Source organism: Prevotella sp. P4-67 (assembly GCF_002251325.1).
In the GTDB taxonomy this organism is placed as follows: Bacteria; Bacteroidota; Bacteroidia; order Bacteroidales; family Bacteroidaceae; genus Prevotella.
The window spans coordinates 1-57671 of the sequence record NZ_NPJL01000060.1 but is presented as its reverse complement, the minus strand read 5'-3'; the positions used below and the strand labels follow the sequence as shown (position 1 = coordinate 57671).

General features: G+C 53.2%; 51 protein-coding genes and 2 tRNA genes (1 of these 53 running past the window's edge). 34 read left to right on the top strand and 19 right to left on the bottom strand.

The window, feature by feature from the left end; genetic code table 11:
* The 3 genes from secA to CIK92_RS10805 form a co-directional block, all read right to left on the bottom strand.
* Nucleotides 1–1598, bottom strand: the 5' end (the start) of a protein-coding gene (secA, locus tag CIK92_RS10820; RefSeq protein WP_094389082.1) for a preprotein translocase subunit SecA. The gene continues 1744 nt to the left of window position 1, outside the view; 1598 of the gene's 3342 nt are visible here — the first part of the coding sequence; it begins with the start codon at nt 1596–1598; its stop codon lies off the left edge, out of view.
* Between the two features lie 281 nt (nt 1599–1879).
* On the bottom strand, nt 1880–3283 hold the full coding sequence (locus CIK92_RS10810) for an alkaline phosphatase family protein (protein WP_094385003.1): 1404 nt from the start codon (nt 3281–3283) through the stop codon (nt 1880–1882).
* Nucleotides 3280–4455, bottom strand: a complete 1176-nt coding sequence (locus tag CIK92_RS10805; protein ID WP_371591396.1) for a DUF4105 domain-containing protein — start codon at nt 4453–4455, stop codon at nt 3280–3282. The genes CIK92_RS10810 and CIK92_RS10805 overlap by 4 nt, the downstream gene beginning before the upstream one ends.
* A gap of 135 nt (nt 4456–4590) precedes the next feature.
* On the opposite strand from CIK92_RS10805, the gene CIK92_RS10800 reads away from it, so the two are divergent.
* The 7 genes from CIK92_RS10800 (at nt 4591) to CIK92_RS13810 (ending at nt 14780) form a co-directional block, all read left to right on the top strand.
* Complete coding sequence (locus tag CIK92_RS10800) at nt 4591–5883, top strand: hypothetical protein (protein ID WP_094389079.1); 1293 nt, start codon at nt 4591–4593, stop codon at nt 5881–5883.
* Between the two features lie 24 nt (nt 5884–5907).
* Nucleotides 5908–6564 carry an LPS export ABC transporter periplasmic protein LptC gene (gene lptC / locus CIK92_RS10795; protein ID WP_022311643.1) on the top strand — a complete coding sequence of 219 codons (657 nt, stop codon included), beginning with the start codon at nt 5908–5910 and terminating at the stop codon, nt 6562–6564.
* A gap of 3 nt (nt 6565–6567) precedes the next feature.
* On the top strand, nt 6568–7839 hold the full coding sequence (locus CIK92_RS10790; RefSeq protein ID WP_254046065.1) for a hemolysin family protein: 1272 nt from the start codon (nt 6568–6570) through the stop codon (nt 7837–7839).
* A 105-nt stretch (nt 7840–7944) separates the two neighbouring features.
* Nucleotides 7945–10086 (top strand): peptidylprolyl isomerase, encoded by a 2142-nt coding sequence (locus CIK92_RS10785; RefSeq protein WP_094389078.1) that lies wholly within the window; start codon nt 7945–7947, stop codon nt 10084–10086.
* 779 nt (nt 10087–10865) lie between these two features.
* Nucleotides 10866–13283, top strand: a complete 2418-nt coding sequence (feoB, locus tag CIK92_RS10780; protein ID WP_094389077.1) for a ferrous iron transport protein B — start codon at nt 10866–10868, stop codon at nt 13281–13283.
* A gap of 22 nt (nt 13284–13305) precedes the next feature.
* Nucleotides 13306–14502, top strand: coding sequence for an L-serine ammonia-lyase (locus CIK92_RS10775; protein WP_022311649.1), 1197 nt, complete (start codon nt 13306–13308; stop codon nt 14500–14502).
* Between the two features lie 207 nt (nt 14503–14709).
* A tRNA-Cys gene (locus tag CIK92_RS13810) sits at nt 14710–14780 on the top strand.
* A gap of 28 nt (nt 14781–14808) precedes the next feature.
* Here CIK92_RS13810 and CIK92_RS10770 read toward each other — a convergent pair.
* Nucleotides 14809–15105 carry a hypothetical protein gene (locus tag CIK92_RS10770; protein ID WP_094389076.1) on the bottom strand — a complete coding sequence of 99 codons (297 nt, stop codon included), beginning with the start codon at nt 15103–15105 and terminating at the stop codon, nt 14809–14811.
* A 76-nt stretch (nt 15106–15181) separates the two neighbouring features.
* On the opposite strand from CIK92_RS10770, the gene CIK92_RS10765 reads away from it, so the two are divergent.
* The 4 genes from CIK92_RS10765 to CIK92_RS10750 all read left to right on the top strand — a co-directional run bounded on the left by CIK92_RS10765 (nt 15182) and on the right by CIK92_RS10750 (nt 17455).
* Nucleotides 15182–15604: a hypothetical protein gene (locus tag CIK92_RS10765; protein WP_158214781.1), complete on the top strand. Its 423-nt coding sequence runs from the start codon at nt 15182–15184 to the stop codon at nt 15602–15604.
* A complete protein-coding gene (locus CIK92_RS13805; protein ID WP_158214780.1) occupies nt 15562–16236 on the top strand; it encodes a hypothetical protein in 675 nt (224 codons plus the stop codon). Before CIK92_RS10765 ends, CIK92_RS13805 begins: the two co-directional genes overlap by 43 nt.
* Before the next feature lie 327 nt (nt 16237–16563).
* Entirely contained in the window at nt 16564–16965 is a 402-nt protein-coding gene (locus CIK92_RS10755; protein WP_144007708.1) for a hypothetical protein, read from the top strand.
* A complete protein-coding gene (locus CIK92_RS10750) occupies nt 16949–17455 on the top strand; it encodes a hypothetical protein (RefSeq protein WP_144007709.1) in 507 nt (168 codons plus the stop codon). Before CIK92_RS10755 ends, CIK92_RS10750 begins: the two co-directional genes overlap by 17 nt.
* Before the next feature lie 402 nt (nt 17456–17857).
* On the opposite strand, the gene CIK92_RS10740 is transcribed toward CIK92_RS10750, so the two are convergent.
* Nucleotides 17858–17928, bottom strand: a tRNA-Gln gene (locus CIK92_RS10740).
* Nucleotides 17929–18107: 179 nt separating this feature from the next.
* Here CIK92_RS10740 and rsfS point away from each other — a divergent pair.
* From rsfS to rsmA, 4 genes are read left to right on the top strand one after another with little or no spacing between them, the layout of a single operon-like run.
* Nucleotides 18108–18467: a ribosome silencing factor gene (rsfS, locus tag CIK92_RS10735; protein ID WP_094384699.1), complete on the top strand. Its 360-nt coding sequence runs from the start codon at nt 18108–18110 to the stop codon at nt 18465–18467.
* A 37-nt stretch (nt 18468–18504) separates the two neighbouring features.
* Nucleotides 18505–20574, top strand: a complete 2070-nt coding sequence (gene ftsH, locus CIK92_RS10730; protein WP_094389070.1) for an ATP-dependent zinc metalloprotease FtsH — start codon at nt 18505–18507, stop codon at nt 20572–20574.
* Between the two features lie 4 nt (nt 20575–20578).
* Entirely contained in the window at nt 20579–21442 is an 864-nt protein-coding gene (locus CIK92_RS10725; RefSeq protein WP_094389069.1) for a phosphatidate cytidylyltransferase, read from the top strand.
* Between the two features lie 3 nt (nt 21443–21445).
* Nucleotides 21446–22237 (top strand): 16S rRNA (adenine(1518)-N(6)/adenine(1519)-N(6))-dimethyltransferase RsmA, encoded by a 792-nt coding sequence (rsmA, locus tag CIK92_RS10720; protein WP_022309830.1) that lies wholly within the window; start codon nt 21446–21448, stop codon nt 22235–22237.
* Here the strand turns inward: rsmA and CIK92_RS10715 are convergent, their stop codons facing one another.
* Nucleotides 22238–22645: a hypothetical protein gene (locus tag CIK92_RS10715; protein ID WP_022309829.1), complete on the bottom strand. Its 408-nt coding sequence runs from the start codon at nt 22643–22645 to the stop codon at nt 22238–22240.
* An 846-nt stretch (nt 22646–23491) separates the two neighbouring features.
* On the opposite strand from CIK92_RS10715, the gene glpA reads away from it, so the two are divergent.
* The 10 genes from glpA (at nt 23492) to CIK92_RS14210 (ending at nt 32809) form a co-directional block, all read left to right on the top strand.
* Nucleotides 23492–25030: an anaerobic glycerol-3-phosphate dehydrogenase subunit A gene (gene glpA / locus CIK92_RS10705; protein ID WP_371327092.1), complete on the top strand. Its 1539-nt coding sequence runs from the start codon at nt 23492–23494 to the stop codon at nt 25028–25030.
* Between the two features lie 23 nt (nt 25031–25053).
* Complete coding sequence (locus CIK92_RS10700) at nt 25054–25956, top strand: anaerobic glycerol-3-phosphate dehydrogenase subunit B (RefSeq protein ID WP_094389067.1); 903 nt, start codon at nt 25054–25056, stop codon at nt 25954–25956.
* Between the two features lie 6 nt (nt 25957–25962).
* Nucleotides 25963–27192 carry an anaerobic glycerol-3-phosphate dehydrogenase subunit GlpC gene (glpC, locus tag CIK92_RS10695; protein ID WP_094389066.1) on the top strand — a complete coding sequence of 410 codons (1230 nt, stop codon included), beginning with the start codon at nt 25963–25965 and terminating at the stop codon, nt 27190–27192.
* A 12-nt stretch (nt 27193–27204) separates the two neighbouring features.
* Complete coding sequence (locus CIK92_RS10690; protein WP_094389065.1) at nt 27205–28554, top strand: sn-glycerol-1-phosphate dehydrogenase; 1350 nt, start codon at nt 27205–27207, stop codon at nt 28552–28554.
* Nucleotides 28555–28589: 35 nt separating this feature from the next.
* Nucleotides 28590–29921, top strand: coding sequence for an MFS transporter (locus CIK92_RS10685; protein WP_094389064.1), 1332 nt, complete (start codon nt 28590–28592; stop codon nt 29919–29921).
* A gap of 3 nt (nt 29922–29924) precedes the next feature.
* Complete coding sequence (locus tag CIK92_RS10680) at nt 29925–30740, top strand: HAD-IIA family hydrolase (protein ID WP_094389063.1); 816 nt, start codon at nt 29925–29927, stop codon at nt 30738–30740.
* Nucleotides 30737–31861: a hypothetical protein gene (locus CIK92_RS10675; RefSeq protein ID WP_094389062.1), complete on the top strand. Its 1125-nt coding sequence runs from the start codon at nt 30737–30739 to the stop codon at nt 31859–31861. The genes CIK92_RS10680 and CIK92_RS10675 overlap by 4 nt, the downstream gene beginning before the upstream one ends.
* A gap of 82 nt (nt 31862–31943) precedes the next feature.
* On the top strand, nt 31944–32138 hold the full coding sequence (locus CIK92_RS10670) for a hypothetical protein (protein ID WP_144289404.1): 195 nt from the start codon (nt 31944–31946) through the stop codon (nt 32136–32138).
* A gap of 203 nt (nt 32139–32341) precedes the next feature.
* Complete coding sequence (locus CIK92_RS13800) at nt 32342–32506, top strand: hypothetical protein (RefSeq protein ID WP_158214779.1); 165 nt, start codon at nt 32342–32344, stop codon at nt 32504–32506.
* Nucleotides 32507–32572: 66 nt separating this feature from the next.
* Nucleotides 32573–32809, top strand: coding sequence for a helix-turn-helix transcriptional regulator (locus CIK92_RS14210; RefSeq protein ID WP_256387337.1), 237 nt, complete (start codon nt 32573–32575; stop codon nt 32807–32809).
* A 33-nt stretch (nt 32810–32842) separates the two neighbouring features.
* On the opposite strand, the gene CIK92_RS10660 is transcribed toward CIK92_RS14210, so the two are convergent.
* From CIK92_RS10660 to CIK92_RS10605, 11 genes are all read right to left on the bottom strand, one after another.
* Nucleotides 32843–33601 (bottom strand): arginase family protein, encoded by a 759-nt coding sequence (locus tag CIK92_RS10660; RefSeq protein ID WP_094389060.1) that lies wholly within the window; start codon nt 33599–33601, stop codon nt 32843–32845.
* A 241-nt stretch (nt 33602–33842) separates the two neighbouring features.
* Entirely contained in the window at nt 33843–36182 is a 2340-nt protein-coding gene (locus CIK92_RS10655) for a glycoside hydrolase family 3 protein (RefSeq protein ID WP_094389059.1), read from the bottom strand.
* A gap of 551 nt (nt 36183–36733) precedes the next feature.
* A complete protein-coding gene (locus CIK92_RS10645) occupies nt 36734–37171 on the bottom strand; it encodes an Hsp20/alpha crystallin family protein (protein WP_094389057.1) in 438 nt (145 codons plus the stop codon).
* Between the two features lie 111 nt (nt 37172–37282).
* Nucleotides 37283–37498, bottom strand: coding sequence for a hypothetical protein (locus CIK92_RS13485; RefSeq protein WP_144289403.1), 216 nt, complete (start codon nt 37496–37498; stop codon nt 37283–37285).
* 56 nt (nt 37499–37554) lie between these two features.
* The gene (locus CIK92_RS10635; protein ID WP_094389055.1) at nt 37555–38571 is read right to left on the bottom strand and encodes a BT_3987 domain-containing protein; all 1017 of its coding nucleotides are present in this window, start codon (nt 38569–38571) and stop codon (nt 37555–37557) included.
* 25 nt (nt 38572–38596) lie between these two features.
* On the bottom strand, nt 38597–39748 hold the full coding sequence (locus CIK92_RS10630) for a BT_3987 domain-containing protein (protein WP_094389054.1): 1152 nt from the start codon (nt 39746–39748) through the stop codon (nt 38597–38599).
* A gap of 26 nt (nt 39749–39774) precedes the next feature.
* Nucleotides 39775–40800, bottom strand: a complete 1026-nt coding sequence (locus CIK92_RS10625) for a glycoside hydrolase family 18 (RefSeq protein ID WP_094389053.1) — start codon at nt 40798–40800, stop codon at nt 39775–39777.
* 35 nt (nt 40801–40835) lie between these two features.
* Nucleotides 40836–42383, bottom strand: a complete 1548-nt coding sequence (locus CIK92_RS10620; RefSeq protein ID WP_022309684.1) for a SusD/RagB family nutrient-binding outer membrane lipoprotein — start codon at nt 42381–42383, stop codon at nt 40836–40838.
* Nucleotides 42384–42404: 21 nt separating this feature from the next.
* On the bottom strand, nt 42405–45464 hold the full coding sequence (locus CIK92_RS10615) for a SusC/RagA family TonB-linked outer membrane protein (RefSeq protein WP_094389052.1): 3060 nt from the start codon (nt 45462–45464) through the stop codon (nt 42405–42407).
* Between the two features lie 276 nt (nt 45465–45740).
* Nucleotides 45741–46001 carry a hypothetical protein gene (locus CIK92_RS10610; RefSeq protein ID WP_094389051.1) on the bottom strand — a complete coding sequence of 87 codons (261 nt, stop codon included), beginning with the start codon at nt 45999–46001 and terminating at the stop codon, nt 45741–45743.
* A 569-nt stretch (nt 46002–46570) separates the two neighbouring features.
* Complete coding sequence (locus tag CIK92_RS10605; RefSeq protein ID WP_094384652.1) at nt 46571–48352, bottom strand: DNA polymerase III subunit gamma/tau; 1782 nt, start codon at nt 48350–48352, stop codon at nt 46571–46573.
* A gap of 146 nt (nt 48353–48498) precedes the next feature.
* On the opposite strand from CIK92_RS10605, the gene CIK92_RS10600 reads away from it, so the two are divergent.
* The 7 genes from CIK92_RS10600 (at nt 48499) to CIK92_RS10570 (ending at nt 54276) form a co-directional block, all read left to right on the top strand.
* Nucleotides 48499–48834, top strand: a complete 336-nt coding sequence (locus tag CIK92_RS10600) for a septum formation initiator family protein (protein WP_094384649.1) — start codon at nt 48499–48501, stop codon at nt 48832–48834.
* Entirely contained in the window at nt 48827–49246 is a 420-nt protein-coding gene (locus CIK92_RS10595) for a hypothetical protein (protein ID WP_371591364.1), read from the top strand. Before CIK92_RS10600 ends, CIK92_RS10595 begins: the two co-directional genes overlap by 8 nt.
* Nucleotides 49247–49396: 150 nt before the next feature.
* Nucleotides 49397–50182 (top strand): DUF4369 domain-containing protein, encoded by a 786-nt coding sequence (locus CIK92_RS10590; RefSeq protein WP_094389049.1) that lies wholly within the window; start codon nt 49397–49399, stop codon nt 50180–50182.
* Nucleotides 50183–50196: 14 nt separating this feature from the next.
* Nucleotides 50197–51528 carry a dihydroorotase gene (locus CIK92_RS10585; protein ID WP_094389048.1) on the top strand — a complete coding sequence of 444 codons (1332 nt, stop codon included), beginning with the start codon at nt 50197–50199 and terminating at the stop codon, nt 51526–51528.
* Nucleotides 51525–52346, top strand: a complete 822-nt coding sequence (locus tag CIK92_RS10580) for a vitamin B12 dependent-methionine synthase activation domain-containing protein (protein ID WP_094389047.1) — start codon at nt 51525–51527, stop codon at nt 52344–52346. Before CIK92_RS10585 ends, CIK92_RS10580 begins: the two co-directional genes overlap by 4 nt.
* On the top strand, nt 52343–53512 hold the full coding sequence (locus tag CIK92_RS10575; RefSeq protein WP_094389046.1) for a metallophosphoesterase: 1170 nt from the start codon (nt 52343–52345) through the stop codon (nt 53510–53512). The genes CIK92_RS10580 and CIK92_RS10575 overlap by 4 nt, the downstream gene beginning before the upstream one ends.
* A gap of 5 nt (nt 53513–53517) precedes the next feature.
* Nucleotides 53518–54276, top strand: a complete 759-nt coding sequence (locus CIK92_RS10570) for a 1-acyl-sn-glycerol-3-phosphate acyltransferase (protein ID WP_094389045.1) — start codon at nt 53518–53520, stop codon at nt 54274–54276.
* 570 nt (nt 54277–54846) lie between these two features.
* On the opposite strand, the gene CIK92_RS13480 is transcribed toward CIK92_RS10570, so the two are convergent.
* Together CIK92_RS13480 and CIK92_RS10560 are read right to left on the bottom strand one after the other, a co-directional pair.
* Nucleotides 54847–55062, bottom strand: a complete 216-nt coding sequence (locus tag CIK92_RS13480; protein ID WP_144008055.1) for a hypothetical protein — start codon at nt 55060–55062, stop codon at nt 54847–54849.
* A 369-nt stretch (nt 55063–55431) separates the two neighbouring features.
* Nucleotides 55432–56181: a peptidylprolyl isomerase gene (locus tag CIK92_RS10560; protein WP_094389043.1), complete on the bottom strand. Its 750-nt coding sequence runs from the start codon at nt 56179–56181 to the stop codon at nt 55432–55434.
* Between the two features lie 385 nt (nt 56182–56566).
* On the opposite strand from CIK92_RS10560, the gene CIK92_RS10555 reads away from it, so the two are divergent.
* Nucleotides 56567–56872: an RHS repeat-associated core domain-containing protein gene (locus tag CIK92_RS10555; RefSeq protein WP_254046063.1), complete on the top strand. Its 306-nt coding sequence runs from the start codon at nt 56567–56569 to the stop codon at nt 56870–56872.
* Nucleotides 56823–57407: a hypothetical protein gene (locus CIK92_RS13475; protein WP_144289402.1), complete on the top strand. Its 585-nt coding sequence runs from the start codon at nt 56823–56825 to the stop codon at nt 57405–57407. Before CIK92_RS10555 ends, CIK92_RS13475 begins: the two co-directional genes overlap by 50 nt.
* Nucleotides 57408–57671: the final 264 nt, after the last annotated feature.

Sequence of the window (57671 nt, the reverse complement as noted above, 5' to 3'; positions counted from 1 at the left end):
GTCTGCTCATCAACAATCTTGACCTGGCCATCGATAACGACATACTCGTCATCCTTGTTGAACATGGTGTAAGCCTTGAGCAACTGCTGGAGAGTATGCACGCGCTCACTCTGCAATGCATAGTGGGCAAGCAACTCGTCCTTCTTGTCCAGGCGCTCCTGGTCGGAGATACCGGTCTGGCTCTCAAGCGCAGACATCTGAGAAGTGATGTCGGGCAATACAAAGAGCTTGTCATCATTGACCTGGGCGGCGAGCCATGCAGTTCCCTTATCGGTAAGGTCGGCACTGTTGAGCTTCTCGTCTACCACAAAATAGAGAGGCTTGACGGCCTCGGGCATACGGCGGTTGTTGTTCTCCATATACATCTCCTCGGTACGCTGCAAACCAGACTTGATGCCATCCTCAGAGAGATATTTGATAAGTGCCTTGTTCTTGGGAAGAGCCTTGAAGGAACGGAAAAGAGCGAGGAAGCCCTCAGCCTGCAACTCCTGAGCCTTCTTGGCATCAGCCTCTTTCTCTGCGGCGCTGATTTTCTGGCGTGCCTCGGCAAGGAGTTCGGTAGCCTGCTTGCGCTGAACTTCATAGAGACGCTCAACGAGGGGCTGGAACTGCTCGAACATCTGGTCGTCGCCCTTGGGGATAGGGCCAGAGATGATAAGTGGGGTACGGGCATCGTCAATCAACACCGAGTCGACCTCATCGACGATGGCGTAGTTGTGGCGGCGCTGCACAAGGTCGGCAGGCGAAACAGCCATATTGTCACGCAGATAGTCGAAGCCGAACTCATTGTTGGTACCGAAGGTAATATCAGCCTGATAAGCCTTGCGACGGGCCTCAGAATTGGGCTGGTGCTTATCGATACAATCTACACTAAGTCCATTGAACATATAGAGTGGGCCCATCCACTCGGAGTCACGCTTGGCCAGGTAGTCATTGACGGTCACCATGTGTACACCATTGCCGGTGAGCGCATTGAGGAATACTGGCAGAGTAGCCACAAGAGTCTTACCCTCACCAGTAGCCATCTCGGCAATCTTACCCTGATGGAGGGCGATACCACCGAAAATCTGCACATCGTAGTGTACCATATCCCACTTCACCTTGTTACCTCCGGCTGTCCACACGTTGTGGTAAATGGCCTTGTCGCCATCGATGGTGATAAAGTCGTTGGCAGGATTGGCAGCCAGTTCACGGTCGAAGTCGTTGGCAGTAACCACAGTCTCCTCGTTCTCGGCAAAGCGGCGGGCGGTATCCTTGACGATGCTATAGGCAATAGGCATAACATCGTTGAGAGCCTTTTCATACTTCTCGAGCGCGTCCTTCTCAAGACTGTCTATCTTGTTGAAAATCTTCTCACGCTCATCAATAGGAGTTTCCTCGATGGTGGCACGCAACTTGGCTATCTGCTCTTTCTCAGTCAGGGCAGCATCCTGCACATACTTCTGTATCTCCTTGGTCTTGGCACGCAGTTCGTCGTTGCTCAAGGCCTTGATGGCAGGGTACGCTTCCTTTACCTTTTCTACAAGGGGCTGGATGAGTTTCATGTCGCGGGTGGACTTGTCTCCAAACAGCGACTTCAGAATTTTGTTGAAATTCATTGCTTATATTATTTTATTTATTATCTTGATAATCATGTGCAAAGGTACGAATATTTTCGTACAATTATGCACTATTTGCCGTATTTTAATCACACGCAGTGATGTCTGCAATCATTTTTGTGCCATACTGCAAGGGCTCAAGCGCCTACACTTACATATCTATCGATGCAGGCACCCGCAAAGACACCTTGGGAATGGCTATAATAAACAAGGGGAAAACAAAGCCTGTAACCTCTGTCGACGTCACGGCATTGCCGCCGACAGAGGTTGCAGGAAAAACGTCAGAACAAGGGTTCTGACTTACAGGCATTGGGAGCCCGGATGCGTATGGCCTTGGCAATGGTGGGTGCGATATGCTCCACGCTTACCGGGGTATTGATGTGCTCTGCCGGGGTTCCGGCGCCATAGAATATGATGGGGAACGGCACAAACGAAGCACGACAAGTGTAGCGTTCCTGATTGTCTTCGTTATACAACTGCCAACCTGGAGCCACCTCGACCACAATGTCGCCGCTGATGGCGGGATGATGGCCGTTACGCAGTTTGCGTGTATCGCCGCCCGCATTGAGAAGGCTGTTGGTGGTATAGACATCGCGCACTCCCGAGTTCTGGATAAGGAACTCCTGACAACGCACCAGCACCTCGCTCTGGCTGATACGTTTCTGCTCTATCAGCTTGTGATTCAGATAGATTTCGTTGTGATAACAGGCTTCAACATATCTACCCTGGCCATAAACAGCACCGAGATAGATGTTGAGCAGATTGGCGGTACGGTTGATGTAGAACGTGCCGGTGGGCACATTGTATTTGGAATAATCTACATTCTCTTCATCGGTATAGCCCGTGCTGGTCACCACAAACAGCACATGCTCCTTACCTACCTGTTTCTCGATGCCAGCCACAAGGTCGCCCAGCAGTTGGTCGAGCTTGATGTACACGCCCTCCATATCTGTCTGCCAGTTGGCTGCGCCGCGCCCTTTGGCAGAGAGCGTTACGGCGAGATAGTCAGTCACGGCATCGCGCCCCATAGCCTGCTCCACCACGCAAGCCTGAGCTGCATGGGCTACGGCAAGGTTCTTGGTGCGGTCATCCGACGCGCGCTGCGAATAGACGGCATTGTAGGCATTGAGCCACTTATGCGCCTTCTGCGGATAATAGGCCGAGGTGGCAAGCACGCCACGGTTGTCGTCGACCCACACGGCTCCGTCGGCAGCATGACCGGCAGAGAGGACGGCGGCATCACGGCTGAAAGCGAGGGCATAGACGAGCGCAGAGCCGCCAGTAGCCACCTTGAGCTCGTCGCCTATGGTAGAAGTGGAAAGCAGGCGCGGCGAAGTACCCACCTTGCTGTCTGCCACGCAATAGACGGGGCGCAGCGTGGCTCGGTCAAGCCATTGCGAGCTTACTATATTATTATAATAAGGTGTAGTGCCCGAACTGATAGACGCCACAGCCGAGGCACGGTCAATGGGAAGAAAGTCGTAGCTTGCGGCCTCATAGACACGCCCTTCGGACAGAAGTTTCTTGAATCCGTCGGGACCGTAGAGAGGAGCGAAAGCCTGTATATAATCAGTACGCAACTGGTCGATGGTGATATTGACCACGAGGCGGGGCGCCGGCTGCAGCCGCTGGGCCGAGGCGGTAGCTGAGAGTGCGAGCAATATCGCTGTCAGACATTTATTCATGCGGTTGTTTGTTTTGTTCGTTTACACCAGTTATAGAGTACTGCAACTCTAAACAGCAAAGATAATGCCAAAGTCCATATTGCTGCATCATATTTTTGCCAAATGCCCATAAAAAGTGACAATGCCAGTGACCCGGCTATCACCCACAGCCATCTGCCGAACTGGCGGCGTCGCAGTGAACGCACTACGGGCCAGAGGGCTATAAGGCAGAGCGGAGAGAGTATCAGTATCTGGAAATTAAGGCTCACCGTGGGATGCTGCGAGAAAATCATGGCTGTCAGGATGATTCCTCCCACACCCGTAGCGAGAAGCCACAGGATGTCGAGCCCATAGAGGATGCGGCGGGTGCGCCACTCGATGATGGTGACGACAATCATGACCATCAGCACCGCAAGGGCCACAGCCATAGGAGGCATCGCCGCCGCAAAGCCAGACTCTGCATCTTGCTTTTCAGCCAGTTGCGACAACGATGGTTCATAGAGCATACGACTGTCTGAGACCAGCTTGCGACGCTCACCAGAGGGAAGCCGCAGATAAGCATCTTCAAAATCCTCGCGCAGACTGTCGGGCAGGAACTGACGCTCAGCCATAGAGACTTGCCGGTCGGCTTTGACACCGAGGAGCAAATCATTGCCCAATCGGCTCCAGGGATAGTCTTCATTCCACTGGTGAAGCATAGTGCGGAAGGTCACACCGTCAAGGTTGCGCTGAGGATATTCTATGTCGCAACCCAACTGACCCACAATGACATCGCGGGCCTTGGTCGTACAGTTGTTATAGAAGAAATTATAACGATAGGTACGGTTTTCAGGCAGATAATTGCGGGCAAGGGCTTCACCGATGGCACGCTTCTGCTCAGCGGTGAGGTTAAGGGTCTGCTGGTAGACCCAACGGCCTTCATACTGATACTCGCGCATGAAATAATCGAAAGGCGTGATGCCCATCTGATAATCAGTAAGTCCAAAGACGAACCTCAGGACAAAATAGTCCTGATTGAAAGAGAACATACCGTAATTGATGACCATATCCTCGCCCGTGCGATGGTCGGTATAACGGATGGCTGTATGGCCGTAGAGCGAATAGACCTCGTCGCCCGGCCCACAGGTAAGCAGCGCGATGTCCACCGAATCGGCAGACTCTACAGCCCTACTGGTAACGCATGTCAAAGACACCAAAAATGTCAACAACACGGTCTTCAAAAATGTATTAAAATGTTTCACAGTGCAAAAATAGCTTGTTTTTTGGACTTTTCGTATCATATTTCAATTTTTTTCGATAATTTTGCACGCTATACAACACATACGTTAATGAAAAGAATAATTCTTAGCATAGCCCTTATGGGTTTAGCGGTACTGAATATAACGGCACAGAGTGGCACCAACTCTCCTTATAGTCAGTTTGGATTGGGCTTGTTGGCCGACCAGTCGAGCGGATTCAACCGCGGTATGAACGGATTGGGCCTGGGATTTCGCGAGCACAATCAGGTCAATTATCTCAACCCCGCCTCTTACTCTGTTATCGACTCACTTTCTTTTATCTTCGATGTGGGAATAACAGGCCAGATAACCAACTTCAATGAGAATGGCAAGAAGCAAAACGCCAACAACGCCGACCTTGAGTACATCGTGGCCGGTTTCCGCGCGTTCAAGAACCTCGGCGTCAGCTTCGGTATCATTCCCTTCACCACCGTGGGTTACAACTACGGCACTTCCTCCTATGTAGGCAACCAGATGACCGTGATGTCTTCCAATACCTATTCGGGTAGCGGCGGTGTACATCAGGCATATTTTGGTGCAGGTTGGCGCCCCATCAAGTACTTATCCATCGGTGCCAACATCTCTTATCTGTGGGGCAACTACGACCGCTCGCTCGTAAACCGCTACAGCGACTCGTATGCCAACACCTTGGCACGTTATTTCTCTGCCGACATACGCAGCTACAAGCTCGACCTGGGCGTGCAGGGCATACTGCCGCTGAGCAAGAAGAATACCCTCACCGTAGGTGCCACCTATAGCCCCGGACACAAGCTCAACGCTGACCCCGAGTGCATGGTCATCTCGACCAACACCCAGCAGGCCGTAGCCGACACCACCCGTTATAGCATCACCAATGGTTTGTCTATCCCCGACATGTTCGGTGTAGGTATCGCCTTCAACCACGACAACCAGTGGAAGGTGGGTGTCGATTATACCTGCCAACTCTGGGGCGACATCCAGTTCCCCGAGTTCTCTGTAGAGAACGGCGTGTCTCAGTTCACGCTCAAGAACTCGCTCAAAGACCGCCAGAAGATTACCGTTGGTGGCGAATACTGCAAGGCTGAGTATGGCCGCAGCTTCTTCCAGCGCATCAAGTATCGCGTCGGTGCATCCTACGCCACACCCTATGTCACCGTCAACGGCCAGGACGGCCCCAAGGAGGTCAGCGTCAGTGCTGGTTTCGGCCTTCCCATCGTCAACGCCTACAACAACCGTTCTTACCTGAACATCAGCGGCCAGTGGGTTCGCTCCACAGCACCAGGTTACATCAAGGAAAACATCTTCCGCATCAATATCGGCCTCACTTTCAACGAGCGTTGGTTCGCCAAGTGGAAGGTTGATTAATATAGAGGTATAAAAAGACTTACAGTGTCAAGACGCTTAACCATCATCTCGCTGCTTGCAGCCCTTTTCTGCATCTCCTGTCAGGAACAGCAAGAGCACACAGCTCCCGCCATCAATCCCCGCGATTCGGTGGCGATGATGATATCCTATGGCGTCAACACGCTCATTTCCGACTCGGGTGTCATCAAGTACCGCATTGTCACCGAGAGATGGGAGGTCAACCAGAACCGCAAGCCCTCGCGATGGATATTCGACAAGGGACTGTTTCTGGAGCAGTTTGACCAGCGTTTCCATGTAGAGTCCTACATCCAATGCGACACTGCCTATTATTATGATGAAAGCCGACTGTGGGAACTGCGCGGTAGAGTACATATACTTACCAACGACGGACTGCGTTTCTCCAGCGAGCAGCTCTATTGGGATGAGCTCAGACACGAGCTCTACTCCCATGTCTACTCCAAGCTGGTTACCCCCGAGCGCGAGATTGAGGGCAGCTACTTCCGCAGCGACGAAAAGATGACGAAATACTACATATCCAACAGCAAGGGTTCGTTCGTGAAAGGCGACTTTGACAGCAGCGAGAGCGACACAGTGACGACAGCCAAAGACTCGGTGGCTCCACAACTGCGCCCAGCTCCGATGCCACAGCGCCGCAACACGTCAATACCAATTATGCACTAAATCATGTTAGACAACATAGACATACCGCTACTTATAGGCATCCTGATTTCCATGGTTCTTTCAGCATTCTTCTCAGGCATGGAAATCGCTTTCGTCTCCAGCAACAGAATGCGCGCAGAGATGGACAAGGAGAAGAGTGTATTCACCCAGAAGCTACTTTCGGTATTCTACAGCCACCCCAACGGCTTTGTGAGCACCATGCTCGTAGGCAACAACATCGTGCTGGTGGTCTACGGCATCTTGTTTGCCAAGTTCTTCGACAAGACGCTCTTTGAGCCGCTCGACGTCGGTATGCGCGTAGCTGCCGACACCGTGCTCTCGACCATCGTGGTATTGTTCACCGGCGAATTTCTGCCCAAGACGCTGTTCAAGAACAATGCCAACAAGCTGCTTACGCTCTTTTCGCCCATAGCCTATTTCTTCTATATTGTCCTATGGCCCATCAGCAAATTCTCTACCCTGTCTGCCAAATTTCTGCTCAGACTGGTAGGCAAGCGCATGGAAAAGGAAGACGACGACGAAGGGTTCTCCAAGGTCGACTTGGACTACCTTGTCCACTCGTCGCTCGACAACGCCAAGGCCGACAGCCCCATCAATGACGAAGTCAAGATATTCCAGAACGCCCTTGAATTTTCAGACATCAGGGTGCGCGACTGCATGGTGCCACGTACCGAAATCAATGCCGTAAGCATAGACTGCAGCATCGAGGAACTCCAGCAGAAATTCATCGAGAGCGGCAACTCCAAGATTATCGTTTACCGCGATGATATCGACAACATTATAGGCTACATCCACTCGCTCGAGCTGTTCCGCAACGCTGCCGAGTGGAAAGAGCATGTATGCCAGATGCCGTTCGTGCCCGAGAGCATGGCAGCGCAGAAACTGATGAAGACATTCCTGCAGGAGAAGAAATCACTGGGCGTGGTGGTCGACGAGTTTGGCGGTACCAGCGGCATCGTGGCGCTCGAGGACATCGTCGAGGAAATCTTCGGCGACATCGAAGACGAGCACGACAGCACCAAGTATATCGCCAAGCAACTCGACAACGGAGAATATCTGCTCTCTGCCCGACTGGAGATAGACAAAGTCAACGAGATGTTTGACCTGGGACTCCCCGAAAGCGACGAATATATGACCATCAGCGGACTCATACTCCACTACTACGAAAGTTTACCCAAACTCAACGAGATAGTGACCATCGGCAAGTTTGAGTTCAAGATTATCAAGAATACAATGACCAAAATCGTCCTTGTACAACTAAAAGTTAACGCCTGAGAGCAAATTTTCGGCGAAAAGTGCCGTGGTTTGCTTTCTTTTTACTATTTTTGTAGGCATTTAGAAAAAACGAGAAAACAATAATAATAAAAACTATAAACAATAATGGCAGCATTAGGAAAAATTAGAAGCAAAGGCGGCCTGCTGATAGGTATTATCGCACTGGGCCTTTTTGCATTCATCGCCGAAGAAATGGTTCGTTCGTGCGAAACTACTAAAAACGACCAGCGTCAGCAGGTCGGTGAAGTATTGGGAGAGAAAATCAATTTTCAGGAATTCCAGAAGCTCGTTGACGAGAACACCGAAATCATCAAGATGCAGCAAGGTACTGAAAACCTGAATGAAGACCAGCTCAACCAGGTTAAGGATATGGTTTGGAGCACTTACGTTCAGACCAAAATCATCGAGAAGGAAGCCAAGGAACTGGGCCTCACCGTTACCGACGGCGAGTTGCAGAACATCCTGAAGCAGGGTACCAACCCATTGCTCATGAACACTCCGTTTATCAACCAGCAGACTGGACGCTTCGACGTCAACCAGCTGCAGAAGTTCCTCGCCGAGTACAAGGCCCAGCAGGGTGTAAATCCCCAGATGGCACAGCAGTACAACAGCCTGTACAAATACTGGAACTTCATCGAGAAGACTCTGCGCCAGCAGACTCTTGCACAGAAGTACCAGGCACTGCTCGGCAGCTGCTTCATCTCCAACGCCATCGAGGCCAAGGCTTCATTCAAGGAGGAGAACGAAGAGGCTCAGGTTGAGCTCGCCGCTCTGCCCTACTCTTCTATCGATGACAGCAAGGTGACCATCGAGAAATCAGACCTCAAGGCCAAGTACAACGAGCTGAAGCCCCGCTTCGAGCAGTTTGTTGAAGCCCGCGACATCAAGTATATCGACATCGAGGTAGTACCTTCGGCAGCCGACCGCGCCGCTATCAAGAAGGACTTCGAGGCTTATCACAACGACATGGTTGCTGCCGCCGACCCCGCAGAGGTGGTTCGCAAGAGCGCATCGCTCATCCCCTATCTGGGTCTGCCCGTGACCAAGGCTGCATATCCTATGGACATCGCTGCCCAGCTCGACTCTATGGCTGTAGGTCAGACATCACGCGTCTTCAACAATGCTCAGGACAACACCATGAACATCGTGAAGCTCGTGTCTAAGACCCAGATGCCCGACTCTATCCAGTATCGCCAGATACAGGTGGCAGCCGAGACTCCCGAAGCATCCAAGGCTACTGCCGACTCTATCTACCGCGCACTCGCAGCAGGTGCCGACTTCGAGGCACTCGCCAAGAAGTACAACCAGACTGGCGAAAAGCTGTGGATTACCACTGCCCAGTATCAGGCAGCTCCCTCTATGGACAAGGACACCAAGAACTTTATCAACAGCCTCAACACTCTCTCTGCCAACGAGACCAAGGTCATCAACTTCACTCAGGGCAGCGTAGTGCTTCAGGTCGTAGACCGCAAGGCTATGGTCAACAAGTATGTTGCAGCCGTTGTCAAGAAGACCATCGAGTTCTCTAAGGATACTTACAGTGCCGCTTACAACAAGTTCAGCTCGTTTGTAAGTGCCAACGACACCGAGGAGAAGATTGTCAAGAATGCAGCCAAGGCCGGCTACACTGTAAGAGAGGCCAACGACATCACTACTGCTCAGCACAACCTCGCCGGCATCCACAGCACCCGCGACGCTATGAAGTGGTTGTTCGAGGCCAAGGAGAAGGAAGTATCTCCTATGTATGAGTGTGGTGACAACAACCACCTGCTCGTAGCCGTTCTCGACAAGATTCACGCCAAGGGCTACCGCGATCTCGACGATGCTCAGGTAATGGACATGGTCAAGGCAGAGGTAATGAAGGACAAGAAGGCAGAGATGCTGATGGAGAAGGTTAAGGGCGTGAAGTCTGTCAACGAGGCTAAGGCCAAGGGCGCTACCGTAACCGCTATCAGCCAGGTTACCTTCGCTGCTCCTGTATTCGTTACAGCTACCGGTTCTACCGAGCCCGCTCTGAGTGGAGCCATCGCTGCTACAGCCAAGGGCAAGTTCTGCAAGGCTCCCGTGAAGGGCAATGCAGGTGTATACCTCTTCAGCGTTACCGGCAAGACCATGCGTCCCGGCAAGCTGGATATCAAGACCCAGGAGGCCAAGCTCAACCAGAGAGCCATGCAGATGGCTGCAGGTTATATGAGCGAGCTCTACGCCAACGCCAAGATTGTTGACAACCGCTACCTCTTCTTCTAAGCGATTACACCTTATTAATATATATTATCCCGATGTCCTCAACCAGGGCATCGGGATTTTTCATGCGCGAGGATTACGCCCCCGCTCCTTAGCAAACCGAGGGGAGAGTGTGCGGTTTTACCCAGAAAAGAAATATATCCATTCATACAATTGTATAGAGCATGTTCTTCACCCCGCAAACAGCTTAGCCAGCTCGTACCGTTTGAAACGAGCCCACGTACCTTACGATACGTAGTCACGTGACATTTGATACGGACTCACGTTTCAATCGTTACGCACCAGCAACCACAACCTCAAGACAACCAAATGGCTCGATAATGAGCTGAAAGGCCATCAGGAAACTCGCAAAAACTGTAAAATAAGGCGTTCGGAAGACGAGAAATTTGTAAAATAAGGCGTTCTGGAGACGCAAAAACTGTAAAATAAGGCGTTCTGTCATGCCGTCATCCTATTTATAACAGTCTATAAATGTGACAGGGGGCCTTGCCACAAGCAAACAGAGGCAAGAGCTGGACGCCGAAACCATCTGCACAGCGTCGTCGGGACTGAGAAGTAGGGGAATGAGAGCATTTGAGCCTGTTTAGAGGCACGACAAGCCTGCCATTCTTCCCCATTCCTCTCCCCCAGTCATCCCCCCGCATCGGGAGGAGAGCCTGCACCTTGCTGAGATTACGTTGGGATGGCTTAGTTTTTTGACTGGCACAAATAAAAACAAGGGCAGATTCTTTGTGTTACACACTACTTTGAGTAACTTTGCATCAGATTAAACCAATAGTAGAATGAAACTTTCAGAACTTAAAACCGGTGAGAAAGGCGTTATCGTCAAAGTGCTTGGACACGGCGGCTTTCGCAAACGCATCGTAGAAATGGGATTTATCAAGGGCAAGAAAGTGGAGGTGCTGCTCAATGCGCCGCTCCACGACCCAGTGAAATACCGTATTATGGGATATGAGGTTTCTCTGCGCCATAGCGAGGCCGACCAGATTGAGGTGGTTACCGCCGGAGAGGTCGCCAAGACACAGACCAATATCAAGCCCGAAATAGAAACCAACGCAGGCACAGACACCCATACCGCCGAGGCGCCCACCGACCAGCAGCTGGAAGACGCTGCCATCCGCAAGAGCCACGACATCAATGTGGCGCTCGTGGGAAACCCCAACTGCGGCAAGACATCGCTCTTCAATTTCATCTCGGGTGCCCATGAGCATGTGGGCAACTACAGTGGCGTGACGGTAGACGCCAAGGAGGGCGTGGCAGAGATGGACGGCTACACCTTCCATATCGTCGACCTGCCCGGCACCTATTCGCTGTCGGCCTATTCGCCCGAAGAAATCTACGTACGCAGACAGATAATCGACAAGACGCCCGATATCATCATCAACGTGATAGACAGCAGCAACCTGGAGCGCAACCTCTATCTCACCACCCAACTCATAGACATGCACGTGCGCATGGTGTGCGCTCTCAACATGTTTGACGAGTCCGAGAAGCGAGGCGACCATGTCGACGCCGACCGCCTGGGACGCCTCTTCGGTGTGCCCATGGTACCCACCGTCTTCACCAACGGCCGTGGTGTGAAGGAACTCTTCGAGACCATCATCCGTATGTATGAGGGCAACGAGGACGACGACCCTCACTACCGCCATGTGCACATCAACCACGGCCACGAGATAGAACATGGCATCGAGGAAATCCAGGAGCACCTGAAGAAGGCAGCCAATCTGCGCCACCGCTACTCTACCCGCTATCTTGCCATCAAGTTGCTTGAAAATGACAAGGAGGCCGAACGCTATATCCGCACGCTGCCCGATGCCGAGGAGATACTGCGCCATCGCGACGAGGCGGCACGGCGCGTGAAGGAGGAAACGGGCGACGACAGCGAGACCGCCATCATGGACGCCAAGTACGGATTTATCAACGGCGCGCTGCAAGAGGCCGAATACTCTACCGGACACAAGAAGGACACCTATCAGGTGACCCACCTCATAGACCGCATCATTACCAACCGCTTTGTGGGCTTCCCCATCTTCATCCTGCTCTTGCTGGTGATGTTCTCTGCCACCTTCCTTTTGGGACAGATACCCATGGGATGGATAGAGGACGGCATCGCCTGGCTCGGCACGATGGTGGGACAGTATATGCCCGACGGCCCGCTCAAGGACATGATAGCCGACGGCATCATCGGTGGCGTGGGAGCAGTGATAGTCTTCCTGCCGCAGATACTCATCCTCTACTTCTTCATCTCCTATATGGAGGACAGCGGCTACATGTCGCGCGCAGCGTTTATCATGGACCGTCTGATGCACAAGATGGGGCTCCACGGCAAATCGTTCATCCCGCTCATCATGGGCTTTGGTTGCAATGTGCCGGCAGTGATGGCCACGCGTACCATCGAGAGCCGCCGCAGCCGTCTGGTCACCATGCTCATCCTGCCGATGATGAGCTGCTCGGCGCGACTTCCCATCTATGTCATGATTACCGGCACCTTCTTTGCGCTGAACTACCAGCCGCTCATCATGTTGTCGCTCTATCTCGTGGGCATCGTGATGGCGGTGATACTGAGCCGCGTCTTCTGCCGCCATGTCATCAAGGGCGAAGATACGCCCTTTGTGATGGAGCTGCCACCTTACCGCTTCCCCACCTGGAAGGCCATTGGCCGCCATACGTGGGAGAAGGGCAAGCAGTATCTGCGCAAGATGGGCGGCATCATCATGGTGGCGTCGATAGTGGTCTGGGCTTTGGGTTATTTCCCTCATCATGAAGGACTTACTCCCCAGCAACAGCAGGAGCAGAGCTACATAGGACACATCGGCAAGGCCATCGAGCCCGTTTTCCGTCCACAGGGTTTCAACTGGAAACTCGATGTGGGACTCGTCTCGGGCATCGGCGCCAAGGAGATAGTGGCATCTACCATAGGCGTGCTCTACGCCAACAGCGACGAGATGGGCTCCGACGACGGCAACACCCGCAAGTACGAACTGCTGCACCAGATGATGGCCGCCGACGGCATCACCCCGCTCACGGCCTATTGCTTCCTGCTCTTCGTGCTGCTCTATTTCCCCTGTCTTGCCACCATTGCCGCCATCAAGTCCGAGACGGGCTCATGGCGATGGGCGCTCTTTGCCGCCGGCTACACCACGGTGCTGGCCTGGGTGGTATCTGCACTGGTTTACCAGATAGGTTCACTCTTTGTCTAATTACCACATTACTATATCTATAATGAAGTCACTTACAGAGTTATACAAGATTGGAAAGGGCCCTTCATCGAGCCATACCATGGGACCACAGAAGGCCGCCAAGATTTACGCCAAGCGCCACCCCGACGCCCATCTGTTCGACGTGACCCTCTATGGCAGTCTGGCAGCTACGGGCAAGGGCCACATGACCGACACCGCCATCATAGAGGTGCTCTCGCCCATCGCCACAGTCAACATACATTGGGAGCCCAACATCTTTCTGCCCTACCACCCCAACGGCATGAAGTTCACAGCCGACGGCGCCGACGAGTGGATAGTCTACAGCGTAGGCGGAGGTGCCCTCTCTGAGGGTAAGGCCGAAGATATGTTTGATACACCTGAGGTCTACGAGATGAACTCGCTCAGCGAGATTCTTACCTGGTGCGACCAGAACGGCCGCTCATACTGGGAGTACGTCGATTTGTGCGAAGGCGATGTGGTATGGCCCTATCTGCAGGAGGTATGGGAGACTATGCAGGAGTGCGTGGAGCGTGGTATCAACCACGAAGGCGTACTGCCCGGCCCGCTCAATCTGCCCCGCAAAGCCCCGACCTATTATGTCAAGGCCACAGGCTACAAGCAGTCGCTGCAGACACGAGGTCTGGTCTATGCCTATGCCCTTGCCGCCAGCGAAGAGAACGCCTCGGGTGGCACCATCGTCACCGCCCCCACCTGTGGTGCCTGCGGCGTAGTGCCAGCCGTACTATACCATCTTTCCAAAGGCCACAAGTTCAGCGACACCCGCATTCTGCACGCCCTTGCCACGGCTGGAATTATCGGCAACGTGGTCAAGCAGAACGCCTCCATCTCCGGCGCCGACGTGGGTTGCCAGGGCGAGGTAGGCGTAGCCTGCGCTATGGCCAGTGCCGCAGCCTGCCAGCTCTTCGGTGGTAGCCCGGCACAGATAGAGTATGCGGCAGAGATGGGATTGGAACACCACCTGGGTATGACCTGCGACCCGGTATGCGGATTGGTTCAGATACCCTGTATCGAGCGCAACGCCTTTGCCGCAACCCGCTCGCTCGACGCCAACCTCTACTCGGCGTTCTCCGACGGCAAGCACCGCGTGAGCTTCGACCGCGTGGTACAGGTTATGAAGCAGACGGGCCACGACCTGCCTTCACTTTACAAGGAAACGAGTACAGGTGGACTCGCCAAGACTTTCAAGAATATTAAGTAGACCATGCAGTATATCGCGACATACATCATCCTCGCCCTATGCGCCATATTTGTGGCGTATAGGGTGTACAGGGTGTTGAAATGTCACAAGACTGGCTGTGAGAACTGCGCTTTTTACGACAAATGCAGCAGCAAACACAAAAAACATGGCTGAAAATTTGGACAGCTCGATTATTTGCACTATCTTTGCACTCACAATTTAGCACAGGGTACCTTGGCCGATCGGTTAGGTAACGGTCTGCAAAACCGTGTAGAGCAGTTCGACTCTGCTAGGTACCTCAAAGACAAAGGACATAAATCTTATGATTTATGTCCTTTTTGTATATACCCTCGAAAATCTACCTCGCTCTTCCAGTGCCGTTACATCTGCCACAAGTTCTGGTACACGAACCATAACAGATGCCACATCTGATAGTACCCTTGCCATTACAGTTAGTACAACGAGGTTTTTTTGATGAATATGGATTGTAACCTTTTCCACTACGTCCGCCACAAACCTGTCGACCTGAGCCATTTGACCACAACGGTGGGCAGCAGGCTGCATCATACGTTTTTCTCCCCCAGCCATCACTTTCCTGCCGATTTTCTTTGCGCGCGTGTACATTATTATTATATTTGCAATGTAAACATCTTAACCCCTGACCATGCGCCACCAGATTGTCATAATGCTGTTGGGGCTCATGACCATACTGAGCCTCCCTGCTTTCGCCATTGCCGGAAGCAGAGAGAGTAATCACGCTATCCAACCCTACAAATACATAGGCAAGGAACTCGACCGCCCCCACGGCCTCGACTGGTACGACCACGGAGCCCGCCACTACGCCCCCGTGACGGGACGATGGAACGTAATGGATGCCTTGGCGGAGAAATACTACGTATGGTCGCACGATGAGCGTGCATCGATCGCAGATGGTTTTTTCTCAAAAGAAATGGGAGGACTACCTGCTCTTGTAATAGGAAAGGACAAGGTTACTCGTGGCTTCTATTATGACTTCAACGATGGAAAAAGTTTTGGATTCGGCAACGACCTTAAATTCCATGAATTAAATATATTATCATTATGGTTAAATCAACATCGAAGGTTTTTTTTGCAAGTAAAGTGACATGCCTATTAGTAATTGGCTGCTTGTCCACACTCTCAGTAATTAGCTGCTTGTCCACACACTCTTTAGGCATGTCTGCAGCCCCCATAGCATGTACGCCAGGAGAAGGTTTGGAAATAAAAGAGATTTTCTGTGATAGCTCTCTACGTGAAATTATCAAAACGTATACGGAAAGCCATTCCCGCTATGACACTTTTGTTGTTACCCGCCCCATCTTAATGAAAGAGGGATATGATAAATATCCTTATATCTATAAGGGTCTTCTTGTCGGTCCTGGTTATCGTCCCCTGTATGACAGACGAACAAAGCATGACACTCTGAGAATAGGGAAGAAGGTGGTGCTGGCATTTGATTCTCTAAGAGAATGTGAACTTTGTTATAGGGAGGGTTTTCAGAATTATAAGAGGAAATATGCAAAAACTCAAGACACATATATCTACAAAGGTGATATACAAGACAAAGAGCTAAGTAACTATCTCTACAGAGCTATTTATATAGACCGTAAAAATGGGAAATATGTAATAAGCCAAAGAATGGATACGATAATGGTAATACCATTTGGAATAAGCAAGATACGCTTTCATGACTTCGGCACCGATTCACCAACAAAATCTTCGATAGATCCTTTCTAATTACAGTTCGAGGGAAGATATGGTGTTCAAACAGGCGATTTATCCATGTTTAACCCAAATCGATCATTAGAACTTACTTGGATTTTGCTTTTAGAAGAGTGGATTTTGTTTGGGGTTAAAATGCGCGGAACAGGGGGCATACACGAAGATGGCCATATACTTGACCACATCGGGACTCGAGCAGGCTGCATCATACGATTTTCTCCCCCAGCCATCACTTTCCTGCCGATTTCCTTTGCGCGTGTGTACATTATTATTATATTTGCAATGTAAACATCTTAACCCCAGTCCATGCGCCGCCAGATTGTCATAATGCTGTTGGGGCTCATGACCACACTGAGCCTCTCTGCTTTCGCCATTGCCGGAAGCAGGGGGAATGACCACGCCACCCAACCCTACAAATACATAGGCAAAGAACTCGACCGCACCCACGGCCTGGACTGGTTACATAAGGGAGGAGTGACTACACGAGAAGATTTTTTAGTGAATAATAAAGAGGTTATATCCGAGTTCAATATTTATATAACAGGAAATTCAAATGAAACATTAATCGGCAAAAACGGAAAGAAGATAGAAGATGGACCAGAATTAATTTTAGGACATGATTTTTTTGCCCATGTATTTCCTGTACTTTTTGGAAGTATAACTGGGAATGGCATTAAAAATGAGAATATTTTACGTCGAGAATTAGGAAAGGAAGAAAGGAAAGAAGATGAACACCCAGAGTAAATGTTTTGCAATAGTAATTTGTTGGTTGCTTTGCACGCCAGCACTAAGTAATTTGCAGACTATAGAGAATAGGAAATGCGAAATAACCAATGTTATATGGACAAAAGGCATGGATGTCGTAATAGAAAGAATGCCAAATGGCAGACAAAAAAAAACAACATATTATGTGGGAAATGGATGTTTCCCGACATTTATACTTTCCAATATTTTTATTGGAAAGTTTTGGAAGGAATCATGCCAGGATGAAGAGCCTATATTTTTTAAGTGGCATCACATTCCACCAGATTCTCTTTATATAGATGGAAAGGGGGATGCATCTTTCCCGAAAGGCAAATACAGATACAAACTGGTTCCCAAAAATAAGAAACAACACTATACTTATTTGTATTTGTATTCCAACCCATTTAACTATACTATATATATCACAAACGACTCCATTTTTAATCAGACACCAATATTCTCTTTACAAAGCCGGCAGCAGGGTCTATGACAACGGCGTGCTCAGCCGCCTGCTCTTCGACGGGGGATATGTGTCCTTCAGGGACTCCGTCCCCACATACCACTATTACATCAGGGACTACTTAGGCAACAACCGCATAGTGGCCGACGCCCACGGAAACGTGGAGGAGGTGAACCACTACTACCCATGGCGCGCTCATGGGCGACAGCCGCAACACCGGCCTGCAGCCCTACAAGTACATAGGAAAGGAGCTGGACCTCACTCACGGCCTGGACTGGTACGCCCACGGTGCCCGCCACTACGCCCCGTGCCCCCCTATCCCGCTTCTGAACTTCAGGCTCGCCAGACCACGCCACCGATGCACTCACGCTGACCAAAAATAAGGAAATGGAGATAAAAGAAAAAGTCAAGTCTTCCGACTTGACTTCTCTGTTGGGATACCCGGACTCGAACCAGGAAAGGCAGGACCAGAATCTGCAGTGTTACCATTACACCATATCCCAATTTGTTTCGAGCAATTGCCTCTTGCTCATTTGCGATTGCAAAGGTAGTGCTTTTTTTTCATACCCCAAAACTTTTTGCGCTTTTTTTCATAAAAAATTTCATTTTAGCGGTACTTTATACCATTATTCGGAGAATTAGGGTTAACTTTGCAGTATAAATCAAATTAGAAGACAACTGAATGACAACAACAAACAAATTGGTTGAGACCATTACTGAAGGTATACAGGAAAAGAAAGGTAAAAACATCGTGATAGCCGACCTCAGCGGCATCGACGGCGCCATCGCTCAATACTTCATCATCTGTCAGGGCAATTCACCCGCACAGGTAGAGGCTATAGCCGAGTCGGTGGGAGACATGGTGCGCGAGCGCATGGGCGAGAAGCCCGTAGGCGTGGTGGGTCTTGAGACCGACCAGTGGGTGGCTATCGACTTTGTCGATGCTTTGGTACATATCTTTCTGCCCGAGGTACGCGAGTTCTACGACCTTGAGCACCTCTGGGAAGATGCCCATCTTACCCGCATCCCCGACCTTGACTGATATATACACCTTATTATATATATAATATATAGCTATCATGAACAATTTCAATCCCAAAGATAAGCGACCCAACGACCAGCAACCCAAGATGCCCAAGTTCAACATGAACTGGCTCTACATATCGGTGCTTATCTTTATCGCCGTCATCGCCTTTAGCGGCGGAGGCAACCTGTTGGGCGTACAGGGCGTAAGCCAGGAGGCTACATACACCAAGTTCAAAGAATACGTAAGCAAGGGTTACGCCAGCAGGATTATCATCAACAACCAGGAGCACGAACTCAAGATGTATGTCAAGCCCCAAGCCCTCAAAGCCGTCTTCAACCAGCCGGCAGAGAAACTGGGCAAAGACCCATACGTCAAAGTCAACTATGGTTCGGTAGACAAGATAGAAGACTTCCTCTTGACAGCCCAGAAGAGCGGCAAGCTCAAGGACTATGACTACGAGAGACCCAATGAGAACACCCTGCTCAACCTGCTCTACAACTTCGGTCCCTTCCTGCTGCTCATCTTCGTATGGTTCTTCTTCATGAACCGCATGAACAGTGGCGGAGCCGGCGGCGGCGTATTCAATGTCGGCAAGAGCAAAGCCAAACTCTACGAGAAAGCCGGCGAGATGGGCGTCACATTCAAGGATGTGGCTGGTCAGGAAGGCGCCAAGCAAGAGGTGGAAGAAATCGTGGAGTTCCTGAAAAACCCAGAGAAGTTTACCGAGCTCGGAGGTAAAATCCCCAAGGGAGCGCTGCTTATCGGCCCTCCCGGAACCGGTAAGACGCTGCTGGCCAAAGCCGTGGCAGGCGAGGCCGACGTGCCCTTCTTCTCGATGAGCGGTTCCGACTTTGTCGAGATGTTTGTCGGCGTGGGAGCCAGCCGCGTGCGCGACGTATTCCGTCAGGCCAAGGAGAAGGCACCCTGCATCATCTTCATCGACGAGATCGACGCCGTAGGACGAGCCCGCAGCAAGAGCCCCGCCACCGGCGGCAACGACGAGCGAGAGAACACCCTCAACGCCCTGCTCACCGAGATGGACGGCTTCGGCACCAACTCGGGTGTCATCGTGCTTGCTGCCACCAACCGAGTAGACATGCTCGACAAGGCACTGCTCCGTGCAGGCCGTTTCGACCGTCAGATACACGTAGACCTGCCCGACCTGGCTGAGCGAAAGGCCATTTTCAATGTCCACCTGCGCCCGCTGAAGAAGGACGATACCGTAGACGTAGACTTCCTTGCCCGCCATACCCCTGGATTTTCCGGAGCCGACATCGCCAATGTCTGCAACGAGGCTGCCCTCATCGCCGCTCGGCACAACAGCACCCATGTGGGCAAGCAGGACTTCCTCAACGCCGTAGACCGCATCATCGGCGGTCTGGAGAAGAAGACCAAGGTTATGACCGCCGACGAGAAGCGCGCCATAGCCATCCACGAGGCCGGCCACGCCACCATCTCGTGGTTCTGCCAGTACGCCGACCCTCTGCTCAAGGTCACCATCGTACCCCGCGGCCAGGCCCTGGGCGCCGCATGGTATCTGCCCGAAGAGCGCGTCATCACCACCAAGGAGGAGATGCTCGACGAGATGTGCGCCCTGCTCGGAGGCCGCGCCGCAGAAGAGCTCTTCCGCGGTTCCATCTCCACTGGCGCCATGAACGACCTGGAGCGCGCCACCAAGAGTGCCTATGGCATGGTGGCTTATGCCGGTATGAGCGAAGCATTGCCCAATATCTGTTATTACAACAACCAGGAGTACCAGTTCCAGCGCCCCTACTCTGAGACCACAGCCAAGCTGATGGACGAGGAAGTGCTCAAGATGATAAACACCCAGTACGAGCGCGCCAAAAAACTGCTCAACGAGCACGCCGAGGGTCACCGCCAGCTGGCAGAGCTGCTCTTCCAGAAGGAGGTAATCTTCGCCGAAGATGTAGAGAAAATCTTCGGCAAGCGCCCATGGGTGAGCCGTTCCGAAGAAATCATCGAGGCCAACGAGGCCAATGCCCCCAAGCTCGAAGACATGCCCGAGGCGGTGAAGCAGGCCCAGGCCGAGCACGAGCGTGCCAAGGCTGAAGCCGAAGCCAACCACGACAACAAAGAAAATCAAGATAAAGAGGAGGAGTAAGACTATGAGTCCAAAAATGAAGAATTTTATCGTCCGCGCCATCACTGGCGCCCTGTTTGTTGCCATCATGGTCGCCGGACTTCTGGACCCCACCGCCATGATAGGGCTCTTCGCCCTCATCACAGGCCTTGCCCTGTGGGAATATACAGGTTTGGTCAACAACATTGAGAATGTCTGCATCAACCGGTTCATCTCTACCGTGGCAGGCGTCTATCTCTTTGTCGCCATCGCCGGCATCAACAGCGGCATCATCCAGACCAATGCCGTCTTTGTGCCCTATCTGCTCACGGTGGTCTATCTCTTTATCAGCGAGCTCTACACCCGCAACGCCAATGCCGTCAACGACTGGGCCTACACCATGCTCGGCCAGATGTATATCGCCCTGCCCCTGGCGTGCATCAATGTGCTGGCCTTCCGCCAGCAGCCCGACGGCACCATCTCCTTCTACTTCCTGCTGCCCCTGTCGGTCTACATCTTCCTGTGGGTCAACGACACCGGCGCCTACCTCAGCGGCTCACTCTTGGGACGCCACAAGCTCTTCCCCCGCATCAGCCCCGGCAAGTCGTGGGAAGGCTCCATCGGCGGCGGACTGTTGGTGCTCGTCGTAGCAGCCCTGCTCGGATGGTGGGAGAACAGCCACGAGTGTCTCTCCGGCCTCTCTGTCATCGAGTGGATGGGCCTCGGACTGGTAGTGGTATTCTTCGGCACCTGGGGCGACCTCGTCGAGAGTCTCTTCAAGCGCACCCTGGGCATCAAGGACAGCGGCAGCATCCTGCCGGGCCATGGTGGCATGCTCGACCGTTTTGACTCGTCGCTTATGGCCATCCCCGCATCTGTCATCTATATCTATTCACTCACCTTACTCTAAAAGATGAAGCAAGTAAAACCCAAGAAGAACTTAGGCCAGCACTTCCTGATAGATTTGGGCATAGCTCGGCGTATAGCCGACACGGTAGATGCCTGCCCCGACCTGCCCGTGCTCGAGATAGGACCCGGCATGGGCGTGCTCACCCAGTATCTGGTAGAGAAGCCACGCCCCGTCAAGGCCATCGAGATTGACCGCGAGTCGGTGGTATACCTCCACGACCGTTTCCCCAAGCTCCAGGACAACATCATCGGCGACGACTTCCTGCGCATGGACCTCACCACCATCTTCGACGGCCAGCCCTTTGTGCTCACGGGCAACTACCCCTACGACATATCCTCACAGATATTCTTCAAGATGCTCGACAACAAGGAGCTCATTCCCTGCTGCACCGGCATGATACAGCGCGAGGTGGCGCTGCGCATGGCGGCACAGCCCGGCAACAAGACCTACGGCATATTGTCGGTACTCATACAGGCATGGTACAATGTGGAATATCTCTTCACTGTAGATGAAGACGTGTTCAACCCACCGCCAAAGGTGAAGAGTGCGGTGATAAGAATGACGCGCAACGACGTGACCGCACTGGGCTGCGACGAGCGTCTCTTCAAGCGTCTGGTCAAGACGGTGTTCAACCAGCGCCGCAAGATGCTTCGCGTGAGCATCAAACAGATGTTCGGGGCGCAGAAGCCAGCAGACGAGTTCTTCACCCAGCCTATCATGACCCGACGCCCCGAACAGCTTGCTATCTCCGAGTTTGTCGACTTGACCAACCAGATAGCCCCCTACATGGGATAATCAATCAGTTTTTACAATTTTATACGAGACATTGCCTTTGCGGATGATATACACTCCCTTGGGCAATGTCTTTATCGTTTGCAGCGAGCCCAACCGCTTGCCATCGATGGCATACACGGCGGTAGAGGCGGCATCGTCGGTGCCCAGCTCGGGCATGGTGATGCCGTTGGCCGTATTGCCAAAGGAGAAGGAGCTCACCAGCGACTCGGCATAGCTTTTCACAACTTTTTCGCCTTTCTGCAGCACCACGGTGTTGCCCTTGAAGACGATGCGGTTTATGTCTGTGCCTATCTTGTAACTCACCTCACTGTTCACACCGTCGTTGAGGCGGAAGGTGAGCATCGAGTCTTCGGCCCATATGGTACAGCTGCAGCAGAGGGCCAGCAGAGATAAAACTGTCTTTTTCATCTTGATGTTTGTTTAGGTTGCAAATATAGGCAAAATTAGCGAATAAAAGCGACTTGCCCATGATTATTTCAGATTTTGTAAAGATTTCTGGCGATTTTCTTGTTGTTTCAGAACAAAAGCAGTATCTTTGAGGCGACTAAGAGGACGGAAACCGGCAGGACGAGCGAGTTTGTCAGGTCCGTCCAGACCAAAGTTTAAAGTGTATAACATAGTTAACAACGGTCCAAGTCTGTATTACGTGTCAGCGATGAGATGTCTGCAGATGCTAATTGGACTATGATATTTGCAAGCCTCCGAGATGTGATATCTCTGAGGCTTTTTTGTTTGCCTGCAGTGCTCCCCCGCCATCACCATCGCCATCGCCAATACCGCGGAGTGCATCAACAAATTGGTTTCAGGGTTTGATTTATCGGTTGCAAGCCTTGCCATAACTATTGCAGAGCCTGCAACCGTCATTTCACGCCACAAACTGCATTTTCCGAGCATCTCTGGCTGGATGGTGGTCATTCCCTGCGAAGAGAGGGGAATCACCTGCAAGGCGAGGGGTATCAACTGCGAGGCGAGGGGCATCACCTGCGAGGCGAGGGGCATCACCGCTCCCGGCGCCCTACCCTATGGCCCGCTATAGGCTGACTGCGGGGCTGACTATCAACCCTAAATGCTGGTAAATCACATAGAATAATGACACAAAAACAAGAAAAGGCGGGTTTTTCACGCAAAGGAAGGAAATAATTATTACATTTGCGATTGACTAATGTCAATCCCGTCAAGTTAACCGCGACGCCCGCCCTCACGCCGTTCTCCCAGGCTGCGACCGGGGGCATATAACTTACCACAATGAAAGATATGAAACTTAAAGACCATTACGATGTGATTATCATTGGTGGAGGCATCACAGGCGCAGGCACTGCCCGCGACTGTAGCATGCGTGGCCTGCGCGTACTGCTCGTCGAGCGCCACGACTTCACCCACGGCGCCACCGGCCGCAACCACGGTCTGCTGCACAGTGGTGCCCGCTATGCCGTCACCGACCAGGAGAGCGCTACCGAGTGTATCGTGGAGAACAAGATACTGCGACGCATTGCGCCCCACTGTGTCGAAGAGCACGACGGACTCTTCATCACGCTGCCCGAAGACGACCTGGCTTACCAGCAGCTCTTCGTCGACAGCTGTCTGCGTGCCGGCATCCGCGCCGAGATTATCGACCCCAAGCTGGCGCTCAAGCGCGAGCCCTCTGTCAACCCCGACCTGATAGGCGCTGTGGTGGTGCCCGACGGCAGCATCGACCCCTTCCTGCTCACGATGAGCAATGTGCTCGACGCCCGTCGTCATGGTGCCGACATGCTTACCTATCACGAAGCCTCAAGCCTCATCATACGCAACGGAAGGGTCGAAGGAGTAAACCTGCGCAACACCATAACCGGTGAGCGCATGGAGGCCCACGCCACCATCACCATCAATGCCGCCGGCATCTGGGGCATGGAGATAGCGCGCATGGCTGGGGTGACGGTCAACATGTTTCCCGCCAAGGGCTCGCTGCTGGTCTTCGGCCACCGCGTCAACAATATGGTCATCAACCGCTGCCGCAAGCCTGCCAACGCCGACATACTCGTGCCGGGCGACGTCATCACCGTGATAGGCACCACCTCCGAGCGCGTGCCTATGGAGGAAGTCGAGAACATGAGGGTAACCCCCGAAGAGGTCGACGTGCTGCTCAAGGAGGGATGCAAACTGGCGCCCTCGCTGGCGTCAACGCGAATTTTGCGTGCCTATGCTGGAGTGAGGCCACTCGTGGCAAGCGACCACGACGCCACGGGTCGCAGCATAAGCCGAGGCATCGTGTGTCTGGACCACGAGGTGCGAGACGGACTGGCGGGCTTCATCACCATCACCGGCGGCAAGCTCATGACCTACCGACTCATGGCCGAGATGGCTACCGACAAGGTGTGCGAGAAGCTCAACATACAGCGTGAGTGCGAGACAGCCATCACGCCGCTGCCCAACCCCGAAATGCGCAGCGACAAGGCGTTCCGCCACCATGGAACCATGACTCCAGAGCCGCTGGTGTGCGAGTGTGAGGGCGTATCGCGCCGCGATGTAAAGCAGCTCATAGACGACCATCAGGTCACCAGCCTCTCCCAGCTGCGCCGACGCACCCGCCTGGGCATGGGCACCTGTCAGGGACAGCTCTGCGCCTATCGTGCCGAGCGCATGCTCGAAGAACTCTGCCACAAGACCAAGGCCCAGAGCCGTCAGGACGTGATGCGTTTTCTCAACGAGCGCTGGAAGGGTATGGCAGCCGTAGCCTGGGGCCCCACACTGAGCGAATGTCAGCTCATGGGCTACATCTACCAGTCTATCTTGGGTATTAGGAAAGAGAAATAACAACGACAAGCAATCAGAATAACGTGAAATTTGATACTATTATAATAGGTGGAGGTCTCAGCGGACTCACTTGCGGCATCAGCCTTGCCGAGGGTGGGCAGCATGTGGCCATCATCAGTCGCGGACAGAGCAGCATGTTCTTCAGCGACGGTTCGTTCGGTCTCCTGGGCTACGACAACGACGGCAACGAAGTGGCGCACCCCGCCGAGGCTATGGGCCAGTTGGCCGCCACGCATCCCTACACCAAGATGGGTGCCGAGCGCACCCTCTCTCTTGCCCGTCGGGCGCAGTCACTGCTCCAGGCTGCCGGCGTAGAGATGGACGGCAGCTACGACGCCAACCACACGCGCGTCACCCAGTTTGGCACCGCCATGCCGGCATGGCTCACCATCGTGGGCCACGACAAAGACGGTGAAGCCACCTTCCCCTTCATCTACGGCAGAAGCATCCAGACCACACTGCAAAAGCGGTTTGAACTCCTCGGCGGAACCTATCTGCTGGGCGACGAGATAGTGGCTGCCAAGGCGTGGAGCGCCGATGGCACAAGGCTCATAAGCGTAATATCGAAGCACCTGAACGCCGAGCCGCTCGAAGCCGACCACTTCGTGCTGGCGGCAGGCTCGTTCTACAGCGGTGGCATCATGGCCGACTACGAGCACGTGTTCGAGCCCGTGTTCGACCTCCGTGTCGACGCACTCGCCGACCGCAGCCAGTGGGCACTCGACGATGCCTTCGACGAGCAGCCCTTCATGGAGTTTGGCGTGGCTACGGACGCCACATTCAGGGTCACCAAAGACGACAAGACCATCGACAATCTCTTTGCCATCGGCAGCATACTGAGCGGACACAACTCCATCAGCCTCGCCGACAAGGAAGGCGTGTCGATGACCACTGCCCTGCACGTGGCAGAGTCCATAAAACAATAAAGAGCTATGAGTAAAGATATACAGTTATACCAGGTCAGCGAGAACGACCTGGAGAAGTGTCTGAAATGTTCCATCTGCAACGCGTACTGCCCGGTGAGCGGCGTCACGCTCAAGTTTCCCGGTCCCAAGTGGGCGGGGCCTGACGGCGAGCGCCACCGTCTGAAAGACGAGACCTGCTTTGACGAGAAGACCATGAAGATGTGCCTCAACTGCAAGCGTTGCGAGATTGTCTGTCCGCAAGGCGTCAAGGTGGGCGACATCATCCAGAGCGCCCGCATCAAGTACAGCCTGCAGGGCATAGGCATCAGAGAGTTTATGCTCGCCAATACCGACCTCGTGGGTACGCTCGCCACCCACTCCTTCGGACTCGCCAACCGCGTGGTCAACATGGGACTTACCAAGTGGATGCTCCACAAGATGGTGGGCATACACCAGGGCCGCACCTTCCCTGCCTACGCCTCGCACACGTTTGAGGCGTGGTACCGCCGTGAAGCCGCCAAAGGCCAGCAGAGCTTCGACCGCAAGGTGGCTTACTTCCATGGTTGCTATGTCAACTACAACTTCCCCGAACTGGGCAAGCACCTCGTGCGGGTGCTCAACGCCATGGGCTATGGCGTATCACTCATCAAGGGAGAGCAGTGCTGCGGTCTGCCAGCCATAGCCAACGGCATGAGCGAGAAGGCGCGCGCCAACGGCCGCCACAACATAGCCGCCATGGAGCGGGCACTACGCGACGCCGAGTGCATCGTCACCACCTCGTCGTCGTGCACCTTCACCATGCGCAGCGAGTATGAGAGTCTGCTCAGACTCGACAACAGCAGCGTGGCAGAGAGCATCAACCTCGCCACCAAGTTTATCTACCAGCAACTCAAATCGGGCGCCGCCCAACTGCGTTTCAAGCCCCACTTCAAGCTGCGCGTGGCTTACCACTCGGCATGCCACATGGAGCGGTTGGGATGGACCATCTACAGCATCGAACTGCTCAAGATGATACCCGGCCTCGAGCTGGTCAAACTCGAAAGCCGCTGCTGTGGCATCGGTGGTACCTACGGCTTCAAGAAGGAGAATTACGATGTGTCGCAGTCTATCGGTGCCCCGCTCTTCAAGCAGATTGGCGAGGTAGACCCCGATGTGGTGGTCACCGACTGCGAGACCTGCAAGTGGCAGATAGAGATGAGCACACCCTACCGGGTAATGAACCCCATCTCAATCATCAACGATGCAATATTATACTAAAACAAGACATATATGGAAAACAGAGTAACAATGGCATTGGACAATGCTACCACCACCAAGGCCCTGCAACTGGGATGTGGTGTGATAAGCACCGTGGGTGAAGTCTTCGCCCAGCAGTTTGCCGGCCGCAAGGCCATCATCGTCGCCGACAAGACCACATGGCACGTGGCTGGAGCCAAGGTAGCCGAAATCCTCGCCCGCGATGGCATCGCCACCTGCGAACCTTATATCTTCGACGAGCCCGAGATGCACGCCGAATGGAAATACATAGACCGCCTGGATGCCGTGCTGGCTCAGACCGACGCCGTGGCAATAGCCGTGGGCTCGGGCACCATCAACGACACCACCAAGCTCTGCTCGGCCCATCAGCAGCGACCCTACATGGTAGTGGCGACAGCCGCCTCGATGGACGGATATGTGGCGTCGGGCGCATCGATAACCAAGGACGGCAAGAAGCAGACCTTCGCCTGCCCCGCTCCCCAGGCTGTGGTGGCCGATGTCGACATCATAGCCGGCGCACCCGAAGCCATGACCGCCTCGGGCTACGGCGACCTCTTCGCCAAGGTTCCGGCTGGAGCCGACTGGATAGTGGCCGACGTGATAGGCAACGAGAAGATAGACCCGCTGTCGTGGAGCATCGTGCAGGACGGACTGCACAGCGCGCTCGCCGACCCCGAGGGCGCACGGCGTGGCGACAAGCACGCCATAGAGCAGCTCATAGAGGGTCTGTTGCTCGGCGGATTTGCCATGCAGGCCTACCCCAAGACCTCGAGGCCCGCCTCGGGCGCCGAACACCAAGTGAGCCACATGCTCAATATGGCCAATTTCACCATGGCCAACGGCAATATGCCATCGCATGGTTTCCAGGTGAGCATGGGTGTGCTGGTGTCGCTCTCGCTCTATGAGTATCTGCTCGAGATGGACATCGAGCATCTGGACATCGAAGCCTGTGTCGAGGCATGGCCCTCGCTCGAAGAGCAGGAGGCCCACACGCGCAACACCTTTGCTGGCTCGGGTCTGGAAGACTTCTGCGTGGGAGAGATACGTGCCAAATATGTAAGCCGCGACCAACTGCGCCAGGAGCTGACCGCCATCCGCGACAACTGGAGCACACTGCGCGAGCGGCTGCAGCAGCAGCTGGTATCGGTGGCAGAGGCCAAGCGCCGTCTGCAGATGGTGGGCGCGCCGACCGAGCCCGAAGATATCGACATCAGCCGCAGCTATCTCAAGGAAATCATCTACAAGTCGCAGTTTATACGCCGCCGCTACACCATCATGGATGTCGCCGTAAGGCTCAACCGCTATGAAGAGTGGCTCGACCGCCTCTTCTCAGAACGCGGACTGTGGCCCATAGATCGCTAAGACCCAGACTATAACCCTATTAACTACTGACAGATATGACCAAGACATTCAAATACTGGCAATGGCGCACCATCTTCGCCACCATGATAGGCTATGCCATCTTCTACTTCGTGAGAAAGAACTTCTCGTTTGCCATCCCCGGACTTACCGCCGAATATGGCATCTCCAAGACCAGCTTCGGTATCATCATGACCCTGGTGACGGTGGTCTATGGTGCGTCGAGATTTCTCAACGGCTATCTCGCCGACCGCTTCAACGCCCGCTACCACATGGCGATAGGACTGCTGCTCTGTGCCGCAGCCAACTACGCCTTCGGTTTTGGCGCCGACCTGAGTTACCTCATCACCGGCGAGAGCTCGGGACCACAGTTTGTCAACACCATGGTGTTCATCTTCGGCCTGTTCCTGCTGCTGAACAACCTCTTCCAAGGCTCGGGCTTCCCCCCATGCAACCGCCTGCTCACCCACTGGATTCCCGCCAATGAGCTGGCTACCAAGATGTCTATCTGGAACACCTCCCACTCGATAGGAGCCTCTATCGTGGCCATCCTCTGCGGCTACATCATGGCAACGATGGGCCAGGGCGCGTGGAAGTGGTGCTTCTGGATACCCGCCACCATAGCCCTCGTGGGCGCCATAGGCATCTATGTCTTCCTGCGCGACACACCATCGTCGGTAGGACTGCCCGAGCTCCACACCATCAACAAGAAGGGCAAGGAGGGAGGCGCCGAGTACAAGGCGTTCCTGCGCAAGATGGTATTCCGCAACAAGTGGATATGGATACTGGCCATCGCCAACTTCATGGTCTACATCGTGCGCTTCGCTGTGCTCGACTGGGGTCCCACCTTCCTCAAGGAGGCTCGCGGCATGAGCCTTGCCAACGCCGGATGGACGGTAGCCATCTTTGAGATATTCGGCATCATCGGCATGATAGTCTCGGGCTGGCTCACCGACCACGTGTTCAAGGGCAAGGCCCATCGCACCTGCTTCTGGTTCATGGCGGGCGTGGCTGTGTTTATGACCATCTTCGTATCGCTGCCCACCGGCACATCGATGCCCGTGATGGTGGTAGTGCTCGCCATGGCAGGTTTCTTCATCTACGGCCCGCAGGCGCTGATAGGCATCGCCGCCTCTAACCAGGCCACCAACCGCGCCGCAGCCACCGCCAACGGACTCATCGGAATGTTTGGCTATGCCAGCGGCATCGTGAGCGGCATCGGCGTGGGTATGCTCGTCGACGCATGGGGCAACTGGGACTATGTATTCTATGGTATGATAGGTATCGCCGTGCTCTGCGTGGCTGTCTTCACGCTCATGTGGAACGCCAAGGCCGACGGCTATGCCGAAGAAGAAACCACTAAACAGTAAACTATGCAACTGGAAAAAATCAAGCATGTGGCGCTCGACATGGATGGCACCATCTATCTCGGCGACACGCTCTTTCCCTACACCATCGACTTCCTCGACAAGCTCAAGAGGATGGGTATAAGCTACTCGTTTCTGACCAACAACCCGTCGAAGTCGATAGAGGACTATCTGAAGAAGCTCGCACGCATGGGAATACATGCTACCGAGGAGGAGATATACAACACCACCGTGGCGACCATCGACTATATCAAGGCCCACTACCCCGAGGCGCGGCGCCTCTTCCTCTTGGGCACGCCCAGCATGATTTCCCAATTTGAGGCAGCCGGCTTCACATCCTGCGAGGACACCCCCGAAGACGTGCCGGATATCGTGGTGGCTGCCTTTGACATGACGCTCACCTACAAGAGGCTGTGCAGGGCGGCATGGTGGATAAGCAGGGGGCTGCCCTACATCGCCACAAACCCCGACCGGGTGTGCCCCACCAACGAGGAGACCGTGCTGGTAGACTGCGGCTCTATCTGCCGCTGCCTGGAGAGCGCCACCGGACGCAAGCCCGACATCACGCTGGGCAAGCCCGACCCCAATATGCTCATCGGAATACAGCAACAGCGCGGGCTCAAGCCCGAAGAGATACTCATGGTGGGCGACCGCATCTATACCGACATTGCGATGGCGTTCAATGCGGGCGCCATGGGTTGTCTGGTCCTCTCGGGCGAGACCACGATGGAGGTGGCGCAGGCAGCCGAACGCCAGCCCGACCTCATCGTAGACAGCATCGAGGTGCTCGGCAACATGTTACAACAAATCCACGACCGATGATGCGCAGACCTATATTGACTCTACTGCTCCTGGTGCTCTGCCTGGGCTGCGTGGCACAGGACTTCCCCAAGCGTATCTTCTCGGGGTATCAGGGCGACTTCCACGTTCAGGGCGCTGCCTATGACCGTCAGCGCCAGTGTGTGTACATGTCGTTTACCACCAAACTGATGAAATACGATCTCCAGGGCCGTCTCATCGCCAGCGTCAACGGACTCACGGGCCATCTGGGCTGCATCGGCATCAACCCCGATGACGGCAGACTCTACGGGTCGCTCGAGTACAAGCACGACGTGATAGGCACGGGCATCACGGGCAACCTGGGCGTGAAAAACGACGCCCGCACGGGCTTCTATGTGGCCATCTTCGACCTCGACAAGATAGACCGCATCGACATGAGCCCCGACGAGGTGATGACCACGGTGTATATCCCCGAAGTGGTGGCCGACTGCGAAGCCACCGTCGTCAACAACGGTCGCCAGGTGGCGCATCGCTACGGCGCATCGGGCATCGACGGCCTCACCTTTGCTCCGCAGTGGGGCAAGAGGTCTGGCCGCAACTATCTCTACCTGGGCTACGGTGTCTATGGTGACACTACGCGCACAGACAATGACTATCAGGTGTTGCTCTGCTATGATGTGCGCCAGTGGAGCAGGTATGCACGCAAGATAGACCCCACCCACATCCACGAGTCGGGTCCCGCGAAGCCGCGCGCCAAGTACTTTGTCTATACGGGCAACTCAGATTATGGCATCCAGAACCTGGAATACGACGCCTCGACGGGCTACATGTTCGCCGCGGTCTATCACGGCTACAAGAGCCAGTGGCCCCGCTATGAGATGTATGCCATCGACACGCGCGTCAAGCCTCACAAGGGTTGGCTGCGGGGTGTGGAGCCGAGAGAGAAGGCCCCTCTGCTCACCCTGGTGCGTAGTGGCAAACCCTCGGCAGGCGGCGAGGTGTGGGGATGGGAGCGTACGCGTGGCGCCACAGGCATGATAGCCCTCGGCAACGGTCTCTTCTATCTCTCCGAGAATGGTCTGGTGAAGACCAAGGGCAAAGGCAACTACACCAATCTGCGCCTCTATCGCTGGAGCGATGACAAAGGTTTTGTAAGACAATAGCACGCTGCCAAGGCAGATAGCGACCACAACCAACGGCCCGACGGACAGCACCGTCGGGCCGTTGTTGTCTATGCAGGTGGTTATGTACAGCGATGGCGTGACCACCGGTAGCGGTGACGAGGGTGGCAAGAAGCGGCAGGGAGGACGGCAAGAGAGTAAGGGTAGCAACCTCAAGCAGCCTTGCATCACGCATCACGAGTTCCACAAGACGACTCAAGTCATTGCATACCATACGGATAGCAAGGCTATCCATGGTCATTGCCAGCTCGTATCATAAGGCACGAGTCCACGTATCAAACGGCACGAAAGCTCGTATCATACGACACGTGTCCACGTAACATACGTCACGTGCCAGCCGAGTGGACTGCGGTGGGAGTGGAGGTGAAACCGGCAGCGGCGCAAGGGCACACTACTGCGCGAAAAGGTAAAGTACAGCATGTAGCCGTAGACATTACACACAGCAGGAGAATGGAATGAATTATGAAGAGGAATACTATCAAGTCGAGAATAACGCCTTCGGCTAAGCGCAACACCTACAGCGTTGCTATCCTTTTCTGTATCCATACCCAGGGTTGGGAAATCGCAACTCCTACAGAGTTGCCGGAGGTGCGTACCATCCCACGACGGGCACCCCTTAATGCTTAGTATCGCTGTCCGCTAATACTCTTTTGAGCATAAAGAATCAGGGCGGGATTCCTCGCATGGAATTCAGTGCTATCAGTTGCCTTGCTTCTTGAAATTCAATTCCAATATCTTTTCGACTATCGTATGCGCTTAGCTGTACTTTATCTACTCGATTCTGATATGACCATCAACGACATCGCCATAAAACTGGGCTACGACTACCAAAGCTACTTCTACACAGCCTTTAAGCGAAAATATGGCGTAAGTCCTATTGAATATAGAGCCATGCAGCATGCTCAAGATGCAAAACATGAGGATGTTTAGCGCGGACGTAAAGGAAAGGAATGTTATTCTGTTTCAGCCTTCGGTTAATATCATCTGCATCAGTTCCTCGTTGGCTCTGTTGTTTACCGACGCATCCTTTACCTCAGAAAGATAGTCGAGTGTGGCAGAACATTCGCCTGTTATGTCTACGCCGATTACCTTCTCGTGGGCATATATGATGCGCAGCACGGCTTGGAGTTGCATGAGAGTCATGTCTCCATTACTCCAATCGGTAATGGCATCTTGCTTTCTAAGCACGTCCTTGTCTATGGAAATGTAGACAGGCTCATGTATCAACTTGCCAGCCTTTGAGGGCCATGCTTGATGATGGTCTATTTCTGCTTGGCTGTAGAACATCACTTTCTTCCTTAGATGCGCCGGCACCTGGGATATCAATTCGTCAGAAGCACCAACGATAATGATATTCCTTACAAAAGTGTTCTTCTCCAATACATCCGTAACCCAACCGCCACATGAAACAACACCCTTCCATTGTGGCTGCTGCATGTCAGGATGGTGGTCAAGCACAATCAGAGAGAACGGCTCTTGTAGTCTGGAAACCCAATATTCAGTAAGATAATGATAGTCGCCCGAATCAATAAAGTGAAGCGCCTTTGCAGGATACGGAGCAAGCAGCTGGCGCAGCTCTTTCATTCCATCCTCATCACAATAGCAGTCTACGCCATTAAGTTCACGACAGTCAACATGGACAATCTCCTGACTTGAGGCAAACGACTCGTAATCGTATACATCAGAGAAATTGAGGAGTATAATAGGCAGTTTCTTTTTCATAAACGCAAGAATTTTGGCAACAGTATTGCTATTAACACAAATGACCTATAAACAGCAGTCGGTAATGGCCGCATTGTTCGTATGTCATCAAGCAAATGGAGCACAAGTCTAAACCTGTGCTCCTTATCTAATTTTTCGTAATATCCAACATGCCTGTCATTACCAGTATGACAGCACGATTCGTATTCATTATAATACCATTGGCATCTGCGCCTTCGGTATTTCTCCCTTTCCCGTGAGTTTATATCTTCGTGGGTGCGGACTTGATGATGGGCTTCTTGATGGTGATGGTTGCGCTGGTGCGGATATCCTCTACCGACGCACCTATCTCCAGGGTGTATTTGCCGGCATCGGTTACCCATGCCATACGCTTTTCGTTGAATGAGGCGAGGTCAGCCAGGGGGATTGACATTTCCACGACCTCTGTCTCTCCGGCTTTGAGCAGTCGGGTCTTGGCAAAGGCTTTCAGCTCGCGGCTGGGTTTCTCCATCGTGCCCTTGGGAGCGTTGACGTAGAGCTGTACCACCTCTTTGCCATCTACGCTACCCACATTGGTCACCGGCACGCTGACGATATAGCGGCCCTTGACAAGGCGCACCTGTGGCTTGTCATATTTGAAAGAGGTGTATGACAGACCGTAGCCGAAGGGATAAGCCACGGCCTTCTTCTGCGTATTGAAATAGCGGTAGCCCACATAGATATCTTCCTCATAGTTGGTGTAGCCCAGGTCTTTCTTGGCGAGCACCACCGAGTCGGGGCGCAGCAGTTCGTCCCAGTTGAACTTGTAGTGCAGGGGGAAGTTCTTGGCAGATGGGTAGTCGAAGTAGTCGAGCGCAAAGGTCATCGGCAGTCTGCCCGAAGGACATACCTTGCCCGTGAGCACATCGGCCACAGCATTGCCGCCCTCTTCGCCGGGCTGCCAAGCCATGACGATGGCATCGACCTTGTCGCGCCATGACGCCACATCGATGACGCCACCCACGTTGAGCACTACAATCACAGGCTTCTTCTGCGCGTGGAAAGCCTTGCTAACCTGGTCTATCAGCGTCAGCTCAGCCTTGGTGAGCAGATAGTCGCCCTCCTTGTAGTCGCGGTCTTCGGCCTCGCCCGAGTTGCGGGCGATGGTGATGATGGCCTTGGTGCAGTCCTTGGCACGATAGCCGATGAAGGCGCTGTTGATGGCAGGCTCCTCGGGCTCACGCATACCGAAGAACCAGTTGCGGAAGGTGGGCGTATTCTGCTCGTCGAGCAGCAGATACTGGTTGTCCATATAGTGGGTGTAATAGGTATCGAGTGTAGAGTGGAGGTTTACCTTGCTGTTGTGCAGTCCCTCGACGAGGGTCACGGTGTAGGGCTTGTAGACATCAGCGGCGCCGCGTCCGTTGGCATAAAACTTATACGCGCCAAGTCCGAAGAGCGCCACCTGGTCGTCTTCCACGAGGGGCAGAGGGCGCGCCTTGGTCACCGCCTGCTTGGCAGCATCACCAGTGATGAGAGCAGGCTCGCTGTTCTTGAGCAGCACCACGCCCTCGGTGGCAGCCTCGCGTGCCAGCACGGCGTGAGCCTTGAGGTCGGGAGCGAAGGTGGCTTCGACGCCACGGTAGTGGGGTGTGCGCATGATGTATCGCAGCACACGCCGCACATTGTTGTTGATTTCAGCCATCGTCAGCGTACCTTTCTTCACGCAGTCCAGGATATCCTGCACCTGCTGCGGAGTACCGCCCATGAGCAGGTCGTTGCCGGCATGTACCTGTGCGCGGGTGTCGCGTGCCTCCACCCAGTCGGTCATCACGATGCCGTTGAAGCGCCATTCCTTGCGCAGCAGGTCGGTGAGCAACTTGTGGCTGTATTGGGTGTGCAGGCCATTGATACGGTTGTATGACGACATCACAGCCCAAGGCTTGGCCTCGCGGATGGCTATCTCGAATCCGCGAAGGTAGATTTCGCGGAGGGCGCGCTGCGACACACGGGCGTCGTTGAACATGCGCATCGTCTGCTGCGAGTTGGCGGCAAAGTGCTTGATGGTGGCGCCCACGCCCACAGACTGCAGACCCTTGGTGGCTGCCGCTGCCATATAGCCAGACAGCAACGGGTCTTCAGAATAGTACTCGAAGTTGCGGCCATTGAGCGGGTTGCGATGTACATTGAGACTCGGAGCCAACAGGATGTCGCCACCGTAGGCAAGCAGTTCGTCGCCCATTGTGGCACCCACGCGCTTTACCAGGTCGGTGTTCCATGTGGCAGCCAGCAGCGTAGCCACTGGGAAGCCGGTAGAATAGTAGGCTTTGCCGTCGCCTCTCACCAGCGTGTCCATGCGCACACCCGTGGCGCCATCCATCATGATGGTGTGGGTTATGCCCAGGCGGGGTATGGCGTAGGTGGTGCCGGCTCCGTTGGCGATGATATCCATGCCTTCAGCCGACTTGACTCCCACCAGCAGATGGGCTTTCTCTTCAAGGGTCATCGCTTTGATAATCTGGTCGATGGGCGCTTTGCCCAACTGGGGCAAGGGTTTTTGGGCGGTCATCGTCAGGCTGCACGACGCCACGGCAAATAGTAGGAATATTCTTGATAATTTCATGATAATATTGATTTTCTGCAAAATTAATATAATTTCATTAGACCTCCACGCTTTTAGGGCAAAAAGTGTGAAAGTGGGCGTAAAAAAAAGGATTGAGGGGCTGGTTATCGTTGGATGAATGAAAACACAAAAAGCCGTGGCGGTGGCTGTCGTGGTGTGAGTTATCTGCTGTGGTTACACTGGCATTTAGTTGGTGCGGATAACGCCTTCGGCTAAGCGCAACTCCGATAGAGTTGCTACTGCTTACACAAACCATCTGCGAGTTACCCCTACAGCTAAGCGCAACTCCTACAGCGTTGTCGAGGTGCATTCCATCCACTATGAACCAACCATACATGGCCTTAGTGCGAAGCCCCAACCCTACCTTGCCCAAGGGAAAGAAGCTCGAGCCAACCACCTCAAACACAGCAGGAATAAGCTCCAGCCCCTTGAGGAGGTCTGGGGAGGTGCGGCTGCTTTGGCGAGGGGCTTTGGGATAGACACAAAAAAAGGGCAGACTGTTTCTCATTACTGAGAGCAGCCTGCCCCATACTTTACTATTCACCTAATGCTTATTTGACTTCTATATGCTTAACGTCTTCCTTTTCCTCTTTCTTCTCGACCTTTGGCAGAACTACCTTGAGCACACCGTCGGCTACGTTGGCCTCAATCTTATCGGCATTTACGTTGTCTGGAAGAGCATAACTCTGACGATAGCTGGTGTAAGAGAACTCGCGGCGCAGATAGTGTTCCTTCTTGTTCTCGTCCTTCTGCTCATTCTTGTTCTCGATAGAGAGGGTAAGATAGCCGTCTTTGTCGATACTCATGTTGACTTGCTCCTTCTTCAGGCCTGGAACAGCGACTTCCATAACATACTGCTTGTTGTCTTCCTTAACGTTGACAGCCGGAGCTGTGGTTGTGGTCTGTGCCATTACGGGTGTATTGAAGAAATTGTCATCAAACCAATTGTTCAACCAATCAAAATCATTGTTTCTACGAACTAACAACATAATTATTACCTCCTAATTGTATTTTATATTCTTCTTTTATCTTGCCGGTGTGGGTCTCGTCAACCTTGCGATTGCCTTCGGCCTTCCGGCTTTCACTGATAGTTTTGCAAGTTACATACCAACGGCAAAGAAGTGACAATTTGTCAGTGCGACGGGGCGATTGTGGCAGCAATGTTGAAAATAATTGGCTTTTACTGCCATAATCATGACAACAGGAAGGCAATATGGCATCATGGCAAGGATGGCTGTGACGGCGGTAAAGACAAGGAGAGCGGCTGGCATCGCTATGCTCAGGACAAAAAAAATGAAGGCCGCAACTATTCCCATAGTCGCGGCCCCCGGATTGTTGTTTTTAAACCAACGCTATATTATGAAACAACAAATTATTTGAACATATAGAGTTCTCCTACACATGTCTGGTTGTACTCTTCGCCAAAGAAGTAACCATAGTAGCAAGTGTAAGGAATGAACTTTACATACTTACATGTAATTGCTGAGTAGAAGTTGATGCAAACAACACCATCTGTATAACCAGTTTCCAAAGCTCCACCAGTCTGAGATGTCCAGTTCTGACCATCGTTACTGGTAAAGATTTCAAGGGTATAAGGACCGTAAGGTGCGTCATAACCATACTGGTAAGCAACACCAATCAGAGGCTGGGGAGTTTTGAACTCACAGTAAATTGGCTCTGGACCAGCATACATATCTGCCCATGTGCTGGTGTATGTATCCATGAGCTTTTCAGTATAGTCTTCTTCCTGGAAGGTGTAGGTCAGATCAGCTGCAGTAAGCTTGGTCTTGGTCAACAGATCGTCGCTGAAGCCCTTGAAGTTGGTTACCTTCTTGTCCAACAATGTATAATAAGCATTGTGGTCCTTACCCACAGCAACCTTAGAAGCAGACTTGACGTCAGTAATCTTGATGGCTGCAATAGCTTTGCCAGAAACGTTTCTGATGGCTTCGCTGTCAGTTACTTTGAACTTGACAGGCTCAGCAGATACATTCTTGCCAGCAGGGATGGTAACAGTATTGTTCTCAATAGCCATACAGCCAGGAGCAAGAGCACTGTTCTTGTCAGCACCATAAGCAGCGGCGCCAGCAGCGGCAGCCTCTGTATCCTCAGCCACAGTAACGACTACGTCATTCTCTACAGGAGTAGTAATACGTACATAGAACTCGTATGTATCCTCGGGTACAACAAATCCTGCAGGAGTCTGAACTACAGTTGCCTGTGTTGCATTGGCAGGTGCAGATACCTCATTGATATATACCTTGGGGGCATTGCTTGGCTGCTCTTCGGGGTGAAGGAGCGTGCCCACTTCGGGCTCGCCCTGACATGCCGTGAAGAGGGGCAAAGCGGCTATCAGCGCAACGGCTGATTTAATTATCATTGATTTCATAATCTTCTTACGTTTTTACAGTTTATTATTTACCATCAATACGTACATCCTGAATCCATACAGGAGTTGAGTTGTCCTTGGTTGTAGCATCGTTGCCGTTGCCAGACCAGTCCTTGAACTGGTTGCCCTGACCCTCGTTGAACTTGTAGTAGAAGATGAAGCCTGGAGTGGCGGGGGCACAAGAGTACATATTGTTCTGAATCTCCTTCTGTGAGCGTGCCTTCTTCCACAGACGAACCTCGCTGTAGAAAGAGTTACCTCTGTTGTAGGAAGAGTTAGAGCTGATAGATACAGAAGAAACGCGGGTCTCCTTGCCAGGCATGTCCATAGAGTTGTCGAGCTGACCGTTGACATAGAGATACAACTTGGCACCGGTGCATACGTATGCGATGTGATACCATGTGTTGGCGTTGAAGAGCGTCAAGCTGTTCATCTGAGTACCCTGGGTCTTGATCTGCAGACGGTTACCCTCGATAGGAGCGTCACCGAAGCGAACGTAAACCTCATCGGGACCGGTGCTGTAGATGGCCTGGTTGTTGTACTGACCGATTTGTGTACCGAGAATATCCTTCTTGATATTCATCTCCATAGTCCACTCAGTAGTGGTATAAGTCTCCTTGAGGTCCTGACCAATGTAGGAATTTACGTTGAACTGGACAACAGGCTGGATAACCACCTGGTCGAGAACAAATACCATAACGCTACCAGACTTGAGGACATTGGCATTGCCGCTAACCTTCTCAAGACGGAAGGCGAGCGCATACTTCTTACCGCTATTCTTGAGCTCATCGTTGTAAGGATTGATGGTGAGTGTAGCGGGGTTAGATACAGAAGTACCGGGCTCAATGGTCACCTCATTGGCAGAGAGTGAGAAAGAACCTTCGGGCAGAGCAGTATAAGAAGTCTCGTTTTTGGAGTTGAACTGCTCGAGAGCCTGAGCATCGTACACCAGCTTGAAGCTGCTTGCCTCGGTAGCCTTTTCAGACAGACGTACGTTGATGTCTGTAGAGACAAACTCGTTGCCGACAGTAAGTTTCTGCGAAGAATTGGCATTGGTCGCTGTCTGCAGGATGTATGCCTGATTGGTGAGCTGGTCGTATTCGGCATTCTCACAACCTGTGAGGGCTACGGCGCCGAGAAGGATGCCACCATATATGAATTTTGAAATCTTTTTCATTATTGCAGTTATTATGAAATTAAATACTACTTAATCGCGGGATTCATAATCTGGATACCCTTACGCAGAGCGGGATAAGAAGGCTGCTTGCCTGCCATATACTCATACTCCATGTGATAGGTACCGATACCACCCTTCTGGACTTTCTTGCCATTGATGATGGGCTGCCAACGTGCCATACCCTCAAGACTCATCATCTCGTTGCCATTGCGGTCAGTAAATGATACGCCACCAGCAAGAGCAAAGTTCTCGAAGTTCTCGGTAACGATGTACTTCTTGGCAACCTCTTCGGGCTCGAGTACGCCATTAAAGTTCATGATAGTACCCTGGAGACGACCATCGAGGTTAGCGTCACCGGTACATTGGTAAGCCTGAACGATGAAGTAGTTGAAGCAAGGACCGAGCTCAGAGTTGATAGTCTGAGGCTCACCGTCGATGACGAGCATCTTGTCAGTACCTGACTTCGGACCAAGACGGCGGCTGAGAGCCTCTACGAATACTTTCTCGGCAGCGGGTACACCAGAGATGTTACCTCGATGACCGTAGTTAGGCTCATAGTCATAGTCGAAACCATCGTAGCCATACTTGTCGATGGTATCACAGATGGCATTGGCATACTTCACGATAGCCTCGTCGCCTTCACCCCAGAATGTAGTGGCATCCTCGCCCTCGGGAGTGAGCTGGTCGCCTACGTTCTGTACGATAAAACATACGAGAGCACGTGTACCCTTTACAGTCTGTACATATTCGAGGTCGGCCTTGCGCTCGGGTGAGAGGTTACGCCAGTTACCCCATATTGAAACGAAGTCAACACTATCGGGGAGACCGCGGAGTGAATTCTCGAGAGAAGCACCGGCACCTACCCAGTTACCAAACCATCCGAAGGCTACGGGGTGGTCGCTCTTCTTGTATGCTCTCAGAGCCTCATAGTACTCTGGAGTGCGCGCAGGATCGGTGAGATTGACGGGATTCTTTGTCTCGACATCTGTGTCACAGGCAGCAAACATAAAGGCAACTACCGACACGAGCAGCATTTTGAATATTTTTTTCATTGCTTTTGTCAATTTATTAGTTGATATTATAGTGATTACTTCTGCCACCACATCTTGGTAGCATAGTCATCGGCACCACCGAGGAGCTGTACAGCCTTCTGATAGTTTACAGGGTTGTTGGTAGGCTCAGTGTAGTCGAAAGGAATACGGTTGGGCACCTCGATGCTGTAAGAAGTAGTCTGGGCTACAGGGAATACCTTAGGATAGCCTGTACGACGAATCTCGCACCATCCCTCCTGACCGTCGGGGAAGAGGGCAATCCACTTCTGGACGATAAGGCGCTCAAGTTTCTCAGCTGCAGAAGCGCTGTTGTCCCACTTGATAGTGATGGTAGACATCTTGCCATGTGAACCACCGTAACCATCGGTAGCATCCTTATAGTCGGCAGGAGTACTTGCATCGTCTTCGAGGTAAGCATCTACGTTCTTGGCACCCCACTGCTCGAAAGAGAGCTTGATGGCCTGCTTGTAGAGAGACTCTACGTCGCCACCCATACCAGACCAGTTGGCCAGCGCACCTTCGGCACGGCAGAATGTCATTTCAGCTGCTGTGAGCCATACGCCACGAGAGTCCTTCTCGATGTTGGCTGCAGAGTAGAGACCACCGGCAACAGACTTATTACCAATGTTGGCACCGGCACGACAACCGATGATGGCGCGGTCGCCCTCGGTAGTTGTAGCACTGAAGTACTTGCTGATACGTGGGTCACCATAACCGTTCATATAGCTCTCGATGTCGGCACATGCGCGGCTGTCGCCCCACTCTACAGAGGTCTTCCACTGACCGTTGGGGTTGTAGTTGATGGCGCAGTTGTCGTCGTTAGAGGTGATGACACCAGCGGCAACAGCTTCCTCACCTACCTTCTTGGCATAGTCGGGAGCCACGAAGCGCATACGGATAGCCATACGCAGTTTGAGAGAGTTGGCAAATTTCACCCACTTGGTGAAGTCGCCACCATAGACCTGGTCGGCGTCCTTGAACTGTACGAGGCTACCACCGTTGGCGGCGATCATACCGTTGATTACACCGAGGGCGTGGTCGAGGTCAGCCACGAGAGTCTTGTAGATGGTCTCCTGTGAAGAGTAGGCATTGGGATCTTCCTCAGCGCCGATTGGCAGAGGACCATACATATCGGTAAGACGCAGGAATGACTGTGCGCGCAGGATCAGAGCCCATGCGTAAGGCAGACTCTCCTTGGTAGAGAGACGGGCAATCTCATTGAAAGCCGAAACAGTCTTCTTCATACTGTCGGCGAATGGATAACGTACCCATCCTACAGGAGCATTCATCTTGGCGAAGTTGCTACCAGCGAAACCGTTGTTGGCATAAGTCATGAAGCGGCCGAGGTAGTTACCGATAAGGTCTTGGTTCATCTGATAGGTATTCTCCTGCTCGGGGAAAGCCTCAGTCTCCATCTGAACCATGAAAGAACCGGTGCTATAGTTATCGCGGTTGATTTCTTCATTGTTGAGGGCACCACCGGGACGGTTGGCGTCTTCGAAGCCATCAGTACATGAAGCTGCGAGGCCCATTACTGCCACTGATGCAACAGCGAAGGTTATTGTCTTTATAATAGTTTTCATTTTGAAAGTCATTTAATGTAATTAGAACTTCAGTTTAACATTGAAACCTAACGAACGGAGACTTGGCTGCATGAAGTAGTCGAGAGCCTGGTAGAAGGTACCGGTAGAAGCTGTTGACTCGGGATCGAAAGGAGCCTTGCAGTAAATCATCCAGAGGTTGTTGGCTGTAAGACCGAGAGAGAGGTCGAGGCCAGCAAGCCACTTCTTGGGAACATCGTAACTGATGTGGGCTTCCTGCAGACGTACGTTAGTAGCACTGTAGGTATATTCAGACCAGATGGGGTTGTCACCACCTACTACAGCATAGTACTTTTCAGCAGGTACGAGACCTGTATTGACAGGGATACCTCCATTCTCGCGGGCTGCAGCAGAAGTCTTTGACACACCGTAGTAGTCCATGATGGCCTGGGTCTGGCTCATTACGATACCACCGAGACGGGCAGTAAGGAGGAAGCCGAGGTTGATACCCTTCCAAGAGAATTCGTTAGAGAAACCGATGTTGCCCTTTGGCAATACGCTACCCAGATACTTGGGGTTAGAGAGAGTCTTGCGGATTACGTTGCCGCTGGCGTCGAGAGCGATATTGCCTTCTCTGTCACGAGCAAAGTCGGTATAGCTGTACACGTCACCCATGGTACCACCCTTCTTCAGGATTACACCCACGCCGTTAAGACCGGTTGTGCTGATGGTCACCTCTGGATCGGCGAGCAGGTCGACAATCTTGTTGCGGTTCATACTGTAGGTAAGAGAGCTGCTCCAAGAGAGCTTGCCAAACTGGTGGTTGTAACCGATAGAAAGCTCAAGACCGCGGTTGCGTACGTTACCGGTCTGTACATACTCGTGATCATAACCCTCAGATACTGTGATAGGACGGAGGAAGGTCTGCTTGCGGGTATTAGACTGATAGAATGTCATATCCAGAGTCAGAGCGTTGTTGAAGAAGCGTGCGGTAAGACCGGCTTCCCATGAGTTGGTACGCTCAGGATAGAATGTCTTGGGGAACTTATAAGTTACAGTCTCATAGGTCTGAGTGTTGGGCTTGAAGTTGTAACGCCACTGAGAAGTGATGTTGGGGCTGATAGCCGAACCTACAGATGCCCAAGAGCCACGTACCTTCAGGTAGTCGATAAACTCGGGGAGCTTCACCATCTGAGAGATGATGGCAGAAGTACCTACTGAAGGATAGAAGAACGACTCGTTCTTGGTGCCTGCAAGGGCAGAATCCCAGTCGTTACGGCCTGTCAGAGTCAGGTAAACCATGCTGCGCCATCCCAGCTCAACGTTGGCGAATACCGAGTTGATGTTATGCTTGTTGAAAGCATAGATAGGACGGTTGTCGTTGGTCGCATTGGCATAGTCAATGGCGTTGGGGCTGAAGATATTGGAAGGAGCACGCAGACCACCCTGGAATCCATTATTGTCAAACTGTGTGCGAGAGAAAGAACCACCGACGTTGGCGCCGATAGAGAACTTGTCAAAGCTCTTGTTTACGTTGAACATCACGTCACCATAAACGCTCTGGTCTACAGCGTTAGAATAGGCGTAGAAACCATAGTCAGAGTGAGCGAAGAGGTTGATGGTAGAAGCATAGCGCTTGTCCTCAGACTTGCTGGTGGCACGGTCGAAGCGGATACGGCCCACTACGTCCAACCAGTCGAAAATCTGGTACTTCAAGCTGCTGTTGATCATATAGCGATGCTTCTTGGTAGTACGGTTCATGCGATTGGCAATCCAGTAGGGGTTCTGCATAGACAGAGCGTCACCGAAGTTCCAGTTCTGAACATAGATACCACGAGACTGGTCAAAGACTTCAAAGGTACGGATAGCGTCAAAGCTCTCGCCACGTGGGAAGAGGTAGAGCGCTACCAGCGGGTTGAAGTACTGACCCTGAGCCATGAGGTTCATGTCGCTCTGCTTCACATAGTTGAGGTTGAAGTCGAGAGTCAACTTGTCGTTCAGGAAGCTGGTAGAGTTGCGGAATGTGAAGTTGTAACGGTCATAGCTGTTGTTGGGCATGATACCGTTGGCATTGGTAGTACCTACCGATGCGTAAGTCTGGTTCTTGCCGTTACCTACTGTCAGAGACACGTTGTTCTGAATGTTGGTACCGGTGTTGAAGAAGTTTTCAGGATCGAAACCTGTAAACTCAGAACCACCCTTCTCACCCCAAGAGCGAACCTCACCGGGACGGTTGGCATACTCGTTCTGGAACTCGGGCATCTTGAATACGTCTGAGAACTGGGTACTGTTGCTTACAACAACAGACACGCGGCCTTCCTTACCTTTCTTGGTTGTGATCATGATCACACCCTGAGCGGCAGCCGAACCGTAAAGAGCGGCAGCAGCAGGACCACTGAGCACGCTGATGCTCTCGATGTCCTCGGGGTTGATATCGGCGATACCTTCACCACCAGGCTGGCTAGCATAGATACCCTCAGCAGTACCGTTGTTGCGGTTGTTGATTGGCACACCGTCTACTACGTAGAGAGCAGAGTTGCTCTGGTTGATAGACTTGGGACCACGCATTACGACACGTGTGGCACCACCCATACCAGCAGAAGAGGCGTTGATGTTGACACCAGCCACCTTACCGGCGAGAGAGTTCATGAAGTTGGTGCTCTTTACAGTGGTCAGGTCTTCGTTGCCCAACTGCTGTACATTGTAGCTAAGCGCCTTCTCCGAGCGCTTGATACCCAGAGCGGTAACGACTACTTCATCGAGAGTCTTCTCGTCCTGAGCCATGTTGATGGTCATACCTGTACCTGTGGCAGCCACTTCCTTGTCGGCATAGCCCAGATAGGTTACTACCAAGGTACTTCCGGCGGGAACTTTGAAAGAGAACTTACCGTCGATGTCAGTGACTACTGCGGTTTTTGTTCCTTTTACCGTTACGGTTGCACCAATGACAGGTTCGCCATTTTCATCGAGTACCTGTCCTCCGACTGTCTTCTCATTAGCCTGCTCCACCTTGTTGAAGGGAGCTTTCTCACTGGGCGCTCCTACTGCAAATGCAGAAACGCTACCAAGGCACAATGCCGATGAGAAAAACAATCTTAGCAAATTAGATTGCATTCTGTCCATAGGTTTTTTGTAAGTTATAAAATTAAACAATATGAGAATTTTCACTCAATATCTATGTTAGTTGTTTCCCTGTTGGGTCGCAATTGGTTTAATACCGCCCTGAGAGTGTCCCCTCTGGCTTGGGCGCGTCGCGGACGACGCACCTGCACCATAGTATGCTTTGTTCTGTTCACAAACTCATGCTTGAGGGTCTGTTATCATCAGGTTATGTTGTTTAGGTTGTATGTATCGTCTTTATTTCGATGCAAAGTTAAACCTTTTTTAGCAATTGCGCAATTATTTCTGCCATTTTTTATATGCCGGTGCCAAAAAATCAAGGTTGGCGACTATCTCGGCTGTCATTTTGCTTATTTTCCAAGGAATTAGCGTTAAGAAAAATTTCATTGCGACGCCCTCTGTCATGGGTGAAACTATCGCACGCGTGCGCGCGTATATATTATATAAGGTATAAGCACCGGGCGTAGGCATGACGAACCCGACGGACAGAACGGGCGATGTCGCCACGGTCGCCGCGACGGTCATATTCTGCCGCGCCATCGCGGTTTTTTACGTTTCAAGGTGCGAAATGAGTATTGCATGGGCTGATTTGTACATTGCAAACCTTGAAATTCTGATATCATGCCGCGTCGTTCGCTTTTCTTGCATGGGCAGAGAGTTGTTTTGCCGTGCCGTTCGCTTTTCTTGCATGGGTAGAGGGATGTCTTGCCCAAGCAGAGGGATGTCTTGCCACGCCAACAGAGAGTAGATGATGGTGGGCGCCCTCACTCGTTGCTCGTGGATGGCGGGCGAATGGCCGGACGATGCGAAGGGAGTGATGGCAGATGGCGAAGGGAGTGATGGCGGGTGGCGAAGGGAGTGACGGCAGGTGGCGAAGGAGGTTGGGGCTTTCGGCGAGGGAGTGATGACAGGCTACGAGGGGTTGGCGACTTGCGGAGAAGGTGGCAACGGTGGGTGTCAAGGGGAGGGGCTTGGGCGCTGCGGACACGAAGAAAGGGACAAAAGCGACTGCTGGTGTTTGCTTTTGTCCCTTTGCGATGACTGTGCTTGTCGGCTGTAGGCTGAGGGTATGGGCTACTGCGCTCCCCTGCCCTAATGTGCCGACACAGTTATGTGAGAAGGAGCTGCAGATTGTCGATGAGTTTGCCTACAGCGTGATGGTTGGCACGCAGATGGTCGAGCATCTCGCGGCGGGTAGGCATACGCTTTACCTCCTTCGCCTCTGCCACGCGCACGCTGAGCTTGAGGTCGGGGCAACCCAACGCAATTTGCAGCGTCTTCTCTATACGCGGCTTGATTTCGATGATTTCGTTGGCCAGGAAGGTATTGTCTGCCACCGCTTCGACAAGGGGATAGTCGGTGATGACGGGGTCGATGTTCTTCATACGCTGCGCCAGCGCGACATACTTCTTGGGCATACGGTTGCACATGCCACGCCACTCCAGTCCGAGCTGTGCGTCGTCGAAGGGCTTCCCCTCGGGCTGTGCGCTGTCGGCGTCGGTCTTGAAGGCGTCGTCCTCGATCTGTGCCACTTTCTCCTCGCTTTTCAGTATCGAGCTGAACGAGAGCGACGACATGCCCAGAAGGGGATTAACCATAGGTTGCGCCGCCCGGGATGGGGTCTTGGGCGCTTCAGAAGGAGCCACAGCCTCTACTGTCTGCACCTCCTTCTGCGGGCGGCGGACAGGGGGCTCAGCCACGGCCACCTGTGCTGCCGCTTTAGGCTGAGACGCTGTGATAAGTCTGAACAGGGATTTCAATCGCTTGGGGCCAGGCCCCACGCCGGCGGCATCGTCGGGCTGGGTGATTTGTGCCACCTCTATCAGGGTGATTTCAGCCAGCAGGCGCTTGTTGGAACTCTGCCTGTAGTTGACGTCACACTGGTTGAGGATGCGCAGCGCCTTGTACAGGAACGGTACAGAGCAACGCTGTGCCTGCTCTTTGTAGCGCTGTTGCTGCTGTTCGCTCACTTCGAGCAGGGCTATGGTCTCGGCATCGCGCGCCATGAGCACGTTGCGCACATGGGTGGCAAGTCCGTTGACAAATCTGCCTGCGTCGAAGCCCTTGGAGAGCACCTGGTTGAACAGCACCATGATGTCGGAGGCCTTGTTCTCGAGTGCCTGGTCGATGACCTTGAAGTAGTATTCGCTGTCGAGGATGTTGAGGTCTTCGAGCACCTTCTTGTAGGTGATGTCGCCCTGGCTGAAGCTCGCCGCCTGGTCAAAGATAGACAGCGCGTCGCGCATACCGCCGTCGGCCTTCTCGGCTATCATGTGCAGCGCCTCGGGCTCTGCCTTGATGCCTTCGCGCTCTGCCACCATCTTGAGGTGGTTTACGATGCCGGGCACGGTCATGCGGTCGAAGTCATAAATCTGGCAACGGCTGATGATGGTGGGCAGTATCTTGTGCTTCTCGGTGGTGGCGAGGATGAAGATGACGTGGGCTGGCGGTTCCTCGAGCGTCTTGAGGAAGGCGTTGAAGGCAGCCGTAGAGAGCATGTGTACCTCGTCGATGATGAAGACCTTGTAGCGGCCGAGCTGGGGGGCGATGCGTGTCTGCTCCATGAGCGCCTTGATGTTTTCTACCGAGTTGTTGCTGGCGGCATCGAGCTCAAAGATGTTGTAGGAGCGCTGCTCGTTGAACGCCTGACAGCTCTCACACTCGTTGCACGCCTCTCCCTCGGCAGTGGGGTGCATGCAGTTGATGGCCTTGGCGAAGATACGCGCGCAGGTGGTCTTTCCCACTCCTCTCGGACCGCAGAAGAGGTATGCGTGAGCGAGTTTGCCGCTCTTCACCGCATTCTTGAGCGTAGTGGTAAGCGCCGACTGTCCCACCACCGAGTCGAAGCTCATCGGGCGGTACTTGCGGGCGGATACAATGTATTCTTCCATACTTATAGGGATATATTTTAATGTTGCAATGATAGCGACGCCCATCGTCTGGTCGACGAATATTGGCATCTCTATTGCAAAAGTAACTAAAAATGTCGAAAGTTTCGATGATATTTAGTATTTTTGCACGTGTAATACATATAAATATGTTTTTTCGTAAAGGTAATATAGGCAATCTGCTCGGTCATTACAAGTATCTCATCGTAATCGTACTGGGTACAATCATGGTGGGTGTGGTAGGCAACAACAGCTTCCGCAAGCGCATCCAGTATGAGCTGCAGATAGGCGACCTCAAGGACGAGATAGAGCGGTATAATGCCCAGAACGAACACGACACGAAGAAGCTGCAAGAGCTGACGCGCAATCCCAAAGCCATCGAGAAGGTAGCTCGCGAGCGTTATTTCATGAAGACCGATGACGAGGACATCTTTGTGCTCAGCGATGACCAAACGACAAATGACAATGATGAAAACAATGAATAAGTGGCAGAATGCCATCTATCTCTCAGGCGGTCTGCTCATGGTGGTGGGCGCCGGCTGTTACTGCTTCCTGCTCTGGCAGCAGGTGATGTGTTGGATATTCCTCTTCGGCGCGTGCATGTTTGCCATCATGCAGATGATGCAGACCTACGAGGGCAACGACCCGACCATCAAGCGGCTCAAGCGCATACAGAGCATTGCCGACATATTCTTCATTCTTTCGGGCATGCTCATGGTAGACACCGTGTATCATGTTCTGGTGTCGCTCTTCGACAGCAACATGAGCGCGGGGTACTACACCTATATAGAATATGTATACAACAAGTGGGTAGTGCTGCTGCTTATCGCCGCCATCCTTGAGGTTTACACTACACATCGCCTCGACAGCGAACTCAAGAAAACAAAAAATACTTAAAAGTAGGCGCTAATCTATAAATAAGCATTAAAAAAGTTCATAACTTCGATATTAGATATTACCTTTGTGCTAACAAGCCGGGGGCTGATACTGGCGAGCAAAAGCTCGGTCGTCACCGCTGGCACAACAACACAGAACTAAAAGCTATATATGAAGAAAGTAGTATTTTACTTTATCGCCCTGTTGACGCTGACATCTTGTGCAAAGTCGTTCGACATCCAAGGCACGTCCAATATTTCCACCTTGGATGGTCGCAAACTATATTTGAAGGTATTGGTAAACAATGAGATGAAGAACCTCGACTCGTGTGACGTCGTTCACGGCAAATTCTCGTTTACCGGCACTGTAGACACCGTGCGCATGGCCACCATATTCATGGAAGACGAAAGCGTGATGCCCGTAGTGCTCGAAGCCGGCGACATCGTGGTCAAGATAGACAACACCCAGCAGGTGGTAAGCGGCACTCCGCTCAACGACAAGCTGTTCCAGTTCTTCAACAAGTTCAACCAGCTCAAGAGCCAGCAGGCCGACCTCATCCACCAGCACGACCAGGCCATCATGAACGGCAACGACATGAACGTGGTGAACCAGCAGCTCGAGGCCACCGCCCAGAAGCTGTCGCAAGAAGAAGACCAGCTGGTTACCAGCTTTGTCACCGAGAATTTTGACAACGTGCTCGGTCCCGGCGTGTTCTTCATGGCTACCATCAACAACACCTACCCCATGCTCGACCCCTGGATAGAGGACATCATGAGCAAGGCTACCGACAATTTCAAGAACGACCCATACGTCAAGGACTACTACGCCAAGGCGCTCGAGAACCAGCAGATTATGACTGGCATGAAGGATGTGCCTGCACAGGAACAGGCGCCCGCCCAGCCCGTAGAGGCTGCGCCCACACCCAACCAGATGGCCCAGCCTGGCGCAAGCAAATAAACAATGAACTCTATATGTCTACAATCATTTATGGAGGTACCATCGTCAACGAAGGCAGGAGCTTCCTCGGAAGTCTGGTCATCGACAACGACAGGATAACCGAAATTTACGAAGACAGCAGTACACCCCGTGGCCTCTATTCGGAAGAGATAGACGCCACGGGGTGTCTCGTTATGCCCGGCGTGATAGACGAGCACGTCCACATGCGCGAGCCGGGACTCACCCAGAAAGCCGACATCGAGAGCGAGACCCGAGCCGCTGCCTGGGGTGGCGTGACATCGGTGATGGACATGCCCAACACCGTGCCCCAGACCACCACCCTCGAAGCCCTCAACGACAAGTTTGAGCGCGCGGCGCACGAGAGCCATGTCAACTACAGTTTCTTCCCCGGAGCCACTGCCTCCAACCTGTCGCTCATCGGCCATGCCGACGCCCACCGCATACCCGGAATCAAGCTGTTTATGGGTGCCTCGACTGGCAACATGCTGGTAGACGGCGACAGCGCCCTCGACGCCATCTTCGCCGCCTGCGCCGAGCGCGGTCTGCCCCTGATGACCCACTGCGAAGACTCTGCCATCATCAATGTCAACATGGCACGCGCCAAAGTCCTCTACGGCGACGACCCCGACATCAAATACCACCCCACCATACGCAGCGAGGAAGCCTGCTGGCAGTCTACGCACAAGGCAGTAAGCCTGGCACGCCGCCATCACACCCGTCTGCATGTGGCCCACATCACCACAGCCCGCGAACTGGAACTCTTCGGCGCCGACGACCACATCACCGCCGAAGCCGTGGCAGCCCATCTGCTCTTCAGCGACAGCGACTATGCGCAGCGGGGCGCACTCATCAAGTGCAACCCCGCCGTGAAGACCGCCCACGACCGCGACGCACTGCGCCGTGGCCTCACCGACGGTCGCATCTACACCCTCGGCACCGACCACGCTCCCCACCAGCTGGCCGACAAGCAAGGAGGCTGCGCCCGTGCCGCTTCGGGCATGCCCATGGTGCAGTTTTCGCTGCCCGCCATGCTGGGACTCACCGACCAGGGAGTGCTCACGGTGGAGCGCATGGTGGAACTGATGTGCCACAACCCCGCCCGACTCTTCGGCGTGCGCGACCGCGGATTTCTGCGTCGTGGCTACAAGGCCGACATCGCCATCGTGGAACCCCACCAGCGCTGGACGGTCACCGAAGACATCATACAGAGCAAGTGTAAATGGAGCCCGCTCATGGGCGACAGTTTCGACTGGCGGGTGCGTACCACCCTGTGCAACGGCCGCACCATCTACGACCGTGGACACTTCTGCACCGACAGTCGGGGCGAAGAGATAGCGTTCAGATGAAGACCGTCGTCACCTACAGTTTCAGCCAGCTCGAGCCCTACATCAACTGGGTCTACTTCTACCACGCCTGGAGCCTCAACGGCAAGCCCGAGAGCGAGCGCCAGCGCATGAAAGCCGAGGCTCTCGACACGCTCCGCCAGACCGATGACCGCTTCAAGGCCCGCGCCATCATAGGGCTATACCCTGCCTGGGGCGACGGCGACGACATCGTGCTCGACAGCGGAGAGCGCATCCCCCTGCTGCGCCAGCAACATCCCGCCAAAGGATGCGACTACACGCTGTGTCTCTCTGACTTTGTGCGGCCTGCAGGCTATGGCGAGCCCGACCATATAGGCGTCTTCGCCACCACCGTAGACAGCGGCATGGAGACCGACTGCCACGGCGACATCTACCAGCAGATGCTGAGACAGACCCTTGCCGACAGACTGGCAGAGGCTGCCGCCGAACGGCTGCACTACGAGGTGCGCACACGGCTATGGGGCTACCAGCCCGACGAGCCCGAAGACCCCGCCCGCATGCTGGCTTGCGACTATCAGGGCATAAGGCCCGCCATAGGCTACCCCTCAATGCCCGATACCAGCCTCAACTTTGTGCTCGACCGGCTGCTGCACTTCACCGATATAGGCATACGCCTCACCGAGAGCGGCATGATGACGCCTCACGCCAGCGTGTCGGGGCTCATGATAAGCCACCCCGAGGCACGCTATTTCGACCTGGGCAAGATAGGCGACGACCAGCTCACCGACTACGCCCACCGACGCGGCATCCCCATCACGCTGATGCGCAAGTTTTTAGAATCCAATATGATACGACAATGATAGCCCGTGTGTTCATCCCTCTGCTACTTATCATCATCCTGCCCGATGTATATCTCTGGCTGCACCGTCTGCGCCGCCCAGGCTACTCGTGGGTAGAGCGGCTGCTGTGGCTGACACCTTCGGCGCTGATGATAGTCTTCAGCAGCATACTGGCAGTGTCGCCCAGCTTTGTGCCCGACGACATCTACTGGGCACGGCTCTACATCGCCCTGCTCGGGGTATGGGTAGTGCCCAAGCTGGTCTATGTGCTCTGCTCGGCCATAGGTCTGGCGATATGCCGCCTCGCCCACAGCCGCCGCAACTGGGGCCGCCTCGTGGGGATGGGGCTTGCGGGGTATATGGTCTACGCCTTTGTCTATGGCTATACCATAGGTTTCGCCGATATAGAGGTGAAGCACGTGACGCTGGCGGTAGACAATCTGCCGAAAGAGTTTGACGGACTGCGCCTGGCACATCTCTCCGACGCCCATGTGGGCACCTATACCGGCCGCCGCGCCCAGATACTGAGCCGTGCCGTCGACAGCACGCTCGCCCAGCACCCCGACCTCATCTGCTTCACGGGCGACATACAGAACGTGAAGCCCGCCGAGCTGGAGCCCGTGATGCCCATGCTCGCACGCCTCAAGGCTCCGCTGGGAGTCTACTCGGTACTGGGCAACCACGACTATGCCACCTATCTCGGCGGCACCGACGAGGAGCGCATCCGCGCCGAACAGCGGCTCTGCCAGATGGAGCGCGGACTGGGGTGGCATCTGCTGCTCAACGACAACTGCGTCATAAGGTGTGGCAGCGACTCTATCTTCATCGCCGGCATGGAGAACGACGGCGAGCCGCCCTTCCCCTCGCGAGGCGACGTGGGCAAGACCATGCGCGGAATACCTGCCGGGGCGTTTACCCTGATGCTCGAGCACGACCCGTCGTCGTGGACCCGCACCATACTGCCCCACTCTACCGCCCAAGTCACCCTGAGCGGACACACCCACGGCGGACAGATAGAGCTCTTCGGGCTGCGCTTCACCCAGCTGCGACAGCGCCACGACCTGGGGCTCTACCGCGAGGGACAGCGCTGGCTCTATGTCAATGCCGGACTGGGCGGCGTGGTACCCATGCGCTATCATGTAAATCCAGAGATAACCATCATTACACTGACAACGAACAAATCATAAAACCAATGAAGTATCTGTATCGACTCTATCAGCTCATCGTCGCACTACCCATATTCCTGGTAGCCAGCATCGTCACTTCGCTCACCACCATGATAGGCTGCCGACTGGGCAACGGCCACTTCTGGGGCTACTATCCCGGCAAGTGGTGGTCGCGACTCACCACCTTTATCCTCCTTCTCCCCGTCAAGGTCGAGGGGCGCGAGCATCTGCGCAAGGACGAGTCCTATGTATTCGTAAGCAATCATCAGGGAGCGTTTGACATCTTCCTCATCTACGGTTTCCTGAACCGCAACTTCAAGTGGATGATGAAGCGCAGCCTGCGCAATGTGCCTCTGGTGGGCGCCGCGTGCCACTATGCCCATCACATCTTTGTAGACAAGCGTGGGCCAAGCAAGATACGCGAGACCTATGACCATGCGCGCGACACGTTGCGCGAGGGCATGTCGCTGGTGGTATTTCCCGAGGGAGCCCGCTCATTTACCGGACACATGGGGGTATTCCGCCGCGGTGCCTTCATGCTCGCCGACGAGCTCCAGTTGCCCGTAGTGCCGCTTACCATCAACGGCTCGTTCGACGTGCTGCCCCGTATGCGCGACGGGCGCTTCGTCGACTGGCATCCGCTCACGCTCACCATCCATGCCCCCATCTATCCCCAAGGCAAAGGGCTGGAGTATGAGCGCAAGACGATGGACGAGGCATACCAGACCATCATGGCCGACCTGGACAAGAAGTACCAGGGATATGTAGAGAATCCCGACCAGTAACGACTGAGCCGACAACAGCCGCCATGGCTTTTTGTGTTTATATCATCCTATATTATGTCCTGCTGCAGGTAACGCCTGCGGCTAATCGCAACTCTTACAGAGTAGCATTAATTTGTAGTGATTTGCACCCAAGGTAGAAGCGCTGCGCACCTCAACCCTGGGCTATGTAAGCGCAACTCCTACAGAGTTGCCAAGGGTGCGTACCTTTCACGATGGGCTACCCCATCATTGTATGCGCACCACACACCATGGGCAAACACCATTCCAACATTGGGTGCGTACCGTCCATCATGGTTAGCCAATAACCGCCCAAATATATTTGACCATACTCATCGGAAGATAGTACGCACCCCCGGCAACTCTGTAAGAGTTGCGCTTTCCCAGCCCAGGGTTGCGGGCGAAAGCACGCTACCCTGGGTAAGATACCCACCAACATAGCAACGCTGTAAGTGTTGCGTTTAGCCGTAGGCGTTACTTGTCTCGTGCGTTTCCATGTTCTCTTGATATACTCGCATAAGAAGCTACAAAAAGTGATTAGCTTATTTCTTATCAATATATAACACCTCTTCTTCATTGCTCTCTTTGATGAACCACTACAAGCAACTGTTTTTTTACCGTCAACGGCGGACTTTTTGAACGGCCAACGGCCGCTTTTTTTACCATGCCGGCTGTTGTCGCCATGCAACGCATGGCGTTGGGGATGGTGGTGATGATAAGGAGGAAAACTCGTTTTCCGACTGGCGTCGCCACCGTCACCAAAAAGGCGAAGCCGACAACAGCCGCCATGGCTTTTTGTGTTTATATCATCCTATATTATGTCCTGCCCGGGTAACGCCTGCGGCTAATCGCAACTCTTACAGAGTAGCATTGATTTGTACTGATTTGCACCCAGGGTAGAGGCGCTGCGCCCCTCAACCCTGGGCTGGGAAAGCGCAACTCCTACAGAGTTGCCAAGGCTGCGTACCATCCACGATGGGATCATGACAGTCGGAGAGACCGGCTGCCGCATGACCGCCATACGCAAAGCGCCCTGCCAGGATGAAAAGCTGTATTTTCATCCTGGCAGGGCGCTTTGCGTTTAGATATGCGAGGGTGCCGGGCTGGCTCCCGACGGTCTTGACCCACATAGTCAGACCGTCAGTCAGAGCCACGGCATCACTGCACGGACTGGCAGACCTCGGTCTTGATGATGGCGATGTCTTCGCAAGGACGGTCATCGGGGCTGGTGGCGGCAGACTGTATCTGCTCGACCACATCGAGGCCCTCGGTCACCTCGCCAAACACGGTATACTGTCCGTCGAGATGGGGAGTGCCGCCAAGGGTGCTGTAAGCCTCGGTCTGCTCCTCGGTAAAACCTATAGGGTTAGCCTTGCAGCTGTCCTGGGCTTCCTGAATCAGACGCTCCTGAAGGTCTTGCAGTCCAGCGCGGTCGCGGTTGCGACGCATCTCCATTATCTCATCCTTATGGGCGGCCACAAGGTCGTTGAAGGCGATGGTCACCTGGTTCTGCTGCATCTGCTTCTCCATCTGCTTGAGTTGGGCAGGCTTGTAGACCGAGCCCCAGACGATGTAGAACTGGCTGCCGCTCGACTCGCGATCAGGATTGACCTCGTCACCAAGTCGGGCAGCGCAGAGCGCACCACGTTTATGGAAGAGACGGGGATTGATTTCGGCTTTGACAGTATAGCCGGGGCCGCCCATACCGAGGCGTTTGCCGGCAGGAGCGCCTTTCGAGTCGGGGTCTCCGCCCTGAACCATGAAGTCCTTGATGACACGGTGGAACAAGAGGCCGTCGTAATAGCCCTCGGCGGCGAGCTTGAGGAAATTGTCGCGGTGGAGGGGCGTCTCGTCATACAGGCTGACTACGATGTCGCCCAGAGTGGTTGTGATTTTTACTGTTGACATTGTCTATGTTTGTTGTGTTACTATGCTTATTCAGACTGTCCGTGCGCCATGCGTCGCGATGGTTGCAACGCTTTGCGTCGTGGTTGCCAATCTTCTACACAAAGGTAATACTTTTTGTTCTACCATCCACACAACTGCCCTATCTTTTAGACTATGGCAGCAGAAAATAGTGGGAAACATGGGGACCTGGGCCGAAGGGGCATGATGGAGTAGTAGAAAAGTGATGTGGCAACAGATGTGCATGTTAGCTACTGCCAGACTATTGACATTATTTTCACCCCCAGCCATCACTTTTCCCCCAATTTCCTTTGCGCGTGTGTACATTATTATTATATTTGCAATGTAAACATCTTAACCCCTGACCATGCGCCGCCAGATTGTCATAATGCTGTTGGGGCTCATGACCACTCTGAGCCTCCCTGCTTTCGCCATTGCCGGAAGCAGAGAGAGTGACCACGCCCCCCAACCCTACAAATACATTGGCAAGGAGCTCGACCGCACCCACGGACTGGACTGGTACGACCACGGTGCCCGCCACTACGACCCCGTCACGGGAAGATGGAACGTAATGGATGCCTTGGCGGAGAAATACTACCCATGGTCGCCATATGTGTCGTGTGGGGACGACCCCGTGAACTACATTGATGCAAGGGGGGGACAGCGCATGGGCTGTAAGAAGACAATGGAGTGAAGAGGATAGTGAGAATTTTTCCAATTTTGTACAATTAAGAACAGGAGAGTACAATATAGCGGATAGTGCTATAATAGATAGTATTTGCAAATTATATAACTCATATTCCTGTGAATTTATTATTTGTACATTAGGATATACAGAAGGACCTCATGCATATACATCAGTTGTCTTTGTCAAGAATGCTGACGCAACTGATTATTGGTGCATAGCACGCCCTAAAGGGATGTGTACAGAATGTTGCGAAAACAAAGAGAATAATCCATATATAAAAAGACATGGAAATATAGAAAGTGACGAGCTGTTTTCTTATAAGGAAAAAAGTCTATGTGGAGTTACTATGAAAGAAAATTGTTTATATTTCGTACCACCTCTATTTTTTGAGAAATTAATTATCTACAAAAAAAACAGCAGTACATTCTATTTTGAAATGGGGATAAGTCCTAAGAGCTACTCCCCCTCACAAAAAAGAGAAAGATACAGAAGAGAATGGGAGGCTATTATAATAAAGTATATCAATAAAGTATGCTTATGAATTCAGTGAAAGGCAGCACTAAAGCACAGGGTTTCCCACTAACTTTGCACGATGTTATGGGCGACAGCCGCAACACCGGCCTGCAACCCTATAAACCTGAGTTCGGGATAAGCGACTGTCGTTTTTCTTGCTATGCTAGATTTCCGATAGGTGCATATTACATTTGCCCTCCAAACAATATGGATGGCAAAATGCAGAATTGTAAAGTCCAAATGAAGTTTACTTTATAACAGCAAGCTGTCCGTCAACATTCTCTATGCAATA

Bases quoted from the DNA above. Each gene is read 5' to 3' on its own strand.
- CIK92_RS10810 (WP_094385003.1), bottom strand. From the start codon at position 3,283: ATGAATAAATGTCTGACAGCGATATTGCTCGCACTCTCAGCTACCGCC.
- CIK92_RS10800 (WP_094389079.1), top strand. From the start codon at position 4,591: ATGAAAAGAATAATTCTTAGCATAGCCCTTATGGGTTTAGCGGTACTG.
- CIK92_RS10790 (WP_254046065.1), top strand. From the start codon at position 6,568: ATGTTAGACAACATAGACATACCGCTACTTATAGGCATCCTGATTTCC.
- CIK92_RS10785 (WP_094389078.1), top strand. From the start codon at position 7,945: ATGGCAGCATTAGGAAAAATTAGAAGCAAAGGCGGCCTGCTGATAGGT.
- feoB (WP_094389077.1), top strand. From the start codon at position 10,866: ATGAAACTTTCAGAACTTAAAACCGGTGAGAAAGGCGTTATCGTCAAA.
- CIK92_RS10775 (WP_022311649.1), top strand. From the start codon at position 13,306: ATGAAGTCACTTACAGAGTTATACAAGATTGGAAAGGGCCCTTCATCG.
- CIK92_RS10770 (WP_094389076.1), bottom strand. From the start codon at position 15,105: ATGTACACGCGCGCAAAGAAAATCGGCAGGAAAGTGATGGCTGGGGGA.
- CIK92_RS10765 (WP_158214781.1), top strand. From the start codon at position 15,182: ATGACCATACTGAGCCTCCCTGCTTTCGCCATTGCCGGAAGCAGAGAG.
- CIK92_RS13805 (WP_158214780.1), top strand. From the start codon at position 15,562: ATGGTTAAATCAACATCGAAGGTTTTTTTTGCAAGTAAAGTGACATGC.
- CIK92_RS10755 (WP_144007708.1), top strand. From the start codon at position 16,564: ATGACCACACTGAGCCTCTCTGCTTTCGCCATTGCCGGAAGCAGGGGG.
- CIK92_RS10750 (WP_144007709.1), top strand. From the start codon at position 16,949: ATGAACACCCAGAGTAAATGTTTTGCAATAGTAATTTGTTGGTTGCTT.
- rsfS (WP_094384699.1), top strand. From the start codon at position 18,108: ATGACAACAACAAACAAATTGGTTGAGACCATTACTGAAGGTATACAG.
- ftsH (WP_094389070.1), top strand. From the start codon at position 18,505: ATGAACAATTTCAATCCCAAAGATAAGCGACCCAACGACCAGCAACCC.
- CIK92_RS10725 (WP_094389069.1), top strand. From the start codon at position 20,579: ATGAGTCCAAAAATGAAGAATTTTATCGTCCGCGCCATCACTGGCGCC.
- rsmA (WP_022309830.1), top strand. From the start codon at position 21,446: ATGAAGCAAGTAAAACCCAAGAAGAACTTAGGCCAGCACTTCCTGATA.
- CIK92_RS10715 (WP_022309829.1), bottom strand. From the start codon at position 22,645: ATGAAAAAGACAGTTTTATCTCTGCTGGCCCTCTGCTGCAGCTGTACC.
- glpA (WP_371327092.1), top strand. From the start codon at position 23,492: ATGAAACTTAAAGACCATTACGATGTGATTATCATTGGTGGAGGCATC.
- glpC (WP_094389066.1), top strand. From the start codon at position 25,963: ATGAGTAAAGATATACAGTTATACCAGGTCAGCGAGAACGACCTGGAG.
- CIK92_RS10690 (WP_094389065.1), top strand. From the start codon at position 27,205: ATGGAAAACAGAGTAACAATGGCATTGGACAATGCTACCACCACCAAG.
- CIK92_RS10685 (WP_094389064.1), top strand. From the start codon at position 28,590: ATGACCAAGACATTCAAATACTGGCAATGGCGCACCATCTTCGCCACC.
- CIK92_RS10680 (WP_094389063.1), top strand. From the start codon at position 29,925: ATGCAACTGGAAAAAATCAAGCATGTGGCGCTCGACATGGATGGCACC.
- CIK92_RS10675 (WP_094389062.1), top strand. From the start codon at position 30,737: ATGATGCGCAGACCTATATTGACTCTACTGCTCCTGGTGCTCTGCCTG.
- CIK92_RS10670 (WP_144289404.1), top strand. From the start codon at position 31,944: ATGTACAGCGATGGCGTGACCACCGGTAGCGGTGACGAGGGTGGCAAG.
- CIK92_RS13800 (WP_158214779.1), top strand. From the start codon at position 32,342: ATGAAGAGGAATACTATCAAGTCGAGAATAACGCCTTCGGCTAAGCGC.
- CIK92_RS10660 (WP_094389060.1), bottom strand. From the start codon at position 33,601: ATGAAAAAGAAACTGCCTATTATACTCCTCAATTTCTCTGATGTATAC.
- CIK92_RS10655 (WP_094389059.1), bottom strand. From the start codon at position 36,182: ATGAAATTATCAAGAATATTCCTACTATTTGCCGTGGCGTCGTGCAGC.
- CIK92_RS10645 (WP_094389057.1), bottom strand. From the start codon at position 37,171: ATGTTGTTAGTTCGTAGAAACAATGATTTTGATTGGTTGAACAATTGG.
- CIK92_RS13485 (WP_144289403.1), bottom strand. From the start codon at position 37,498: ATGGGAATAGTTGCGGCCTTCATTTTTTTTGTCCTGAGCATAGCGATG.
- CIK92_RS10635 (WP_094389055.1), bottom strand. From the start codon at position 38,571: ATGAAATCAATGATAATTAAATCAGCCGTTGCGCTGATAGCCGCTTTG.
- CIK92_RS10630 (WP_094389054.1), bottom strand. From the start codon at position 39,748: ATGAAAAAGATTTCAAAATTCATATATGGTGGCATCCTTCTCGGCGCC.
- CIK92_RS10625 (WP_094389053.1), bottom strand. From the start codon at position 40,800: ATGAAAAAAATATTCAAAATGCTGCTCGTGTCGGTAGTTGCCTTTATG.
- CIK92_RS10620 (WP_022309684.1), bottom strand. From the start codon at position 42,383: ATGAAAACTATTATAAAGACAATAACCTTCGCTGTTGCATCAGTGGCA.
- CIK92_RS10615 (WP_094389052.1), bottom strand. From the start codon at position 45,464: ATGGACAGAATGCAATCTAATTTGCTAAGATTGTTTTTCTCATCGGCA.
- CIK92_RS10610 (WP_094389051.1), bottom strand. From the start codon at position 46,001: ATGGCGCGGCAGAATATGACCGTCGCGGCGACCGTGGCGACATCGCCC.
- CIK92_RS10605 (WP_094384652.1), bottom strand. From the start codon at position 48,352: ATGGAAGAATACATTGTATCCGCCCGCAAGTACCGCCCGATGAGCTTC.
- CIK92_RS10600 (WP_094384649.1), top strand. From the start codon at position 48,499: ATGTTTTTTCGTAAAGGTAATATAGGCAATCTGCTCGGTCATTACAAG.
- CIK92_RS10595 (WP_371591364.1), top strand. From the start codon at position 48,827: ATGAATAAGTGGCAGAATGCCATCTATCTCTCAGGCGGTCTGCTCATG.
- CIK92_RS10590 (WP_094389049.1), top strand. From the start codon at position 49,397: ATGAAGAAAGTAGTATTTTACTTTATCGCCCTGTTGACGCTGACATCT.
- CIK92_RS10585 (WP_094389048.1), top strand. From the start codon at position 50,197: ATGTCTACAATCATTTATGGAGGTACCATCGTCAACGAAGGCAGGAGC.
- CIK92_RS10580 (WP_094389047.1), top strand. From the start codon at position 51,525: ATGAAGACCGTCGTCACCTACAGTTTCAGCCAGCTCGAGCCCTACATC.
- CIK92_RS10575 (WP_094389046.1), top strand. From the start codon at position 52,343: ATGATAGCCCGTGTGTTCATCCCTCTGCTACTTATCATCATCCTGCCC.
- CIK92_RS10570 (WP_094389045.1), top strand. From the start codon at position 53,518: ATGAAGTATCTGTATCGACTCTATCAGCTCATCGTCGCACTACCCATA.
- CIK92_RS13480 (WP_144008055.1), bottom strand. From the start codon at position 55,062: ATGGCGGCTGTTGTCGGCTTCGCCTTTTTGGTGACGGTGGCGACGCCA.
- CIK92_RS10560 (WP_094389043.1), bottom strand. From the start codon at position 56,181: ATGTCAACAGTAAAAATCACAACCACTCTGGGCGACATCGTAGTCAGC.
- CIK92_RS10555 (WP_254046063.1), top strand. From the start codon at position 56,567: ATGCTGTTGGGGCTCATGACCACTCTGAGCCTCCCTGCTTTCGCCATT.